General features: G+C 43.5%; 46 protein-coding genes and 1 pseudogene (1 of these 47 cut by a window edge). 13 read left to right on the top strand and 34 right to left on the bottom strand.

The features are described 5' to 3' along the window. From GC093_RS04420 to GC093_RS04385, 8 genes are all read right to left on the bottom strand, one after another. Positions 1-772, bottom strand: the 5' portion of a protein-coding gene (locus tag GC093_RS04420) for an ABC transporter permease (protein WP_171650626.1). It extends 2 nt beyond the left edge of the window; 772 of the gene's 774 nt are visible here — the first part of the coding sequence; its start codon is at positions 770-772; the stop codon is cut by the window's left edge — 1 of its three bases falls inside, at position 1. Positions 773-788: 16 nt separating this feature from the next. After that, on the bottom strand, positions 789-1826 hold the full coding sequence (locus GC093_RS04415) for an ABC transporter substrate-binding protein (protein ID WP_246313367.1): 1038 nt from the start codon (positions 1824-1826) through the stop codon (positions 789-791). After that, positions 1823-2611: a nucleoside phosphorylase gene (locus tag GC093_RS04410; protein WP_171650625.1), complete on the bottom strand. Its 789-nt coding sequence runs from the start codon at positions 2609-2611 to the stop codon at positions 1823-1825. The genes GC093_RS04415 and GC093_RS04410 overlap by 4 nt, the downstream gene beginning before the upstream one ends. Positions 2612-2635: 24 nt before the next feature. Continuing rightward, positions 2636-3403 carry an ABC transporter permease gene (locus GC093_RS04405; RefSeq protein WP_171650624.1) on the bottom strand — a complete coding sequence of 256 codons (768 nt, stop codon included), beginning with the start codon at positions 3401-3403 and terminating at the stop codon, positions 2636-2638. Next, positions 3403-4146, bottom strand: coding sequence for an ABC transporter ATP-binding protein (locus GC093_RS04400; RefSeq protein WP_171650623.1), 744 nt, complete (start codon positions 4144-4146; stop codon positions 3403-3405). The genes GC093_RS04405 and GC093_RS04400 overlap by 1 nt, the downstream gene beginning before the upstream one ends. Before the next feature lie 340 nt (positions 4147-4486). Next, on the bottom strand, positions 4487-5689 hold the full coding sequence (gene deoB, locus GC093_RS04395; protein WP_171650622.1) for a phosphopentomutase: 1203 nt from the start codon (positions 5687-5689) through the stop codon (positions 4487-4489). 56 nt (positions 5690-5745) lie between these two features. Further along, the gene (locus tag GC093_RS04390) at positions 5746-7032 is read right to left on the bottom strand and encodes a dihydroorotase (protein ID WP_171650621.1); all 1287 of its coding nucleotides are present in this window, start codon (positions 7030-7032) and stop codon (positions 5746-5748) included. 160 nt (positions 7033-7192) lie between these two features. Beyond that, positions 7193-8863, bottom strand: a complete 1671-nt coding sequence (locus GC093_RS04385; RefSeq protein WP_171650620.1) for a PucR family transcriptional regulator — start codon at positions 8861-8863, stop codon at positions 7193-7195. Positions 8864-9152: 289 nt separating this feature from the next. Between GC093_RS04385 and GC093_RS04380 the strand changes: the two genes are divergently transcribed. Together GC093_RS04380 and carB are read left to right on the top strand one after the other, a co-directional pair. Then, complete coding sequence (locus GC093_RS04380; protein ID WP_171650619.1) at positions 9153-10337, top strand: carbamoyl phosphate synthase small subunit; 1185 nt, start codon at positions 9153-9155, stop codon at positions 10335-10337. Beyond that, positions 10324-13512, top strand: a complete 3189-nt coding sequence (carB, locus tag GC093_RS04375; RefSeq protein WP_171650618.1) for a carbamoyl-phosphate synthase large subunit — start codon at positions 10324-10326, stop codon at positions 13510-13512. The genes GC093_RS04380 and carB overlap by 14 nt, the downstream gene beginning before the upstream one ends. Positions 13513-13834: 322 nt before the next feature. Here the strand turns inward: carB and GC093_RS04370 are convergent, their stop codons facing one another. The 5 genes from GC093_RS04370 to GC093_RS04350 form a co-directional block, all read right to left on the bottom strand. Then, entirely contained in the window at positions 13835-14137 is a 303-nt protein-coding gene (locus tag GC093_RS04370) for a hypothetical protein (RefSeq protein ID WP_171650617.1), read from the bottom strand. 173 nt (positions 14138-14310) lie between these two features. Continuing rightward, a complete protein-coding gene (locus GC093_RS04365) occupies positions 14311-15774 on the bottom strand; it encodes a flagellar hook assembly protein FlgD (protein WP_171650616.1) in 1464 nt (487 codons plus the stop codon). Between the two features lie 179 nt (positions 15775-15953). Beyond that, complete coding sequence (fur, locus tag GC093_RS04360) at positions 15954-16445, bottom strand: ferric iron uptake transcriptional regulator (RefSeq protein ID WP_246313359.1); 492 nt, start codon at positions 16443-16445, stop codon at positions 15954-15956. Positions 16446-16812: 367 nt separating this feature from the next. Next, positions 16813-18168: a dicarboxylate/amino acid:cation symporter gene (locus GC093_RS04355; protein WP_171650615.1), complete on the bottom strand. Its 1356-nt coding sequence runs from the start codon at positions 18166-18168 to the stop codon at positions 16813-16815. A gap of 233 nt (positions 18169-18401) precedes the next feature. Beyond that, positions 18402-26828, bottom strand: a complete 8427-nt coding sequence (locus GC093_RS04350) for a 5'-nucleotidase C-terminal domain-containing protein (protein ID WP_171650614.1) — start codon at positions 26826-26828, stop codon at positions 18402-18404. Positions 26829-27092: 264 nt separating this feature from the next. On the opposite strand from GC093_RS04350, the gene GC093_RS04345 reads away from it, so the two are divergent. The 3 genes and pseudogenes from GC093_RS04345 to GC093_RS35675 all read left to right on the top strand — a co-directional run bounded on the left by GC093_RS04345 (position 27093) and on the right by GC093_RS35675 (position 29163). Further along, on the top strand, positions 27093-28367 hold the full coding sequence (locus GC093_RS04345; protein ID WP_246313357.1) for a HupE/UreJ family protein: 1275 nt from the start codon (positions 27093-27095) through the stop codon (positions 28365-28367). 325 nt (positions 28368-28692) lie between these two features. Then, a pseudogene (locus GC093_RS35680) lies at positions 28693-28905 on the top strand (YiaA/YiaB family inner membrane protein); the annotation flags it as partial. 30 nt (positions 28906-28935) lie between these two features. Then, positions 28936-29163 (top strand): YiaA/YiaB family inner membrane protein, encoded by a 228-nt coding sequence (locus tag GC093_RS35675; protein WP_246313461.1) that lies wholly within the window; start codon positions 28936-28938, stop codon positions 29161-29163. Positions 29164-29262: 99 nt separating this feature from the next. On the opposite strand, the gene GC093_RS04335 is transcribed toward GC093_RS35675, so the two are convergent. From GC093_RS04335 to GC093_RS04325, 3 genes are all read right to left on the bottom strand, one after another. After that, positions 29263-30003 carry a MerR family transcriptional regulator gene (locus tag GC093_RS04335; RefSeq protein ID WP_171650613.1) on the bottom strand — a complete coding sequence of 247 codons (741 nt, stop codon included), beginning with the start codon at positions 30001-30003 and terminating at the stop codon, positions 29263-29265. A gap of 152 nt (positions 30004-30155) precedes the next feature. Beyond that, positions 30156-31334 carry an NAD(P)/FAD-dependent oxidoreductase gene (locus tag GC093_RS04330; protein ID WP_171650612.1) on the bottom strand — a complete coding sequence of 393 codons (1179 nt, stop codon included), beginning with the start codon at positions 31332-31334 and terminating at the stop codon, positions 30156-30158. 29 nt (positions 31335-31363) lie between these two features. Continuing rightward, positions 31364-31801, bottom strand: a complete 438-nt coding sequence (locus tag GC093_RS04325; RefSeq protein WP_171650611.1) for a DUF1641 domain-containing protein — start codon at positions 31799-31801, stop codon at positions 31364-31366. A gap of 487 nt (positions 31802-32288) precedes the next feature. On the opposite strand from GC093_RS04325, the gene GC093_RS04320 reads away from it, so the two are divergent. After that, complete coding sequence (locus GC093_RS04320; protein ID WP_171650610.1) at positions 32289-33206, top strand: LysR family transcriptional regulator; 918 nt, start codon at positions 32289-32291, stop codon at positions 33204-33206. Between the two features lie 140 nt (positions 33207-33346). Here the strand turns inward: GC093_RS04320 and GC093_RS04315 are convergent, their stop codons facing one another. The 8 genes from GC093_RS04315 to GC093_RS04280 form a co-directional block, all read right to left on the bottom strand. Further along, on the bottom strand, positions 33347-34534 hold the full coding sequence (locus GC093_RS04315; RefSeq protein ID WP_171650609.1) for a M20 family metallopeptidase: 1188 nt from the start codon (positions 34532-34534) through the stop codon (positions 33347-33349). Between the two features lie 28 nt (positions 34535-34562). Continuing rightward, positions 34563-35528 (bottom strand): ABC transporter ATP-binding protein, encoded by a 966-nt coding sequence (locus tag GC093_RS04310; RefSeq protein ID WP_171650608.1) that lies wholly within the window; start codon positions 35526-35528, stop codon positions 34563-34565. Further along, positions 35509-36507 (bottom strand): ABC transporter ATP-binding protein, encoded by a 999-nt coding sequence (locus GC093_RS04305; protein ID WP_171650607.1) that lies wholly within the window; start codon positions 36505-36507, stop codon positions 35509-35511. The genes GC093_RS04310 and GC093_RS04305 overlap by 20 nt, the downstream gene beginning before the upstream one ends. Positions 36508-36552: 45 nt before the next feature. Beyond that, positions 36553-37464 carry a nickel transporter permease gene (gene nikC, locus GC093_RS04300; protein ID WP_171650606.1) on the bottom strand — a complete coding sequence of 304 codons (912 nt, stop codon included), beginning with the start codon at positions 37462-37464 and terminating at the stop codon, positions 36553-36555. Between the two features lie 15 nt (positions 37465-37479). Further along, the gene (nikB, locus tag GC093_RS04295) at positions 37480-38400 is read right to left on the bottom strand and encodes a nickel ABC transporter permease (protein WP_171650605.1); all 921 of its coding nucleotides are present in this window, start codon (positions 38398-38400) and stop codon (positions 37480-37482) included. 68 nt (positions 38401-38468) lie between these two features. Beyond that, positions 38469-40004, bottom strand: a complete 1536-nt coding sequence (locus GC093_RS04290) for a glutathione ABC transporter substrate-binding protein (protein WP_171650604.1) — start codon at positions 40002-40004, stop codon at positions 38469-38471. 52 nt (positions 40005-40056) lie between these two features. After that, positions 40057-41397: a M20/M25/M40 family metallo-hydrolase gene (locus GC093_RS04285; RefSeq protein ID WP_171650603.1), complete on the bottom strand. Its 1341-nt coding sequence runs from the start codon at positions 41395-41397 to the stop codon at positions 40057-40059. A 187-nt stretch (positions 41398-41584) separates the two neighbouring features. Then, positions 41585-42295 carry a DUF421 domain-containing protein gene (locus GC093_RS04280; RefSeq protein WP_171650602.1) on the bottom strand — a complete coding sequence of 237 codons (711 nt, stop codon included), beginning with the start codon at positions 42293-42295 and terminating at the stop codon, positions 41585-41587. 221 nt (positions 42296-42516) lie between these two features. Here GC093_RS04280 and GC093_RS04275 point away from each other — a divergent pair, with 221 nt between their 5' ends. Together GC093_RS04275 and GC093_RS04270 are read left to right on the top strand one after the other, a co-directional pair. Then, the gene (locus GC093_RS04275; protein WP_376768627.1) at positions 42517-43194 is read left to right on the top strand and encodes a response regulator transcription factor; all 678 of its coding nucleotides are present in this window, start codon (positions 42517-42519) and stop codon (positions 43192-43194) included. Then, complete coding sequence (locus GC093_RS04270; RefSeq protein WP_246313353.1) at positions 43187-44758, top strand: sensor histidine kinase; 1572 nt, start codon at positions 43187-43189, stop codon at positions 44756-44758. Before GC093_RS04275 ends, GC093_RS04270 begins: the two co-directional genes overlap by 8 nt. Before the next feature lie 108 nt (positions 44759-44866). On the opposite strand, the gene GC093_RS04265 is transcribed toward GC093_RS04270, so the two are convergent. Both GC093_RS04265 and GC093_RS04260 read right to left on the bottom strand, forming a co-directional pair. Next, positions 44867-45772: an ATP-dependent DNA ligase gene (locus GC093_RS04265; RefSeq protein ID WP_171650601.1), complete on the bottom strand. Its 906-nt coding sequence runs from the start codon at positions 45770-45772 to the stop codon at positions 44867-44869. 55 nt (positions 45773-45827) lie between these two features. Next, the gene (locus GC093_RS04260) at positions 45828-46337 is read right to left on the bottom strand and encodes a GNAT family N-acetyltransferase (protein ID WP_171650600.1); all 510 of its coding nucleotides are present in this window, start codon (positions 46335-46337) and stop codon (positions 45828-45830) included. Between the two features lie 140 nt (positions 46338-46477). Between GC093_RS04260 and GC093_RS04255 the strand changes: the two genes are divergently transcribed. After that, a complete protein-coding gene (locus GC093_RS04255; protein WP_171650599.1) occupies positions 46478-46888 on the top strand; it encodes a VOC family protein in 411 nt (136 codons plus the stop codon). Positions 46889-47038: 150 nt separating this feature from the next. On the opposite strand, the gene GC093_RS04250 is transcribed toward GC093_RS04255, so the two are convergent. Then, complete coding sequence (locus GC093_RS04250) at positions 47039-47599, bottom strand: GNAT family N-acetyltransferase (RefSeq protein ID WP_171650598.1); 561 nt, start codon at positions 47597-47599, stop codon at positions 47039-47041. 157 nt (positions 47600-47756) lie between these two features. Between GC093_RS04250 and GC093_RS04245 the strand changes: the two genes are divergently transcribed. After that, positions 47757-48257, top strand: a complete 501-nt coding sequence (locus tag GC093_RS04245) for a sensor histidine kinase (RefSeq protein ID WP_171650597.1) — start codon at positions 47757-47759, stop codon at positions 48255-48257. 14 nt (positions 48258-48271) lie between these two features. After that, positions 48272-49468, top strand: coding sequence for a response regulator (locus GC093_RS04240; protein ID WP_171650596.1), 1197 nt, complete (start codon positions 48272-48274; stop codon positions 49466-49468). A 135-nt stretch (positions 49469-49603) separates the two neighbouring features. On the opposite strand, the gene GC093_RS35670 is transcribed toward GC093_RS04240, so the two are convergent. The 4 genes from GC093_RS35670 to GC093_RS04225 form a co-directional block, all read right to left on the bottom strand. Next, positions 49604-49864, bottom strand: coding sequence for a hypothetical protein (locus GC093_RS35670; protein WP_246313345.1), 261 nt, complete (start codon positions 49862-49864; stop codon positions 49604-49606). A gap of 134 nt (positions 49865-49998) precedes the next feature. Next, positions 49999-50136 carry a hypothetical protein gene (locus GC093_RS35665; protein WP_246313343.1) on the bottom strand — a complete coding sequence of 46 codons (138 nt, stop codon included), beginning with the start codon at positions 50134-50136 and terminating at the stop codon, positions 49999-50001. Positions 50137-51148: 1012 nt separating this feature from the next. Next, on the bottom strand, positions 51149-51484 hold the full coding sequence (locus tag GC093_RS04230) for a DUF3892 domain-containing protein (RefSeq protein ID WP_171650595.1): 336 nt from the start codon (positions 51482-51484) through the stop codon (positions 51149-51151). Between the two features lie 70 nt (positions 51485-51554). Next, positions 51555-53105: an SAM-dependent methyltransferase gene (locus GC093_RS04225; protein WP_171650594.1), complete on the bottom strand. Its 1551-nt coding sequence runs from the start codon at positions 53103-53105 to the stop codon at positions 51555-51557. A gap of 162 nt (positions 53106-53267) precedes the next feature. On the opposite strand from GC093_RS04225, the gene GC093_RS04220 reads away from it, so the two are divergent. Next, positions 53268-54704: a PAS domain-containing sensor histidine kinase gene (locus GC093_RS04220; RefSeq protein WP_171650593.1), complete on the top strand. Its 1437-nt coding sequence runs from the start codon at positions 53268-53270 to the stop codon at positions 54702-54704. Between the two features lie 115 nt (positions 54705-54819). Here the strand turns inward: GC093_RS04220 and GC093_RS04215 are convergent, their stop codons facing one another. The 3 genes from GC093_RS04215 to GC093_RS04205 form a co-directional block, all read right to left on the bottom strand. Continuing rightward, positions 54820-55107: a thioredoxin family protein gene (locus GC093_RS04215; RefSeq protein ID WP_376768622.1), complete on the bottom strand. Its 288-nt coding sequence runs from the start codon at positions 55105-55107 to the stop codon at positions 54820-54822. A gap of 44 nt (positions 55108-55151) precedes the next feature. After that, positions 55152-55517, bottom strand: coding sequence for a MerR family transcriptional regulator (locus GC093_RS04210; protein WP_171650591.1), 366 nt, complete (start codon positions 55515-55517; stop codon positions 55152-55154). A 396-nt stretch (positions 55518-55913) separates the two neighbouring features. Then, positions 55914-56774, bottom strand: a complete 861-nt coding sequence (locus GC093_RS04205) for a phosphotransferase (protein ID WP_171650590.1) — start codon at positions 56772-56774, stop codon at positions 55914-55916. 288 nt (positions 56775-57062) lie between these two features. On the opposite strand from GC093_RS04205, the gene GC093_RS04200 reads away from it, so the two are divergent. Then, on the top strand, positions 57063-57593 hold the full coding sequence (locus tag GC093_RS04200) for an ATP-dependent Clp protease proteolytic subunit (RefSeq protein ID WP_171650589.1): 531 nt from the start codon (positions 57063-57065) through the stop codon (positions 57591-57593). Positions 57594-57671: the final 78 nt, after the last annotated feature.

Here is a 57671-nt window from a genome sequence, read left to right as displayed (position 1 = left end):
ACATAATAAGCTCTTGAGACTCATGCCAACGAAGAAGCCTTTTCTCCAACCTATCCGACAACATGTATAGCAGCAAGCCTATTACACTTAACAATAAAACCGCCGTTAAAATCATATTAATGTCATAGGTTTCGCTGCCCAGGATAACAAGATACCCTAAACCAGCCTTCGCTCCGATCATTTCACCAATGACCGCACCAGTTATGGCATACGTTGTAGATACTTTGACCCCAGACATAATAGAGGGCAATGAAAATGGAATCTCTACGGTCCAGAAACGCTGCCACCGGTTAGCCTTCAGAATTTGCAGTAAATCCTGCATATTCTTTTCTACAGAACGGATCCCGACAATCGTGTTAACCATAATGGGAAAGAAGACAACCAGTATCACCAGAGCAATCTTTGAGGTTGCCCCCAAGCCAAACCATAAGAGAAATAGGGGGGCAATAGAAATTTTCGGTGCTATTTGAATCAAAACAATATACGGATTGAACAGACGTTCTAACAGTACACTTTTCGCCAGCAAATAACCGAAGCCTAATCCAGTTACACACCCAATCAGGAATCCAATGAATATCTCATATAGCGTAATCCCAATGTGCGTTCCCATATCACCCATAGTCAAAATTTTGAGAAATTTGGATACGAACAATGCAGGTCCCGGAAGAATTTGTACCGGTATATGGAAAAGAGATACATAAGCCTGCCACAAACCAATGAACACAAGTAACGTTAGAATAACGAGAAAGCCTTTTCGTCCAAAATAATTCATAGTGCATTCACCTGCGTTACTTTAGATTTGGGACAACTAAATCTTCCGCTTTAACGGTTGTCTTAATAATGTCAAATGTTTTTTGCGTATCGATCGACGTTTGCCATCTAGCCATATCAGCAGCTCCATAGCCGTCTTTCTTGGTCAAGTCGCTCTGCCACAGATAAGGGATGAACACATCATTGAAGATTTTCTCAGTAATTTCCTGTTTTCCTTCAGAGGACGTAGCATACTTCTTGATGGACATATCGACAGCTGCTTTCACATTGCCTTTAATAATATAATCCAACGACTGGTTCAAAGCTTTGTTGAATGCGATAACCGTGTTCTTATTCGTGGACAAGTATTTATCCGAAGTTACAACAACATTACCAAAGGAAGGCAGGAAATCATCGGAACGAATTTCGTCCACATCCACACCACTGTTTTTAAGCTCAACTGTTCTTAGCATGGAGAAGGTGATAGCATCAACTTCATCAGACACCAATGCATTTACAATAGCGCCAGTACCTACGATTTTGGCATTAACATCCTTGATATTCATGCCATTCTTCTCAAGCAGCACCTGCAATTGAATATAGTTCGGGCTTCCGAAGCTAGTTACGGCAACCGTTTTACCTTTCAAATCTTTAGGGCTTGTAATGCCTTTACCTTTTTTGAAAATAGTTGCTCCCAAACCGCGCTGATAAGTCGTGTGCACAACTTTTACTGGAATCCCTTGTGATTTCGCTGTAATAACTGCATCCGCATTCGGGAATCCGAATTGGACATTGTCAGCAGCTACGTTTTTCACGATACTGGCAGCATCTGCATACACGAAATCTACATCCAAACCTTGCTCCTTAAAGAAACCTTGCTCTTTGGCTACATACATCGGTGCATAGTAAGGAACAGCTGCTCCGTCCATTTGAACCGTAACCTTTTGAATTTCCTTTGGCTTCTCTCCGCCGGCAGCAGGTGTTGGTGAAGTTTCGGGTTTGGCCCCGCATGCAGCCAATAAGCTGGCTACAAGTGTAAAACTAAGTAAAAGGCTAAGTGATTTCTTCTTCATCATGAAACAACACCCCTTGTTATTAATTTGTCTACTGCGTGTAAGGCGACCTTGCATAATTTCATTTGACTTTCCTCATAATCCACCAGCCATTGATTGGTGATTCGGTTAGCGTGGACCACAAGCAATGTGCCCGCATAAGCCCCCATAACCGAAGCAATGGTTAACAGCGTCTCCGATTCCATCTCAAGATTGAGCACTCCAAGCGCCTTCATTTCCTCAATGATGTTAGCTGAGTAATTATAAGGGCTTACGTCTCTCCCCTGACCATGGTAGAACGAAGAGGTGGTTGCACCTATTCCGAGATGATAGCGGTAACCTAAATCCTCACAGGCTTCAATTAGGGCTTGCACGACATAATGATTGGCTAGCGCTGGAAATTCAGGACGTGCATAATGATTCGTAGTCCCTCCCAACCGAACGCTGCCCGTGTTGATGATCATATCTCCACAATCAATTCCTTCTTGAATAGCAGCAGTTCCACCGATTCTGAGCAAGCATTTGGCCTTTAATCGGAGCAATTCCAGAACAGCTATTTCTGTAGAAGGGCCCCCTATGCCTGTCGAACATACCGATACGGGATTGCCATTGAATTCGCCTGTCCCTACTTTAAATTCACGATTGGAGCTGATGATCTTATAATTGCTGAACAAATCTCGAATCAACTCTACACGCCCTGGATCACCCGGCAACAGCACATAGGGCGCTGTTTCTCCTTCGGAGATACGAAGATGCGGTACCTTGGTGCCTTCGTATAAGGGAAAATCCGCTTGAATAAACCTGGTCATGGCCTGCCCCCACTTCCTCTCGAATTATTTCATTTGCTTGGAATCATGCCAGAAAAGAAACCGATTCTCTAAAAAACTAATTAAAGCGTAGAAAATGATCCCAACGACAATGGTGTATATAATACTGGCAAAAAGCATGGGAGAATTATAAGTGGTACTGTTAAATACCAACAAATAGCCTAGCCCGCTTTCACCGGATATCCACTCAGCAACGATGGCAGCAATAACGGCCTGTACCATCCCGACCTTCAAGCCTGCAAAAATTTGCGGCAAAGAATGGGGTAGCTCGACTTGAATAATTTTTTGCCACCAGTTTAGGCCTGTAATTTGCATTAAGCATTTCAGGTTATAGGTGACACTTTTCAATCCGAATATCGCACCTAGCATAACGGGAAAAAACACCATAGAAATAATCAACATAAGCTTGGAGGTGAACCCTAGTCCGAACCAAATAACAAATAGAGGAGCAAGCGCTATCTTAGGCGCCGTCTGAGCGAGAAGAATGTAGGGCATCAAAGCATCCTCAAGAAATTTGAATTTGCCGATTAGATAGCCGATTACATAACCGAAAACTATTCCCAATACGAAGCCTGCCAGAACTTCTCCTGAGGTAACGAAAAAATGATGCATCAGATCTTGGGTCGAAAACATCTCTATAAGAGCTTTACCGACATCCGCAGGAAGCGGTACTATAAATGCAGGCACATCGAAAATGACAACATACGCGTACCAAAGGATTACAAGAAAAAGGATAGCTGCGAAATACTCTCCGACCTGCCTCAATCTTTGCATTAGCCTAACACTTCCCTTAGCTTTTTAACATAATTCACGAACTCAATCGTTTCCTTCATTTCCACCGTTCTTGGATGAGGCAGGTTAATATCAATAATCTCATCAATTTTTCCAGGACGTGGGGACATGACGATAACACGATCGGATAGAAATGCAGCTTCCGATATGCTGTGAGTTACAAACAGAATGGTCTTTTTCGTTTCCGTCCAAATACGAAGCAGCTCGATCCCCATTTTGTCGCGAGTCAGCGCATCCAACGCACCGAACGGCTCATCCATCAATAGAACATCAGGGTTATAAGACAACGCTCTCACTATCGCAACCCTTTGTCTCATCCCTCCGGACAGCTCACGTGGATATGCTTTTTCAAAGCCTTTTAATCCTGCAAGCTCCAATAGCTTATCCAGGTTTTCCATATTTTCTTTGGTTTCTATTTTTTTCACTTCAAGCGGGAACTTAGCATTCTGATAAACGGTTTTCCACGGAAGAAGAGTAGCGTCCTGAAACACAAAGCCGATATTGTCAGCCGATTTCTCCCATGTTATCGAACCTGACGATGGTGTATCCAAATTGGCAAGAATTCGCAATAATGTTGATTTCCCACAGCCGGATGGACCTATGATGGAAATAAACTCACTTTTTTTCACATTCAAATCAATATGTGTTAAAGCCTGTACCTCTCGACCATCGCTAGCCTTGTATATCTTGTTTACATCTTCGATGCGAATCGCTGTTGTAGACACGCTAGATAACACCCCTTTACGTTCATCTTGTACGATAACACTTTTTTTGAATTACCTCTAAAAGCATCTATCGATTGTATGAAATATATTTTATCCGTTTAAAATGTAATACGATATGTCCAGATGGACAAAAAACGAGATTTACATTTGTCCATTGCGACATATACATTTCCATTTTTATGATTCAGAGCTAATTTGATAATAATGGATGTCAACTACATGAAAGTTTGACCTATTTTCACAGGCTGTATCCCATTTGAACTGAGGCTGGGTACCTTACGGTTTAGCGCATACTGGCTAAGCTTGCAGCATTTCCCTACATTATTCATGCCCTCTGTTCTTACGGACTATACGGCTTCTGCTCTTGAATACAAGAAAGAAAGCTTTCCCCCTGCGACGGGAGTTTTACGTGGAAATTGTCAGCAATAGTGGCTCCAATGTCAGCAAAGGTCGAGCGGATTCCGAGGTTGTTTCCCTTGTCCTGACCCTGCTTCGATACGAGGAGCGGCACATATTCCCTTGTATGATCGGTACCTGTATGGGTCGGGTCGTTGCCATGATCGGCAGTGATAATCAACAAGTCATCGGAGCTTAAGCCTTCCATTATTTCAGGTAAACGAGCATCGAACTCCTTCAGCGCTGCTGCGTAGCCTTGCGGATCACGGCGATGTCCATAATTAGCGTCAAAATCAACAAGATTCAAGAAACACAAGCCGTTAAAATCCTGTTTCATGACCGTCAACAGCTGGTCTACTCCATCCTGATTGGATTTGGTTTTTAAGCTTTCGGTAATACCTAAGCCTGCGAATATATCGGATATCTTACCAATCCCAATGCTATCAAACCCAGCCGCAACCAAATGGTCCATAACCGTGGAAGTTGGTGGCGTCACTGCGTAATCCCGTCGATTTGGAGTTCTAACGAATTGACCAGGCTCACCTGTAAAAGGACGGGCAATAACCCTCCCCACAAAGTTGTCCGCATTAAGGGTCATTTCCCTGGCTTTACTGCAAATCTCGTACAGCTCTGCTAAGGGAACTATGTCTTCGTGCGCCGCAATTTGGAGCACACTGTCGGCTGAGGTATATACAATAAGAGCTCCATTCTGCATATGTTCAAGCCCCAGCTCATCCATGATTTCCGTGCCGGATGCCACCTTGTTGCCGATAACAGAACGGCCTGACTCCGATTCCAATGCTTGTATGAATGCTTCCGGAAAACCTTGAGGATACGTTTGAAACGGAACGTCGTTCCTCACGCCCATGATCTCCCAGTGTCCTGTCAGCGTATCCTTTCCCGCCGAAAGCTCGGCCATCTTCCCATAATGAGCCTTCGCATGCTCAACAGCAGCTACGCCTTGAATAGCACCGATACGACCAAGTCCCAATTGTTCCAAGTGAGGCAGACGCAATTCTCCGACAGCCTCCGCAATATGTCCAAGTGTATTGGAACCTAGATCGCCATAATGGGAAGCATCCGGCAGCTCCCCTATCCCAACGCTGTCCAGAACGATGAGGAAAACCCTTGAAAATCGAATAGTCATTAGTTTTTAGCCCCTTTACCTATTCCTATGCTGCAAGGATTATTCATTCAAACAAATTAATTAAGCATCTCGTCGTAAACAACGGTTCCATTAACCATAGTTAAAACGGCTTTCCCCTTGAGCTTCATACCGGCGAATGGACTGTTTCGCGATTGAGATTTAAATTGTTCCGGATCTACCGTCCATTCTTTCTGCGGATCCAATATCGTAATGTCTGCGTCGGAGCCCTTCGTCAGTCTTCCTGAGGGTAGTCCCATAATTTCGGACGGGTTGACCGTTAATTTAGCAAGGGCATCCATAAGGGACAGTCTTCCGGAATGAACCAGGAACGTAAAGGTTAAACCAACAGCTGTCTCTAGCCCTACCAATCCAAATGGAGCTTCTCCCAATGGACGCGCTTTCTCCTCTGCCGTATGAGGAGCGTGATCCGTTGCAATTGCCTCGAGGGTTCCGTCTGCAAGACCTGCAATGACAGCTTCTACATCTTCCTTAGTTCTCAGCGGAGGATTGACTTTAGCCAAAGTGCCGCATAGTAACGCCTGTTCATCAGTAATGGAGAAATGATGCGGGGCTCCTTCCCCCGTAACTCGCACTCCTCTGGCCTTGGCTTCACGTATAAGCTGCACCCCTCTGGCTGTTGAAACATGCTGAATGTGAAGCTGGGCACCGGTTTCTTCCGCGAATAAAATGTCGCGAGCTATAATCAATTCTTCACCAAGCCTAGGAATCCCAGGATCCCCAAGCTGATTGCTTACCTCGCCTTGATTCAGGGAACCACCACTTACCAAATGATGATCCTCGCAATGCGAGCTAATCGGAACATCCAGTTCCGCAGCTTTGCGAAAAGCTGTGTACACAAGCTTGGGATCCATAACGGTTCTCCCATCATCAGTAAACGTAACCGCACCGGCTTGCTTCAGGCTCTCCATCTCCGTCAGCACTTTCCCTTCAATCCCGTAGGTTAGCGCAGCCGAGGAATAAACCTTAACAACCGCTTGCTCAAGTCCAGTTCGCAGCACATACTCCAATGTTTCTACGGTATCGATGCTAGGCTTCGTGTTAGGCATACAAACTACCGATGTAAATCCGCCGGCTGCTGCAGATAGAGCTCCTGATGAAATCGTTTCCTTTTGTGGGAAGCCTGGATCCCGGAAGTGGACATGAATATCGACAAGACCAGGAACAACAAGCAATCCAGAAGCATCTATGATATGATCATCAACAGTCACGTTCGTTATAGGTCCAATATGAACAATTTTTTCATCTTCAATGATTACGTTAGTGATTTCCATAAAATGAGTTTCCGGATTTATGACCGTTCCATTTTTGATAAGCGTTCTCATAAGATGTCACTCCTTGAACTTCTGATACTAGAAATGTTATCAAGAAAATGAGGCAGCGAATATGTAGAGCAGGACAAAAAAATAAACCGACTTTTGTCGGTTTAGCCAAGAGTTATTTTCAGATGAACTTTGCTTGCCCTCACGAAAAAAAATAGACCTCTTATACATTCCCCGATTGCAGAATTTGATCAATTTTCAATCCCATATGAAGTAATAATCGCTTTTCCGCATCATGGACACTGCAGCCGGTTACTTGCTCTATTTTTTGCATCCGATATTTCATTGTATTTACGTGTACGAACAGCTTTTCCGCGGTTTCAGCCAATGAGCAATTGTTTGCGAAATACTCCCTCAAAGTGACCATAAGACTGGCATTGTTGCTCCAATCGTACTCCACCAGCTTACCGATCGTCTCCGAATATAGCTCCTCCATTTCCTTCCAATCATTAACTTGACCCAATACACGAAAAATTCCCAAATCCTCGTAATGTACACAGCCTGTTTTACCGCTGATCGGCTTTCCCAACTGAATGGCCTTGACCGCTTCCTTGTACCCCTGATGAATTCCCTCCAACCCCTGATAGAATCGCCCGACACCAACAGTAAAAGATAATTCCTCGAATTCCTGCGAAAGCTGCCGGCGCGCGGATTCCGCTAAATCCATAATGGCACCGTTATTCGGATCTGTGGTATAGGGAAGCATCCCCGCTTCAGCTGCCAGCTCCCGATGATAAAGTACAACGATAAGTTCTTTCCTAACCGTAATAATAGCTTTTTGAACATCAAATCGAAAAATATCATTCACTTTCAAGAGCAGCTTTCGTTTGCGCTCCTGAAACCATAGCGCTTCGTTCTCGTGTTTTACTATTGGCTGGGCAGAATTGGAATACGCAATAACAAACACTTGATAGTCCTTGGATAAATTCCAATTGAACATCTTGCCCTTCTCAATGATTTCCGCTTTATCCACAACATTTCCTGTCAGAACTTCAGATAGAAAATCATCCTTAAAGGTCTGCTCCACGTCTGTCCTCGTTATCACTTTTAAAAACTCAAGCGCCATCAACAGCACCGTTCGATCCAACACAAGAAAATCACGTTCAACAAATTCTCTTTTTGTTTGCCAGCAGGTAACATCACCGTACAATTCATCGTTCAACAGCAGCGGAGTTACTATGCATGGAGTAATCTGATCATCAAGTACTCGATCCATTCTTATGGAACGCTTAGCAATTCTCAGCTCGTTTTTTTGCGCCCGCGTCAGAGGAGAGACCACTTTCCGCCACGAGATCCCTTCCAATGCCGGAACTTCCGAGCCAACCGTGATAATATTTTCGGTCATTTGCTGCACAGCTTCAATCAGAGCAGGAATACCCTTCCCGCCCATTGCAAGCTCTGTAATCCACTGAAAAAACTTTTCCAGCTGCTCTTTTCCCAGGTCCGACTTATTCAACCGAAGCTCCATCAAAGGAGTCATAATATCTAAATAGGAGACTTCATCTTCTATTTCTATTATCGGAAACCCGAGACGATTCCCAGCTTCAATAATCACCTCTGGAATTTGTTTCACATAACGTTCCGTCTTAATGGCTAACGCGGAGCTACCGACATCATGCAGCTGCTGAACCAACTTCCCGATGGCCTCCGGATCGTCTTTGATAGGATATAGGCTGGTCAACAGTAAGTCATTCCCTTTTAACCACCGAATAACGTCTGGGACCTCCATGACTGTAATATAGTCAATCGTTCTATGAAGTCCCTTCTCTCCGGCAACCACTTTACAATTAACCAGTCCACCAATCTGCATGGCTTCCTTTACGCTGACTCCCATTTGTCCACCCTCCTCTATCTTTCAGTTAAAATTCCCCATATGTACAATGAACGATATTATAACTAAATGAAATCGATTATACACTATTTATGTCTGCTTCAATAATTATGAGAAAAACAGATAACTGAATATATGGATATTATTGTGCTTTTTCGAGTCAATAGCAAGAAACAAGGCCAATCGGGGGTTGTATATATATTCATTTTAATGTATATTTAATCACAAATTGACTTACTCGAGCTAGTATCCCTCATATTTCATATAAATATTTTTTTAGGAGTGAATCATCATGAATGCCAGATTGTTGTTGGAGGATGGAACCGTATTTGAAGGAAAAGCTTTTGGCAGTGAAGGAGAATCGTCGGGAGAGGTTGTATTCCACACCGGTATGACCGGTTATCAGGAAATACTATCCGACCCTTCTTATTGCGGGCAGATGATTGCCATGACCTACCCGTTAATCGGAAACTACGGAATAAACCGCGATGATTTCGAAGCTATTCGGCCATGGGTTCAAGGCTTTATCGTACGGAATCATGAGCTTTCACCCAGCAATTGGCGATCCTCCATGAACCTTAGTACTGTGTTGAAGCAATATGGCATACCTGGGATTAGCGGTATTGATACACGGATGCTGACACGTATTATTCGGCAGCACGGTACGATGAAAGGACTGATGACGACCAGCAGCAAGCCGATCGCAGCACTGCAAGAACAGCTTCATGCCATGCTGCCGCTGCGTAATCAAGTTGCAATTGTTTCGACACCGCAGCCATACCGCAGTCCAGGAACCAAAGAGCGCATCGTGCTTATAGATTTTGGCTGCAAATTAGGTATTCTTCGCGAGCTCACAAGCCGGGGATGCGACGTGATTATCGTTCCTCATGATACAACGGCCGCGCAAATCCGCAACTTCCATCCGGACGGCGTCTTGCTTTCCAACGGTCCGGGAGATCCTAAGGATTCGGCTCATGCCTTGCCCGTGATTCGCGAGCTTCTTGGTGAGATTCCACTGTTCGGAATTTGTCTTGGGCATCAGCTATTCGCACTCGCCTGCGGTGCCGATACCGGGAAGCTAGCCTTTGGCCACCGCGGCTCCAATCATCCTGTTAAGGATGTGGCAACGGGACGCTGTCTCATCACATCACAAAACCACGGTTATACCGTAATTGATGCTACAGTAGCTTCAACCGACCTAATCATCACTCATATTAATAATAATGATGGCACTATTGAAGGTCTTAAGCATAATTGTCACCCTGCATTTTCCGTACAGTTTCATCCTGAAGCGGCTCCTGGGCCTTATGACAGTAATACACTATTCGATCATTTTCTGGAATTGATTCACCGTTTTCAGCGGGAACGTACTTTAGGACGCCTCTTAGAAAACTCTGCAAGTATTAGTGAAGCTCATACAGCATCGACTGAAATTTCATCACATAAAGGAGCCCAATTGGTATATGCCGAAAAATAACGCTTATCAAAAAATTCTCATTATTGGATCAGGCCCTATCGTGATTGGGCAAGCAGCAGAATTCGATTATGCCGGCACACAAGCCTGCGAAGCGCTAAAAGAAGAAGGCGTGGAGGTTGTGCTCATTAACAGTAATCCAGCCACTATTATGACTGACTCTACGTTTGCCGACAAGGTTTATATGGAGCCTATCACTCTGGAATTCGTCAAGCAGATCATTCGAAAAGAGCGTCCAGACGGTTTACTTGCCACTCTCGGCGGACAAACGGGACTCAACATGGCTATGGAACTTGATCAAGACGGTATCCTAAAGAGTGAAAATGTACAGCTACTAGGAACCCAGTTGGATTCTATCCGCAAAGCGGAGGACCGTGAGCTGTTCCGAGATCTGATGAAGGAACTGCGGCAGCCTGTGCCTCAGAGCATCATAGTTACAGAAACTAACGCTGCGCTTCAATTTGCGGCTCAGATCGGGTATCCAGTCATCGTCCGCCCCGCTTATACGTTAGGCGGAACTGGAGGAGGGATCGCCAAGGATGCTGGAGAACTGTTCGAAATAGTTCGTTCCGGTCTGCACTGCAGCCCCATCGGCCAATGTCTGGTAGAGAAAAGCATTGCCGGCATGAAGGAAATAGAGTATGAAGTCATGCGCGATGCCAATGACAATTGTATGGTTATTTGCAATATGGAAAATTTCGATCCGGTAGGCGTTCATACAGGTGATAGCATTGTCGTTGCTCCTAGTCAAACGTTATCAGACCGTGAATATCAGATGCTGCGCACGGCATCCATACAAATAGTTCAGGCTCTTGGCATCGAAGGCGGCTGTAACGTGCAATTCGCGCTGGACCCGGACAGTTACCAATATTACGTTATCGAAGTAAATCCGCGTGTCAGCCGTTCATCTGCACTGGCATCCAAAGCGACTGGCTATCCGATTGCCAAGATGGCTGCAAAAATTGCAATGGGTTATACGCTTGATGAGGTTATCAATCCGGTCACAGGTAAAACCTATGCCTTCTTCGAACCTGCACTGGATTATGTAGTTACTAAGATCCCTCGTTGGCCCTTCGACAAATTCCCAGCAGCTAACCGCACGCTTGGTACCCAAATGAAGGCTACCGGAGAAGTCATGGCCATTGGCCGCAGCTTCGAGGAATCGCTTCAGAAGGCCGTTCGTTCCCTTGAAATAGGTACTTCGCGGCTGAATCTCCCTGAGACGAAGCAGCTTACTCAGGCAGAGCTGCAAATGCGGCTGCAGAAGGCTGATGATGAAAGGCTATTTCTGATAGCTGAGTCTTTTCAACGCGGCTATACCGTGGATGAAATTCATCGCCTGACCCAGGTAGATCACTGGTTCTTACAGAAGATTGAACAGTTGATTCTATTCGAACAGCTGCTGTCAGAAGAAGACCTACTGGATGCACGACTTCTGGAAGCCAAGAAATTAGGCTTTAGCGATCAGGCCATTGCAGAAATTCGCCACTCTGCAAATCCCTCCTTCCCATTTACAACAGTTACTGACATTGAAGAGCACAGATATACTTTAGGTATGATTCCGGTATTTAAAATGGTGGACAGCTGTTCCGCTGAATTCGAAGCGACATCATCTTATTATTATTCGACCTACGAAGTGGAGAATGAGACGCCTGAATCCACAAAACCCAAAATCGTAGTACTAGGTTCGGGTCCCATACGTATCGGGCAAGGTATTGAATTTGATTACTCCACGGTTCATGCGGTCAAGGCTATTCAAGAGGCGGGGTATGAAGCGGTTATTATCAATAATAATCCGGAGACCGTATCTACAGATTTCAATATTTCGGATCGCTTATACTTTGAACCCCTCCATCTTGAGGACGTCATGCATGTTATTAATCATGAACAGCCTGAAGGAGTTATCGTACAATTCGGCGGGCAAACGGCTATTAAACTAGCTGCCGCTTTAGCCGAGCGGGGCATTCGCATTTTTGGCACAAGCTTTGCTGGAATTGATACCGCCGAGGATCGGAAGAAATTCGAGCTCCTTCTTAGGGAGCTGCAAATTCCTCAGCCGTTGGGAGACACTGCCCATTCGATCAAGGAGGCTGTGGCGGCCGCTGACCGAATCGGCTATCCGGTTTTAGTGCGTCCCTCCTATGTTCTTGGAGGACGCGCGATGGAAATTGTGCATTCCGCTTCAGAGCTTGTCACTTACATGGAACGCGCGGTGCAGGTAAATCCCTTGCATCCTGTCTTAATTGATCGATACATGCATGGAATCGAAGCGGAGGTTGACGCTATTTATGATGGAACAACCATCTTGATTCCTGGCATTATGGAGCAAATTGAACGAACAGGAGTGCATTCAGGGGATTCCATAGCTGTATACCCTCCACAAAGCTTGTCACGCGGCGTCAAGGATCAAATCGTTGATATAACAACGAAGCTGTCCAAGCATCTGAACGTTATTGGACTGGTTAACATTCAGTTTTTAGTGGTGCAGGAGCAAGTTTATGTCATCGAAGTCAATCCTCGCGCCTCAAGAACGGTTCCTTTTATGAGCAAAATCACGAATGTATCGATGGCTAATATCGCAACAAAGGTATCCTTGGGGCAAAGTCTCTCTTCATTCGGATATCCAGAGGGTCTGCTTAAGGAAGCAGATGAAATTTCAGTTAAAGTTCCGGTATTTTCACTTCATAAGTTAAGTGGCGTGGAAATAGCACTAAGCCCTGAAATGAAGTCCACAGGCGAAGTTATCGGGAGAGACCCCCTTTATGCTAAAGCATTGTTTAAAGGCTTTCTTGCCGCAGGAATGAAGCTGCCCGCCCAAGGAACCGTCATTGCCTCCATAGCTGACAAGGATAAAGCAGAGGCTGTCGAGCCGCTAAGAAAGCTGTTCCGCCTCGGTTATCGGATTATCGCAACCCCCGGGACCGCCCAGCTGCTTCAAGCGAACCATATTCCAGCAGCCAGCTATAACATGGAAGAGCTTATCCAATCGCTGAGGAGCCTCAAGGCGGATGTGTTAATCAATACGGTGACAACAGGAAAAATGGCTTCAAGCAGCGGCTTTCAATTACGGCGCGAGGCCATCGAAAGCGGGCTTGTCTGCCTGACCTCAATGGATACCGTGCATGCTTATACAAGTGTATTGGAATCGATATATTGCGCGCCATTCGCTATTCGTTAGGGATGACCGTTAAGGATGGCCGTTAGGGAATCACCGTTCGGGATAGGTTGATGCTTTCCCCATAGCGGCAGGAACATCAACAGCCCTTCCATCGATCGAGCTGCTAAATTGGGGACCGCCCCCACTCGCTTACGGAACGTCAGTTCGTTATTTGTCTTGCACACCATCGAATTCATAAACCCACGGAACTACGATGCGCTAATTCGTCACCACGAGGCTGAATTGACATTTTTCCAGCAAATAAGTGATCGTAGTTCCGTTTCGCTTGAATGATCACGTGTGCAAAACAAAATAGCGCACCGTTGTTCCTCTACCTACCCATTCAAAGGTAAATAGAGGGGCAATTGTTCCCGGTTAGCTTCATTGGTTGACCACTTCGGGTCACCAATTCTTCCGTAATCATGAGGGAAGTGACGACTGCCAGCATCTTTTTAAGCTTTTCATCAAAAATTTGCGACGATTTCCTGATAGCATCGATATTGTATTGAATGGCGTTGCGCTCTACGATTTGTGACGCAATTCGATAATTCATGTATCCATTCACAACAATAGCCGCTGTTACTAACAACGTGCAGGCTATCCATATTCTTGACTTAAAGGACAGATTCTTAAGAAAATCGGTCATGATAACTTTCCCCCTCCTTCCATAAAAACAACCTCTTTCTACAAAGTTAATGGATATCAACTCTGTAAAAAGAGGATGAGCTTTTCTTATTATAATGGATGTCTTTAACCAATCACATGCGCCGAAACCATCGAATAGGTGCCCCAATTCACTCATTTGCTTCAAGTAGAGATTTATGGAGCGCTAATGCGCAGTGGAAAATGTGTCAACATCGCTGTCTGTGCCTGCCCCTGCTCACTTGCTCCTGCTTTTGTGTAATCGATTGTCATAGGCAGCTTGATTTGAACACTATAATTCCCGAAAGGAACCTGCTTACCGTCAGAATCCTTTTGATCCCAAATAAATGTTAACTCCTCGCTTTCCCCGCTTTTAAATACGGATTTCGAAGCAAGTATTTTGCCTGACCAGACTAGTTCTGGTTTAATACTGCCATCGCCGCTATCCAGCTGACGGTTAATCTCAACTTCGAACGACGTTAATGGATTCAATTCCAGCTCGTCTTTGCTTACATTTTGAATGGAAAAACGTAAACCTACTTCTTGACCTATAGTAAAGAACCCTTCCGGGTTGATCCTTTCCCCATTCAATACAACCATCCTTAAATCAAAGGGAGAATTTCTCCATCCAGCACCCAGTTCATATTGATGACTCTTCTTAACGCCTGTAATTACCTTTGAGATGACTACTGTCGGAGGTGTATAAGCAGCAGGATCATCTTCCGGGTTTAATTGATAAATCCAACAATCGCCTAGCCAGTCACTGTGAATATGATGCCAGCCTCCACCATGCTCGAACACTGTTACCTTCTGGGGAGTTAATCTGCCAAGTTCCCGAGCTTGTTTATCCGGATGCTCATATGCAATCGCAGAATCAGTCAACGTCAGACTTCTTTCTTCTGACCTAAGATCCGGCGGATAGCTAATACGAGTGTTGACCCAGCGCTTTCCCTCCCAAGTATCGATATATAACCACTCATTGTTGTTCAGGGTTACCTTAGCCTGCACATCTTGAGGAGACAGCACCCCTGCAACTTCACTTCCTGCATCCGGCACACGAAACATTGGGGTTATCGTCCGCAGATATGCCGACAAGCCACTGCTATTCCGACCATAATATTGGGCTTGTTGGATATTTGGAGGTTTGGGATGAATCCATTTATAACCAAGCCATGTTTCAATCAGATAGTATTCCCCATCGGTATAAACGACTCGAACGACCTGCGGAGAAATGGTTCCCAAACTAAGTCCTCTAGTGGAGCGAGAAGAATAGAAGCTTTCCTCTTGCATCAGCACTACATAGTTGTAATACGTCTCCTCAAATTGAGGATTTTGCAAAAGCACCCATTTAACCTCATTAGAAGTTTTAATTTGAAACCATACCTTGCTTCCGCCCAAGAGCTTCCTGTCCCAGTTATTTTCAGCTCCTGCTACTTGTACCGTCTGCGGGGCAGCATCATATAGCTGATCGCCGTCCATCTCATCATAAATAGGTGTACTATTAGCCGTTAAGCTAATTTCTTCGGGAAGCCGCATTCCTGTCGAATCCGATACTGCTGCTAAAGCATTGTTCATGGCTGTGAAAGACCCACTTCCGAAAAGCAGCATAAGCAGCATCCATATGAACAGTTTATGTTTCATTTATTTCCTCCCTCTAAATGGTTTGATATACATTCAGACGCTCAGGATGCTAAAAGGTTTCCAGACTTATACAGTTTTGATTGCTTACATAAAAACAGCCGCTGGAAAGTCCCCAGTGGCTGTTTAACCTATGATTTAAGATTATAAAAGTAAGATGCTCAAGCTTAGCCATCAGCTGTTTAGGATACTGCTTTGCCATCTGACTTGCCTTCTCTTTTACATTCCCCGCTGCTGCAGGTTTGGTAAAATCCCATAAAATCAAGACGATGATCGGTCACTTGGAACCCGTATTCCCGTTTAAGGCGCTCCTCCAGATCGGTCAGCCAATCTTCCTTAATTTCTTTCAATGCACCACATATATTGCAAATCAAATGGTGATGCATATGAGCACTGTCTTCGCTGCGAAGATCAAAGCGGGCTACCCCGTCTCCGAAATTCATCTTCTCTACGACATGAAGCTCAGACAACATTTCTAAGGTTCGATAAACCGTTGCAATACCGATTTCAGGCAGCCTTTCTTTTACAAGCATGAACACATCTTCAGCACTCAAGTGATCCTTTTCATTTTCAAGCAAGACTTTTAAAGTGACTTCGCGCTGCGGGGTCATCTTGTAACCTTTTACTCTTAATTGTTGGTTTATCTTGTCGATTTCCTCCATGATGTTCATCATTAGCGAGGCACCTCCCTGATTACTGCTTACTTACTCCTTGAGCTATGTTAGGTTGAATTGTTTTCTATATAAAGTGTTTATTATTTAGAATGATTCTAATCTAAGAGTAATACAGTTTTGTAAAATACGCAAATTAAACTTTCCTAAATACTTAAGCTCTAAGCTTCCACTTTGCTTAATATTAGCATTAAACGAGCGACTTTATGCAATATTATATAGCAATATCATTAATGAAAAGGAGTAAACCCGTATGCATAGCCGCACAATGGCTGGCTGACTATGCTTACTTGGTTTACTCCTATAATCTTCTTCAAACTATGATGAGTATATGAGGATTGAGTTCCCTCTTGGTTTAAGATTTATTGATTTATGCGGATGCGAGTTCAAGCTCGTCTTCTTCATCACGATCAAACGCAGCACGGTCGAATTCGCCTTCCGAATCCGCCACCAGCAGTGCAGTAACCGTCGTTCCTGTCGCGTTAACTGCAGTACGCCCCATGTCGATGACCGCTTCGACACCAAGCACTAAGCCCATGCCTTCCAGCGGCAATCCCATTGCAGTTAATACTACGGTTGTGGAAATCGCAGCCGGACCGGGTACACCTGCAACGCCTACAGAAGATATAACGCTCACCAATATCAACACGATATAATCGGTAATCTCCAACGGTACATTATAAACACGTGCGACGAAGATAGCGACAACGGCTGGCCACACACCGCCGCATCCGTTAAAGTTCATTGTAGCCCCTAGAGGCGCCACAAAGCTTGCAATTCGCGGTGAAACACGCAGGCGTTTCGTAATAACTTCCAGATTCACCGGAAGTGTTGCATAGCTGCTGCGGGTTGTAAAGGCAACAGCAATTGTCGGGTAGGCTTTCCGGAAAAACTTGATTGGATTAACCTTAGCCACAAATGAAACCAACCCACCGAACACGAATACGAAATGTAGTATGAGAGCGATATAAGAAGCAATAATAATTTTCACCAATGGAGCTAAAGTTTCCAATCCGTACTTTGCAGCCATTGCCCCTATCAACGCGTAAACGCCGTAAGGAGTTAAGCGAATCACGTATTTGATTACTTGATGAAGCACATCAGTCGCCGATTTCATGAATTGCTTTACAGGCTCTACGCTCTCCGGCTTTCTCGAGCTAATATGAACGATCGCTACAGCAATGAAAATCGCAAATATCAACACGGGTACTACTTTGCCTGCAGCCATATCACTGATAGGATTGGACGGCACCAGGTCTAGAATAACTTGGGAGAAGGTTGGAACCTCTCTCACTTTGAAGTCCTTAGGTACTACTGCTTTGATTCCATTACCTGGGTCTACGACCAGCGCAACAATCAAACCGATCAATGCTGCGACGCCAGTAGTGGAAAGAAACCAAAGGATCGTCTTAACACCTAGCTTGCGCAGATGCGTCATACTTGCCAAGGACGAAATACTATTGATTACAAGAACGAAAACCAATGGCATAACCATCATTTTAATCAAATTGACATAGATCGTACCAATAGTACTGACACTCTTATAATCCAATTTGAAAGTGTTGAACACAATTCCTGCCAGGAGTCCCAGTCCTAGCGCTATAAATACGCGAGCGCCAAATCCGACGCGTTTCTTGGCCAAAAAAACTAGAATTCCGATGATGACAATCGAAACTAGCAAGCTGACCCAGTTGCTTTGAAATGCTAGAAGTAAGTTATTTTTCATTCTCGTACAGCCCCCTTTAATTCCTATAAAGTTACTTGGATAAATCATAGAATAAGACTTGAGCATCTGTTTGTCAATATATTTATTTTCACATCAATTCCCTTGACAATTTTCCAATTAAAATTAGTACATTTATGTGTATTCATGTACATTCAATTCCATGCTCGAAGCATGGAATCATACAAAAGGCTGCCGGGATTTCCCAGCAGCCTGCCTTTATGGAAAAAACTCTGTTATTTGTTAATGAATTCCGTAAACTCCAGCAGTCGCTTCAACATTACTGTAGCTTCTGCTCTTGTAGCAAATTGCGCAGGCATGAACTTATTCTCCGAGGTACCTTGAATGATACCTGCAGCTGTGTTTTTAGCAACAGCATCCGTTGCCCAATCATGAATTTGGGTTCCGTCAGCAAATTTTGCAGTAACATCGGTTTTCTTACTATCCCCGACTTTACCTGCTGCCGCCATCGCCCTGCTTATCATTACGGCCATCTGCTCACGTGTAATCTTGGCATTCGGACGGAATGTTCCGTCCTCAAAGCCTTCCATCAAGCTTGCTTTCATTGCAGTTCCTAACACTCCTACGTACCACTCGCCATCTTTGATGTCTTTAATGCTTGCTTTTGCCGAACCATCCACCTTCAAACCAAGCGCGCGTACAAGAAGTGCTGCAAATTCTGCACGAGTGATATCGCTATCCGGACCAAACTGAGTATCAGTCTGCCCTTTCACAACCAACTTGGAAGCGAGAAGCTCGACGTCTTTTTGTGACCAGTGTCCCTTCAAGTCTGCAAAAGTTTTCTCCAATTTTACAACCGTATAAGTGCTGTTGGAATTACGTTTTATTTGAACTACCGTTTTCCCGTCAGCTTTTTCGAATACGGCAGGTACAAAGGTCATTTCTTTTGTAGCCGGATCGAAAACAACTGCAGTTGCTTCATTACTGTTTATCGGCTCATTAATCGTAATCGTTCTTACTACATAAGTGGTACCAAAATCGTTCACTTCCGTCGTTTTTCCGTTGGCCTCTGCAGTGATTGTGAAGCTGACTCCATCGGATAACAATTTCATACCAGGCTGGGATGCTGCCGTGTTGATTTGTTGCGCTTCTGCACCTGTCACCGCTTCAATTGTAACGGTAATGTTAATTTTATCAGCACTTGTTCCTAAAGCTGTTGCAAGCGCCCCTGCATTAATAATGCTAAGCGGCAGGTTGTAGGATTTGTTCTCAGTCTCAACGCGGATAATCGTGTTTTTAGCATCACCTGCCGCCTCTTTAAGAGCGTTAAACGGCAATTCCACTTTTACCGTGCCTTGGACATTAGACATATTGATTATAATCGTTTTTACGGTATCGTTGCCGCTGCTCAACTTCAGTGTGTTAGCAAAGGATTCCGGATTGACTATAAATTTCGTTACTGTTTTGCCATCTGCTGCAATTTCTTTTTTCAGTTCCGCTTCATTAGGTTTTAATACTACTCCATTTGGCGTCGAAACTGGATCTGCAGTTCCTGCCTGACTTGGACTGCCAGTACCCGTTCCTGCACCTGGACTTGGGCTGGATCCGTGTCCGCTATTAGATGTTGCCAAAGTGTTAACTTCTAAGGACGGACCATCTATTGTAGCATTCCCTGCTGCATCAATGGCTTCTACTTTGAACACATAATTCGTTCTAGGTGTAAGACCGCCTACTGTGAAGCTGTAAGTTGATCCAGTGACCGTTGTAACGAGATTACTTCCGTTGTACACTTTGTAGCCAGTAACAGCAACATTATCTGTTGCTTGCGTCCATGCTAATGCAATACTGTTTGTCGTTCTTCCTGCTTCCGTTAACGACTTACCGCTCGGCCACACCGGTAAGACTGCATCCGGTGCTGCGATTTCACGGATACGTCCTTCAGATACATAATTGATCGGACCTACGTGATTTTTCACAAAGTTAACCGTTGCTGGCAAATCTTCCGGACCCTGTACCGGATTCTTGCCAAGCGTATGCATTTGGATGTATCTGGCATCATTGCTGGTATACATAAAGCTGTTTACAACAAGGCTATACATCTTGCTCGGATCTAGGGGCGTGCCATCCGGCAGTGTAATAGCAATGACCTTTCTCGTTGAACCTACTTGCGCCCATGAATAGCGGAAGCCTCCAACGTGAGAATCCGGTCCGAATGTCGAGCCTGTGCCAAGCTGAGCTTCAACGATTCCTTTCATTTCTGCTCCGGTTACTTCCACTTTCATTAACGTGTTATTAAACGGCTGGATTTTGAAAAGCTCTTCCCAAGTAATCTCACCCACATTGAGATTATCTCGTACGCCTCCGCCATTCATCATAGCGAAATCAGCTTTCATCTCAGCCTTCATTGCATCAGCAATCATATTACCCAACGCAAAGTCGGAATTTTTACCAATACCTTTACCTGGGTAGTCTTTGGTCATTTCATTTAGGTTCTGACCTACGACTTCTTGCAATTTCGGACCTGCAAGTGCTTTGTACTCGTCAATGATGCTCTGTACTTTCGCATCAGCATCCACGGTACGAAGGTTGTAAAGAATTTCAGCTGATTTGGATACAACATCACCTGTTTCGCGGCTGATTTCCAAATCTACATCCATTAATGCTTTACTGTACTCCCATGCCGAAATGACTAGCTTGTTGTTAACTGTACCTTTAACTTCTTTGTGGTTATGCGCTGCAAAAATAGCGTCCACTTCATCATCGATTCCGTTAGCAAGATTTACCGCCTCGCCAACAAGCTGTCCGTTTGCATTAAGATCTGCGCTCATATGCGCCAGCACGACGATTGCTCTAACACCCTGCGCCTTCAACTCTTTAACCGCCGCGTTTACTTCCTCAACAGCATTTGTGAACTTAAGATCTTGAATGCCTGTCGGAATTACGATCGATGGCGTTTCTTCAGTAACAACACCGATAAATCCGATCTTAGCGCCCCCGATTTCCTTCACAACATAAGGGTCAAACACATGCTTGTTATTAGCCTTATACCGTACGTTTGCACCAAGAATCGGGAAATTCATACCTTCATATTCTTTACCGCCTGGATTAACTCCGCCATGGGCAAGACGAATCAATTCGTTCGTTCCATCGTCAAACTCATGGTTACCCACTGCGCCTACATCGAAGCGAATTTCATTCAGTACTTTAATCGTTGGTTCATCATAGAAGAGAGCCGACAATGGAGGACTCGCTCCGACCATGTCGCCGGAATGAACGACTAGCGTATTCGGATTGCTCTCTCTCTTCGCTTTAATATGTGTTGCAAGGAACTGCATACCGCCTAAGTCTTTATCTTTCTTTCCGTCTCCGTCAAGGTCACGGTTAATCCCGGAATCCTTCTCGTTAAACTTGCTGTCAATATTGCCGTGCAAGTCATTGACTCCGAGGATTTGGACTTTGATGTTGCCGTTGCCAGTCGACGGATTTCCGATTAATTCCTTCGTATTACGCACACGAATTCGAATACCTTCGGAGTATTTACCTGCCATTCCTGTTGCCTCAAGGGTATCACCGATCTTCAAGTCAGGAACTGGCCCGCTTTGGTTCGCAATATATCCGTCCGTGAATATCAGAATAGGTCCGCTGCCATCATTCACTACGAACGAATTTTCATCAGGTTTTGATATAATGGTTCCTTTTACTTTTACCAGAAATCCCTGATTACTTTCAGAACTCGCTTGGCCTGTGGTTAGCTGCTTCGGCTGTATAGGATCGGATTGGCCTGTCTTGATAACATCCAACTCAAAAGATCCAAAATCCAGCTCTTTATTGTTTTCAAATGTTTTCATTTGCCCGTATACCCGGACTTTATCACCGAGCTTCAAGCTGCCTTCCGGCGCTTCCTTATATGCCATGATTCCGCCAGTCTCATCCTGAATATAGAAGGCATCGAAGAATACGCCAGCTGCTGTAGTAACCGTACCTTCAACAACAACTGAAGTACCGTCTTCTTTAGTGCGCGCCGCATCTATCGATGACACAACCGTATCACGATGCGCAAGCCAATTGATTATATTCAATGCAAGCTCATTGTTGCCTTTTGGATTAAACGCTTCGTCCATTTGCTTGTCATTAAAAAAGTTCATTCCGGATACGACAATTCTGCCATTTCCGAGCTGTTCGGAAGCAATCGCTGGAATCGCCGAACCCCCTGTGTTATCACTGACATTATCATAAATATATCCACCAGCTGTAATATTGTTCTGATAGGTTGTTTCATTACCTTTGGCAAGCACAGTAATTGTATCTGTGTCTACTAATGGTTGATGACCTGCCTTCTCAAGACTGGCTCCGCTGTAATATTCAACCGTAAGTACACGATCCGTCATGTAGTTGCGAACCAAGCCCGGATGGAGTCTAACGGCAAAAGGCGAAGTTGCAGGAGTGCTCCAGAAGTTTCCATCAGCACTCAAATCAAATATGCCGTCATTATTTATTTGTATGGAGGAACCGATCTTTGTCAGTAAATCGTTGTTTTTTGCAGGATTTGCACTGTTATTGCTTTTTCCGGTAAGTAGTAACGAACCCCCACCTTTTATGAAAGTATCTACTGCCGTGTTTTCATCATCTGTCAACGAGATAGTCGGATAAGTTAATACTAGAACGTTGACACCAGCCAATGTAGAAGGTGTAGCTAAAGAAGAGGTGTTTTCCACAACGGTATATCCCTCTTGCTGTAACTGTTTGGTGATAGCCTTCAGACTATCCTTATAAGTACCGGTATCTTTGGTTGTATTTTCATTTTGGTGCGATGCATCCAGCATAATCTTGATGCCCAATGGATTTTTGATAACTACAGGAATACTAAACGTGTTATCGCCAGTTGAATCTCCAATCGGTCCATCAATAACAGCAATTAGAGTATGATTGCCGCTAACCGGATTATTCCACGTTACGCTCGCAGTTGCCGTTCCTTTCGAAACGATAGAAGGTACAACCGTTTGTCCAATCAAATGATCTGCATCTGCCACATCATAATAGAATCGTACATTCAGATTTGCTACATCCTGTGTACCTAGGTTGGAAATACCGGCTTGCAATACAGCAGGAATTGTCGCAGTCAAGCTGTCTCCAGCCACGTTCACACCGCTAATTTTCACATCAGTACTAGCTACCTCTGACCAAATAGGGGCCGAGTAAATTTGTTCCCCATCTTTTTGTGTAACTTTAACAACGAACCACTGCTGGCCGCCGGGTACCGTATAGGTAGGGTTCCAAGTAAAGCTTGTGGTCATTGGTGAATAGGAATCTACCACCTTCCCACCGTTGGTAAGCAGCTCCACCTTCGCAACCCGGTCATCCGATTTGTAATTGGATGGCAGATAGTTGTATTCAGGTAATGTATTTACTTCTGTTACATCGTCCTTACCGGAAATCGAGAAATTTAATGTTTTCCCTTTGACCGTTGCGCCCATGTATTGTCCGTTTGCCAAAACATCCAAAGTAAAATTAGGATCTTCGGTCATATACACACGTCTATTACGCATCGAATGCAGCAGTGATTCTTGGGAAAGATCGCTGGACACGATGACTGTGCGTCTCATCGTCTGGCCCCATGTGCCATCATGATTGTCTTCCCCAAAAGTAGGGGTAACATGCCATCCGAGATCAAGCGCACTGTAAAACTTCTTCTCAGCATTGTAATAAGCGTAATGTCCTGAACCATTACCAACCTCAAGCATTGTAAACAGCTTATCGACATTAGCATCGTAAGGCATAAAATTATTAAAAGCATTTGCCGACATATCTGGATGATTAAACTGGGCTACAACGTCATCATAAGTCATGACCCAAGCATAATACTTGTTCAAATCTTGGTATTGACCACTGTTCTGTTTGCGGTCAATAAAATTGTTAGTCCCAAACACGTTGGAATGACCCCAAGTCGTTGCCGTCATTTCAAAAGCTGGAAATACAACGAATTCATTGTTTTTGGTATATTGATTTGCCAATTGCTTCGTCAGCGCCCAATCCGAACCACCTGTTCGCTCTGGCTGGCCCTTATGGTCTACTGTATCTTGTCCGACTTGAGCAGCATCGATGTCATGAGAGTGGTCTGTAAAAGCAAAGTAGTCGTACTTATACTTTTTGGCAGCCTGTAATGCAGCCTCCGGGCTACCCGCTCCATCATGAGAAATATTGGTGTGGTTGTGCGTAGTTCCACGATAATGGTTGCCGCCTGTAAACACAGGTATAATTTTAAAAGTCCAGGAATAAGTAGCGGCATTTCCTTTCAAATCCTTCACGCTGATACTAATAGTATGATCCGTGACTGCTAGATCTGCGTTAAGTTGAAGCTGAAGGTTATCGGCTGAAGGCGTTACTTGGCCCGTTACATCGTTGCCGTCTAACAACACCTTCAATGTAGAAATATCCAATCCGCTCGGCTCATCAAATTGTACGGAAATATTAGGTCGAATGTCTTCCGTCATTATTCCATTGATCGGCAGCTCTCCGTAAAACTTAGGAGCAAATGTATCCGCAACAACCTGCACACTGTAAGGAGCGCTCGGACTGCCCGCTTGCTTCGTATCCGTACCTGTTTTGGCTTCAATGTAATATTCGAAAGAGGAGCCAGCCGGAACATTAGCTGCTGTAAGGACTGCACTGTATGCCATTTGATCAGTCGTTGTCATAGGCAGTGGCAGGAATGTGCTTCCACCTGTCGCACGATAATGAACAATAACTGAATCTGCATTTTGTGCGGTTGCTTTAAATTTGATGTCTGTTGACGTGTACGCCTGTGTCATTGCATCGTGATTCAAAATTACCAGTTTGATTTCTTGAATATCAGCTGCGTTTCTTGGGAAGATTTGATAACCACTTGTATAAGGCGAACTGGAATCATACTGGCTCAAAATTCCTGTAACCGTATAGGTGTGGTCTTTTTGCAAAAAAGTCACTACATCAATCTCTGTAACAGTCATTACCCTTAAAGTCGTTGTTTTGCCCGCTTCATCAGCAAAGGTTATGTTATAACCACCGCCGGAGGCAGCGGGAATATTGGTAATTTTCCCTGTTATCTTAGCGAGTTTGCCTTCAAGCAGCTCAGCTCTAGCGAAAACATTCAAATCAGCAATCGTTGTATCTACTGCGGGAGGCATTGCAGCCGTGCCGCTCTTCACAACATTGCTCGGAACAATTTCCGTTAATCCATTATAAAAAGCGACTGCCCCAGTAACTGTAATCAAATCGCCCTTGGCGACAGTTACACCTCCTGGCATTGCCCCGAAAACATTAATGCCCCCTGTAGCATCCTGCACATAAAAACTATTTGAGCCCACTACATTGTTGTCTACCGTAACTACACCTTTTATAGTGAATATTTGACCGATTTTATCAGACTTACCATTAGAATCATTCGTGTGCAAGCTGGAGATAGGAGTAATAACGCTTGTGTCCGCTTTTGTGACCTTCTCAGCATTCCCTTCCAATTTCTCACCATTTGCACTTGTGGATACTTGTGATATGTAAACATCACTTGTTGCGTTGTCCATATTAAAAGCAAACGCTCCATTGCCATCGGACCTTACATAATCTTTTCCGTCAGTTGATGAAAGGAATCGATTTCCCACACTTGTATCAGCGCTTTTGTAAAAATATACTCTCGCATTGGCTGCCGCTGCACCCGCGGAACCCGTGATCGATCCTTTCCCGGAACCATCTATCAAAAAGCCGATGGCGTTTGTATTGACCACAGCCGAAGCAGTTGCAGCAACAATAGTTACACCATTGCTTTCTTCTTTACCGGTCTCTGTAGAGGTAACATAAACCGTTGTATTATTTTGGGGATTGGGGAAGCTTAGTGTAAAATCCCCATCCGATCCAGCATACACGGCTTTGACTACTGTTCCACCTAAACTTGGATTGGTGGTGTATAGCGAGATGTAAGTGCTCCCTGTAACTGTTCCTGCATAACCAGTTACTGCACCTGTTCCGCTTTGGTTGGTGAATAAAATGTTTTGCGGTATAGGATCACTGCTTAAATCAGGAATAGCAATGGGGCTGGATGTATTCCGTGGATTTACAGCCACCTTGGTAAAATCATTATTATTATAATTGGTATCTTGGCCGTAGCCTTTGCGCTGCACACTATTTAAGGTGTCAGGAGCCGGTGTTGGACCCGTACCTTCGAATGCAGTAGCAGTGCCGTAACCTACATAATCAATAATGTGAGAAGCTGAATAATCCGCTGGGAGTGCTCCTCCTGTAATAGCATCCGTGCTGCTTACCAATACAACCTTTCCGTTGTTTGCCGCCATTGGAATTGTTCCTGAATCATCGGGCGATGGTAGTGCCGTTCCATTTGTACCGCCTGCCTCTGAGACCAGATAGTAACCATAGGCCGGTATTTTTTTCGTTAAATTGGTAACCGCCCATGTTGTACCAGCAGAGGATGCATACTGAACAGACCAGCCATTCAGATCAACTTCAATTCCAGTAGGATTATATAACTCAATAAAATCGTTCTTATAACTCGCTCCGCTATTTCCACCTGCTCCATAAATCTGATTAATTACTACATGTGCAGCAGCAGCCTTAACTGTAGGCAACACACTCTGTGGCAATAATGAGCCCAACAGCATCAGTACTGCAAGCGCCAAGCTCGTCCACTTCTTTTTCCTTACCAACCAATTCAACATATTTTATTAAACCCCGCCTTCCTAAATTTGAAACTTCTGTTAGTTCACTAGCTGACCTTAACAAAGGTAGAACCTCCCGCTCACACCTAGTAATCATAGCAACCATTTGTAAAAGTGATGTTTGGCCGATACTAAGTTATTGTTAATTTTTTAATTTTACTTACAGTTGACGTACATTTAATACTTAGTTGAATCTCGTCCTATATAATTCGGTTGAGCTTAACGCTAACCATCGAATAATTCGCAACTTTAGGAGGAGCTTAAATGAAGTACCTACCCATTTTGTCAAAAAATAAGAGACCACGTTCTTACCAACATCTGACCTTACAATGGATGTCCTTACTGGCCGTCTTTCTCTTTCTTTCTTCCTTCTTCATGAACCCTAATGTCTCAGCTCACGCCCTTAGTGCCTCCTTTACTCAAATCGAATTTAACCCTAGTGAAACGAAAATGACATTTTCCCTGGATGTGCTCTCCGTTATCGAAAGCATGGGAGGGGATACCGACAATAATGGAGTGTTGAATGAAAAAGAGCTGGAAGCCCTGCATAGGCGACTGGAAGAGTGGATTGATGATTGTGTAATAGTAGAAATGAATCAAAAACAACAGGAAGGCAATTTGGAGAGCCTTACGCTTGGAAAAAAAGGGGACAAGGATGTCGTGACCTGGACGTTCCATTTTCCGGCGTTTACACACGGTCAGACTATCAGTCTAAATGACGGGCTTTATACTCAATCTACTGGGGGAACCAACTATGTAAATCTTATTACTTCAAAGCATGGCAGCGAGGTGAGTCAAGCGGTTCTCCAAGGGAAAAACCGTACGTGGACCATCCTTCTGACAGAACAACAAGTGCAACAACAGGCTGATCCTACAGGAAATGGAGGTCAAAGCACACCAACGAGCCCTTCAAGCACAGCTCCTAAAGCGCCTGGAGCATCGCTGGAGGAAAGTCCCTCCCCCTCCCAACCCGCTTCACAGTCAACAGATACGAACTCCGGAAGGTTCTCATTTTTCTTTCTCGGTATGCATCATATTCTGACTGGCTACGACCATCTGCTATTTCTGTTCGCATTGCTGCTACGAAAACAAACGTTTAAGCAATATGCAGCTATCATAAGCGCATTTACCGTAGCGCATAGCATTACCTTAACTCTCGCCGTACTTGGATGGGTCAGCCTGCCTTCACGGCTGGTCGAATCGGTAATCGCGTTGAGTATATGCTATGTAGCCGTCGAGAACATTTTCCGTAAAGATGTCCGTTATCGCTGGATTTTAACATTCATATTCGGCTTGATTCACGGTTTAGGCTTTGCAACCGTGCTTCAGGAGATGGAGCTTCCAAAAAGCAACCTCGCTTTTTCCTTGATCAGCTTTAATGTTGGAATTGAAGTCGTTCAGCTGCTACTCGTACTGCTGCTATTCCCACTGCTTAAGATGCTTCATCAAGTACACTTTTCACGTCAATCAGTGACCTACGGATCAATAGCAATTTCACTGCTAGGCGGATTTTGGCTTATAGAACGATTGTTTATGTAATAAAGCTCCATCAATAGATACAGAAAATCGATCATCCTCTATCAAGTAGACCGATAAAAGCTGCTGCTAACGTGCACTGATACTCAATCAGTGCGCGTTGTACACCTCAATGGCTTCATTACTTCACATAGGACTTCTTCATCCTTAAATCCCTTCTCATTGAACCCACGACTCCAGCTATCATGTAATTTCGATAAAGAGTCAAGACCCTTCCTAATATTCACCACGGCGGTACTAGAAAAAGATAGTACTTCTGAAAACACTCCAAGACACGTAATATGAAATCAAGAAATATTTTCCACAACCCAAAAGGAGTGCAAGTGATATGAAAAAGAACTTCTATAAAAGAAGAAATACACCCGCTTATACATTCATGGCTTGGGGTGCCTTCACCATTGCCGCGATGTTCTACTTTATTGGGATTTGGACACTGGATCAGATTTTATCTGTAAAAGGTTACTATGCCGTGTGCGGGGTATTGATCATTATCAGTGCTTTCGTACTGCAGAAGGTGATCCGCGACAATGACGAAGATCATTTCATTAGAGAACATGATTACAACCATCGTATGAGAAACACGCCCGCGTTTACCTTCATGGCTTGGGGTGGCTTCATTCTAGCCATTCTGTTCGAATATGTGGGGCTGTACAATCTGGAGGAGCCTCTGTATGTCAAAGGCTATTACGCCATCGGAGCAGCATTCTTGATAGTCTCATGTTTGGTATTGCAAAAAACAATCCGTGACAATGAAGAGGATAAAATAAACCATCCTGAGGCAGAGACAGAGCCTGCTTAACCGACACAAAATAAGCTAAGTCGACACAACCTTCGTTGAGTTGACTTAGCTTACTGGTTTATTGGGGGCTCTAGGTCTCTAACACAAATTAAGCCCCCATTACTTTTGATTTTTATCCGCATACACGGCCATTGCATCTCGCATAAATTTCGCTAATCCCTCACCAAAAGCGTCGATGTTTTGGGTAAAACGTTCATCATCAACATACAATTGACCTAAACCCCTGAATGCATCCAGTGAGTAGCTGCCCATTTGGTTTAACAGAACATACCATTCTTCTATTGCTGCTTGTGACTCTACGGAATCAGGCAAACCATTGCGAAGGGGAGCAAGTTTTTTGTAGATTGCATTCATTGTTTCAGGTATAGCTTTTTGTTCAGCTTTAGATAGATTCCCCACTTTGTGGTTCGCCTTGTCGACAGCTTCATCTCCCCATTGTTCACGTGCTTCCTGCTCATAGGGATTATGGCTAAAATCAAATCCTTCGAATTTTTCTTTGTTCGTCATTCGAATCTCTCCTTTAATATGTTGTATGGTCTTTTCAATGGTTCCAATCATGGTATCGAGCTGACTGCGTTTCTCAAGCAGCATCCTGTGATGAAGCTCCAGCGCCTCTTTTCGATCGAATGAAGGGCTGTTGATGATTTCTTTGATCTTTTTTAAAGGAAAGCCAAGTTCTCTAAAAAATAAGATTTGTTGTAAAATTTCGAGACTATCATCCGAGTAAAGCCGATAACCTGAATCTGTTGTCTCCTCTGGGACTAATAATCCAATATCATCATAATGATGCAAGGTACGCACACTAACACCTACTAAATCAGCAACCTCTTTCACTTTCATTATACAAGCTCGACCTCCTTTCAATACTCACTATAAAGTATAACGTAACGGGAGAGTCAATCCTAAAAGTTGAACAACAAAAAAACGGCGCTGATCTCTTATCGGGAGATTAACGCCGTTTTATCATAAAAGCCAAGATTTACTAATCAATATTAGTAAGCAAGAGCAAACAAACCATTAATATGGCTTAGGTAGCGCGCATTACTTGCTTTTTTCATCAAAGAAGCAGGCATACCTTTCAACTCGATACCACTTCCACCGACAGAACCAATGCCATCTTTACGGCCTAAGCTAGCCAAGGTTCCCGAGAATACCGGATTAAAGCCTTCCATTTGGCTGCCTTTGTAGTTAGCTGCGATGTTGGCTCCAGTAAGCTCACCCATCTGCCATGCAAGTTGTGCAGTAGGAGGGTAAGGGCGGCCTTCAGCTCCGAATACGACTGCACAGTCACCAGCAAGGAATACATCAGGGTGGGAAACGGATTGCATGAACTCGTTAACCGTTGCACGTCCTCTATTAACTTCAATGCCGCAGTTAGCAACAAGCGTGCTTCCTTGTACGCCACCCGTCCAAACCAATGTACTAGTGTCAATCGTTCTGCCGTCCTTAAGGCTTACTGTTGGACCGTTTACTTCAGTAATGGCCAAACCAGTCAAGAACTCTACGCCGCGTTTCTCTAAGCTTGTAGTCGCGCGCTCAATCAAGTCAGCTGAGAAAATCGGCAGGATGCTTGGCATTGCTTCTACTAAATAAAGAGATACATCAGCAAAATCCACACCATTCTTACGGCAAATAGCTGGAAGCTCATCAGCAAGCTCACCAACAAGCTCAACGCCTGTCAGGCCACCGCCACCGATAACGAATGTAGCGTCTGCTTTATTTTTTGTTTTGCTGTATTGGCTGATTCTTTCTTCTACATGCTTGTAAATCCGATTCGCATCAATTACGGATTTCAGAGTAAAGCTATTCTCTTGAAGACCAGGAATGCCAAAATAATTAGTTTCACTACCCAGAGCTAGAACCAATGTATCATAACCAAACGTTCTGCCGTCTGCCAGCAACACTTTGTGACCTTCAACATCAATATTCTCAACAGTACCGACTTTCAAATCGATATTTTTGCCTTTTAACAATTTTTCTAGTGGCAGAGCAACTGCCTTCTCGTCAACATTACCAGCAGCAAGACGGTGCAGCTCAGTAATAATCTGGTGCGATCCAACGCGGTTAATTACTGTAATCGTTGCTTCTTCTACAGTTAAGTTTGCACGAGCGGAAAGAGCACTTAACAAGCCGCCATAGCCGCCACCTAATATTAAAATTTGTTTACTCACGTTTATCCTCCGTCCTTTAACAGGTTAGTTTAGTCTTGTTTCTTTCTCTCGCCCAAAATATCCAGGTACGCTTGGCTAAAACGAAGCATCCGTTGCAATTCTGGATCCTTTAACAGCTTCATCATGCCAAATAAACCAATCGTTGCTTCGCTTTGCTCCGCGCGGTCATTGGCTTCTATAGCTGCAGACGCATAACCTCTAACTTTTTCCTCAATAGGCTTCACCACTTCTTGGATGCCGCCTACCATATCCTGAATAAGCACTCGGTCTGTTGCTACCTTTTGTGCCAAATCATACGTCTTTGTAAGCAGAGCCATCATTTCAGCAAGCTTTGGAAGTTGATCAACCAACACAGTCAACGCTTCCTGCACCTCTGGTTTTAACAATTGATCCAACACATCTGGCTTCATGACTCCTTGTACCGCGGAAGCTTCTTCAACAGATCTCTGAGCAGTTGTTTGTGACATTTCTACATTCTCCTCCTTAATTCATGTGCTTTGTACCAGCTCGCAGCGTAAAATTGACAGTCCCTATCTGTATAAAATATAAATAAACTATCATTTATTATATTTGGCCTTCGTGAAATTCTTCACATAGATATTAGAGTTTGTCCTAACTAAGCTGCTGCGAACGAGTAATACTTTGAGACTCTATTGTATACCCAAATGCCGCTTGCAACAAGCCGTTTGTTCAAAAATTTGTCTAAAATTATCAATATTTTTGTTTTCCACTTTCTTATATTTTGCTTTTTAATCAGGAAGCATACTTCATGGAGTTTCAATATATATGGTAAAACTGCAGCCTCCTAAGTAAAGGTGTTGTTTTATTCATGTTGAATGCCTTTTTGATGTTAATATTTTGTATGAAAGCTTTAAAAACAACAGTATAATAATACTAATACGTTCAAGCTTCCGGGCTACAATCAGACCAATGAATTAGAGGGATCGCAACAATATGGATGAAAAAGACTGTAAAGTGCTGCTCATTATATTTGAAGAACAGAATTTATCCAAGGCAGCGGAACGCCTCTACATAACTCAACCTGCCTTAACCTATAGAATCAGACAGCTGGAGAAGCAATTTCAATTGCAAATTGTTCAAAAGTCAGGAAAGAATATCAAATTCACCTCTGAAGGAAAGCAGCTTGTCGACTATGCCAGGAAATCATTGCAGGAAGAGCAGCGGTTTAAAGAATTAATTATCAATTTAAAAAGCGAAATTCAGGGAACGCTGAGACTTGGAGCATCCGGCCACTTTACGCAATATAAGCTAGCGCCGATCCTACAACAGTTTCTGGAGCAGCATCCGAAAATACAAATCGTTCTTAACACCACTACAAATCAAGAGATCTTTCAAGCATTGGAAAACGGCAGTGTTCATGTCGGAATAGTAAGAGGAGAATTCAACTGGATCGATCAAAAATATTTGATCAGTGAAGATCCTTTTTATATTATTTCAAAAAAAGAAATCGAGCTGGATCATTTACCTGTACTGCATCGAATTAATTACCGCTCCAGTGTACTCCCTCTGAACAAATTCGGCTATAAGCCTGATACCTTTCTCATGGAAGTAATCGACGGATGGTGGAAGGATCGGTTTAACATTCCACCGCTGATTACAATGAACGTGAACAATTATGAAACATGCAAACAGCTGGTGAAGCACGGACTAGGTTATTCTATTGTTCCCCAAATCTGCTTGAATGCAGAGGATTCCTTCTATAAATACCCGATGATATTTCAGAATGGGCAGCCCTTGGTAAGAAAAACATGGCTTATATACAAAGAATCCTCATTGGAGTTACATTTGGTGAATGAATTTGTGAATCATATTAAATCGTTAAACCTGCACACGTTCCTCCAACCGATTTAGCCCCTATCCATTTAAAGGAACACTGAGAAACGGTTATCAGCAGCAGCAACAACTAATGGGTACACTGTACGTGCTTATACCAAAACTTATATATTAAAAAAGACTGAAGAATAATAAAATTCTTCAGTCTTTTTCCATGATTACAGGTTCTTGAGAAAAGCTTCCTTAGCATTATGAAACTCTTCCTTAACTTCTTGAAGCAGGCTAGGATTCTCGATTAAATCATAAGCAGTGCCGGCAATAGATTTGGCCGCTGATATTACAGCATTATGACCTGCCTCACTTATTCCAGCTTCTACCCATTCCGTGGAATGGCTGGAGGTGCCGAATGGAACAAAAGCGACACGAAGACAAGCACCGGGAACAAGATAGGTTACATTGCCGAAATCAGTGGAGCCTGTACTTGAACGCGGAGGAGATATTTCTTTAATACCGGCCTCTTCCGCATTTTTCAACAAGAGTTGGTTCAACTTATCGACATTGACTTTGTTCTCGCACTTTTTCACTTGGTTAATTGTTAGCTTGCTGCCGGTCGATAGAGCTGCACCACGTGCTGCATTGTACACCCGCTCCAACACCGTATCCAAATACGGGCGGTCAGCGGCCCGTACATAAAACTGGGCTACAGCCAGATCAGGGACGATATTGGCAGCAACTCCACCGTTCGTGATCACGCCATGCATTTTCACGTCAGGACGAACATGCTCACGCAAGTATTCAATAGCGTTAAAGGTCATAAGAATACCGTCCAGAGCGCTAATCCCTTTCTCCGGGGCTACTGCTGCATGCGCAGCCTTGCCTTCAAAAACGAAATCGATTAAGTTCATCGCAAGCGATTTGCCGTCCACCGTTGTGCGGTCGCCCCCATGCATCATTAAGGCAACATCCAGGTCGTCAAACAAACCCGCTCGGATCATAGGCAATTTGCCGCTAGTCGTTTCTTCTGCCGGAGTCCCGTATACGAGGATCGTAGCAGGCAAATCTCCCAAATTTTGCGAGAGTGCAATCGCTGCTCCTACAATAGAAGAGGCTTGCAGGTTATGCCCGCATCCATGGCCTAATCCTGGCAAAGCATCGTATTCACAGAGCAAACCAATTCGCGGTCCGCCTCCATTATGGGTATAAGTCGCTATAAAGGCCGTCGGTAAATCCGCCACGCCCTGCTCGACATGGAAATGATGATCGGATAAGGTACGAGTTAATAGTTCTACTGCTTGAAACTCATTATTCCCTAATTCAGGATGATCATGAATGAAATCATTGATATCGATTATCGAATCACGAAGATTGTCAACTGAAGCATATATTTGATGTTTTGACTTACTCACATGCACTACCTCCAAAAAATCATTCTTGTTAATTATACAAATGACAGGCAACTAATTGACCGTCTACTTCTTTTAACGCAGGCTTCTCCGTCTTGCAAATGGCCATGCATTCGCTGCACCGCGGGTGGAATGTACAACCAGAAGGCGGATTCGCTGGGCTAGGCACATCTCCTTGCAGTACGATTCTTTCCTTTTTAATTAAAGGATTAGGAACAGGCACTGCGGACAGTAAAGCTTTGGTATAAGGATGCTTCGGATTATTGAAAAGTTCATTCTTATCCGAAAGCTCGACGATTCGGCCTAAATACATCACGCCTATCCGATCACTGATATGCTTAACAACGCTCAAATCATGGGCAATGAATAAATAGGTTAGTTGAAACTGCTCCTGCAGATCTTGCAGCAAATTAATAACCTGAGATTGAATGGATACATCCAAGGCAGATACCGGTTCATCGGCTACAATCAGCTTAGGCTTCAAAGCCAAAGCGCGCGCAATCCCGATTCGCTGACGCTGACCACCGCTGAACTCATGTGCATACCGTTTGGCATGATAACTGCTTAAGCCAACGACATTTAGCAATTCTTCAACCTGCCGGTCCACTTCTTTGCCATGGGCAAGGCGGTGAATTTTTAACGGCTCCGCTATGATGTCCCCAACAGTCAGACGTGGATCAAGAGATGCGTATGGATCTTGAAAAATGATTTGCAAGTCTCTACGCAGCTTTCTTAGTTCTGTTGGATTCATGCCAACGAGGTTTTTCCCCTCATAGAGCACTTCACCCTCTGTAGGCTCAAGCAGCTGAAGTAGCGTCCGTCCGGTCGTGGATTTACCACATCCACTTTCTCCAACTAAACCAAGCGTTTCTCCTCTATAAATGTTAAAATCGAGTCCATCCACCGCTTTAACATAATTTACTGTTTGACTGAAAATCCCCTTTTTGATGGGGAAGTATTTCTTTAGATTTTTTACTTCAATTAGCGGTTTTGTCATTGCGGGTCTCCCCCTGATGAATTGAATGAAGCCAGCAACGGCTGTAATGTCCGGCTTCGACTTCTTCCAGCTGCGGTGCATCCTGCTGACATTTGTCCATAGCAAATTCGCATCTTGGGGCAAACGAGCAGCCTTTGCGCAAGCTGCCTGGGATCGGCACATTTCCTTTGATGGAATGCAGCCTTTTTTCTTGCGAATCCAAAGTAGGGATCGATTTCATTAAGCCTTGTGTGTAAGGATGCTTGGGATTGGTAAAGATTGTGATGACATCCCCTTCTTCCACAACCTTCCCGCTATACATAACTACAACACGGTCACACATCTCAGCTACAACGCCTAAATCATGGGTGATCATCATAATCGACGTATTTTGCTCCACCCTTAATTTTCTCATCAAATCCAGAATCTGAGCCTGAATGGTTACATCCAAGGCCGTTGTCGGTTCATCAGCGATTAGCAGCTTGGGTTGACAGGACATCGCCATAGCAATCATGACACGCTGCCTCATGCCGCCAGAAAGCTGATGCGGATACTCATCTACAATTTGCTCCGGTCTTGGAATGCCGACTAGCTTGAGCATTTCTATCGCATGCGCCCTTGCTTTTGACTTGCTGTAGTTTAAATGAATTTCCACCGATTCACCGATCTGCTGCCCTATAGTGAACACCGGATTTAAGGAAGTCATCGGCTCCTGAAAGATCATGGCCATTTCATTGCCCCGAATTTCTCGCATCTTAGCTTCCGGAATAGATAAAATGTCTTTACCGTTAAACTCAATCGACCCTCCGACTACTTTCCCAGGAGTTAGCCGCATTGTAGTTAAAGAGGTTACACTTTTGCCACAGCCGGACTCCCCGACTATACCAACCGTTTCGCCCTCATATATCGTGATGTCCACCCCGTCAACTGCCGGAACAACACCTTCATCAGAATAAAAATACGTTTTGAGCTCTTTAATTTCCAACAGCTTCTTCTTCAATGTGTTTACCCTCCCGTATAACAGAGTTATTCCGTTTAACTAAAATTACAGCTTCATCTTAGGATCCAAGGCATCCCGCAGACCGTCTCCCAGCATGTTAAAGGCTAATACCATGAACATAATAGCCAAGCCAGGAATTGTGCTTACATGCGGAGCTGTCCGCAGATATTCCCGTCCGGTGCTCAGCATGGCTCCCCATTCTGGTGTAGGAGGCTGTGCACCCATACCCAGAAAGCTTAGACCGGATGCTGTCAAAATCGCTGTAGCTATTCGCAGTGTGGAAAGAACAATAATAGGCGCAATGCTGTTTGGAACCACATGCTTAAATATAATGAGTGCATTAGTAGCGCCCATCGCTTTTGCGGCTTCAATATATTCTTTATTTTTCACGGAAATGACCGCGCTTCTAGAAATTCGGGAAAAGGTCGGCACTGAAAAAATACCGATGGCTATCATCACATTGATCATGCTTGGTCCCAGTACGCTCACGATGGCTAATGCCAACAAAAAGCTAGGAAATGCCATGAATATGTCCATGATACGCATAATTAAAGAATCAATATATCCGCCGAAGTAACCGGATATTGTACCTAATGCTACTCCGAGAATGACGGAGATTAATACACCGACAATCCCGATCATTAATGAAATCTGGGCTCCATATATGACCCTCGAAAAAATATCCCGGCCGAATTCATCCGTGCCGAACGGATGGCTCCATGTAGGAGATTCAAGCATGATCTCCATGTTTTGAACGAATGGATCGTAAGGAGCAATCCAACGCGCAAGCAGAGCGACGATTACAAAGATAGTGACCATCCATAGTCCGACCATAGCCCGTTTATTTTTTTTGAAGCGGCTCACCATCATTTGCATTGGCGAACGCGGCGTATAGGATTGTTCAAATGGATTGCTTTCAACTTGTGCTACTTGTGCTGCCGATGCTGACTGACTCATGAATTTGCTCCTTTCTTAATCGTATCTAACCCTAGGATCGACTAGGCTGTAACATAGATCGACGATCAGGTTTACAATGACAAATATGGTTGCGATAAAAAGAACTGTGCCTTGAATCGCCGGATAATCACGGAATTGAATCGATTGAATCACATAACGTCCAAGCCCATTCATTGAGAAAACCGTCTCAGCTAGTACCGCTCCTCCCAATAAATGACCAAATTCCAAACCAATGATCGTAATTATCGGAATTAGTGCGTTTTTCAAAGTATGCTTGTAGATAACCACTTTTTCCTTAACCCCTTTGGCTCTAGCCGTACGAACAAAGTCTTGATGAATGACTTCCAATACGGAAGAGCGAGTAAGACGGGCCAAAATAGCAGATGAGGACAATCCAATCGCAAACGCAGGAAGTATAAAATACTTAAACCCATCGCTGCCACCGGAAGGCAGTATACGAAGATAATAGGAAAAAATTAAGATTAACATGAGTCCTAACCAAAATACCGGCATGGAAATACCGAATAAAGAAAACATCATCGTTGCATTATCCCTTATACTGTTAGGCTTAGTCGCAGAGAAAATCCCGGCAAACAGACCTACAATAATCATAATGATAATGGCCATAACGGTAAGCATGATCGTTGTTGGGAATCTCGTAAGAATTTCTGTCAGCACGGGCCGATCAGAGCGCAGCGATGTTCCAAGATCACCTTTTGCCAGGTTGACCACATACGTTCCGTATTGCACATGCAAAGGCTGATTTAATCCTAAGCGTTCTCGAACCATTGCAACGTCTTCTTCGGTGGCGTCATTTCCGGCAACTAGCCGGGCTGGATCTCCTGGAACAGAGTGGATCAGAATAAATACGAGAATGGATACACCTATCAAAGTAGGAATCATTTGCAGTACACGCTTTATAATATAGCTAAACAACCTGGCGCCTCCTTTACAAGAATAGAATAGGGGGATGCAAGTTCCCCCTATTCTACTAAAGCTTTTTGTTATTTTTTCACAACATCACGAAGGATAAGTCGCTCGTTATTCCAATTGTATACATTGTCAAGATTGCTCTTATATCCTGAGGTTTGTTTGTAATCGAGCAGGAAAATCCAAGGAGCTTGGTCTTTGATCAGCTTAAGAGCATCGCCGTAAACCTTTTTACGATCATCCGGGTTAGCGGTTTTCATCCCTTTATCAATTAGAACATCCAAATCAGGATTAGACAGCTTGGAATAGTTACTCGCGCCCTTGGTCATCAAGATCGGTCTCAAGCCCCAGTCTGCGTCATTCGTGGAAGTGCCCCAGCTGTTCAAAGCCAAATTGAATTCAGCCTTCGGATCGCGAGTTGCTTCTTGGAATGCACCGAATTCCCATTTGCGGTATTCGACTTTAAACCCTACAGCCTGCAGGTTGCCTTGAATATATTCGGCGATTTGGCGGTCCATCAAATAACGGCCGTCCGGCGTCCATAATTTTAACGTTGTTCCTGGCGCAACTCCTGCTTCTGCCAGCAATTGCTTCGCTTTCTCAGGATCGTACGGGTATGCGCCTACCGAGGAATAACCCCACACCATATCACCAATTGCCGCTTCAGCCACTTTGGCTTGGCCGGACATGATTTTCTTAACAATCGTTTCTTTATCTACTGCATAGTTGATCGCTTGGCGAGCCTTCACATTATCGAATGGCGCTCTTGTTGTATTAATGGACATGTATAGGTTTCTGGAGCTTGGCTCCACATTGATTTTAATTTTGTCATTTGTTTTAAGACGGTCTACATCGGAAGTAACAACGGGAACGATGATATCCGCTTCACCGGTTTCAAGCATGATGGAGCGTGCGGAATTTTCAGCTACCGTTTTGAACGTAATGGTTTTCATTTTTGGTTTATCTCCCCAATAATCGGGATTAGCCTCAAACACAACCTTGTTGCCAGGAACCCATTCCTTTAATTTGTAAGGACCGGCTCCAACTGGGGATTTACCAACTTCTTTGCCCTTCTCTTTTACGTTCTTAGGGCTATGGATACCGCCGTTTGTGTGTGCAAAGGTAATCAATGCAGGGCCGAAAGGAAATTTCAGATCAAAGCTCACTTGATACTCGCTATCGACATTAACTTTATCAATAAACTCCGCATATAAAGAATAGCGATTCAGCTTATTATCCTTGTTAATAACTCGGTCAAAGGTGAATTTTACGGCTTCTGCATTAACAGGTGTGCCGTCTTGAAATTTTGCTCCTTCACGAAGTTTAAAAGTGATCTTTTTTCCATCTGGAGATGTGGTCCATTCTTTAGCCAATTGAGGAACAATCGTATTGTTTTTATCCAAGGTAACCAGCTTGTCGAATAACAGCTCGTTCGCATTATTGGATATGCCGTCGCTAGTATCCTGTGGATCCAAGGTAACCGGCTCAGAACCAAGGGCAACTACTAAATCCTTAGAAACACCGGCGCTATCGCCTCCAGACGAACCGCTGCTACAGGCAGATAGGAGAAGAACAAATGCTAAAACCAGTAATAATGAAGTCTTTTTCAAAACAATTTCCCCCTCGTTAACATGTATTTATATTAAAAATGAAAAGACCGGTTTAAGCAAACTCGCGGATCACCGCAGCTACCATCTTGATACCATAAATGTAATCACTCACGTAAATATTTTCATTAGGCGCATGTTTCCTTGAATCGCTGTTGCCAACACCGAAACCAACCGTCGGGATACCGAACTGCTGACAAAGCCGGTACATCGGCCCTGAGCCAGGGTTCATTAGAACCTTCTGCGGGGGTTTCCCGCTTACTTTTTCCGCAGCCTGCATCACTTTAACAACAAGCGGATGACCAGGATCCGTTTTGGCGGCACGTGTTCCCTTTCTGGCGAATATTTCAATATCCTCAAAGCCATGACGATCCAGATGCTCTCTGAGCAGCTGTACAATTTCTTCAGGATCTTGATCCGGAACCAAACGGAAGTCTAGCTTGGCTCTCGCTTCGGAAGGTAGAACTGTTTTGGAGCCTTCCCCGGAATAGCCCGAGTAAATACCGCAAATATTGCAGGTTGGCTGGAAGATGAGCTTCTCTTTTAATGGGGTTCCAGTTAAGTTCAATAAAAATTGATTTAGTCCGTACCTTTGCAAGGTTTCTTCTTCCGGGTAATCCATCGATTCAAGAATTTTTCTCTCATCGTCCGATATTAGCAAGACACGATCATAGAATTTGTCTATTAGAACTTTCTCTTCTTGATCTTTCAAGGTACTTAATGCCCATACCAATCGCCAAGCGGGATTCTCAACAATTGCAGCATTCAAGGAGTGCATATCCGAATTGGCTCCCTTTGCTGCCAGTTCAATATACAAAATTCCCTTTGTTCCCATTTTGAGCTCGATGCTTTTATCCGAATAAATAATACCATTCTCCCAGATACACAGATCAGCCTGCACCTTATCTGGATGCTTCTCGATAAAATCAGGCAGGTTAAGGCTTCCCTTCTCCTCCTCCCCTTCCACAATGAATTTCACATTAATGGGGAGTTCTCCATACACCTGCTGGTAAGCATGAATCGCGCAAATGCGTGCCATAAGGGCGCCCTTATTATCTGCGGAGCCTCTGGCGGTCAATACGTCTCCATGAATTTCGGCTGCGAATGGATCACAATGCCAGGATTCGATTGGATCTTCCGGCTGGACATCATAATGATTGTAAAATGAAATCGTTTTCTTATCGCCCGAAAAAAAATGACCATACACAACCGGGTGGCCTGTAGTTGCGATAATTTCTGTGCAACCACCCTGCTGCTTCAAGAAATCTGCTACCATCTGAGAGGCTTCTTGAATCCCTCTGTTTTGAGTAGAGACGCTTGGAATTTGACATAAATCCTGCAACCATTTCACGTACATGTCTTGATGCTCTTCGATATAGCGGTATACGAGTTCCATATGTGTCCTCATCTCTGTATTTCTTAGAAGAAGTATGTCTTGGACAGTCTTCTTTCTCCCGATCCCCTCCGTCTAAAGATTGGCAAGATACTGTTTGTAAACTCTATGTAAAAAGTATAGCACCCGACTTATTGAATGTATAATTTATAATTTTATCAGTTATTGATAAAATTTTTTATCAATTCTCCTATTCTTTATCTACAGGATGCTGTAAATTATCTATATAATAATCCAGTACAAGATTTCCGTTGGTCGTTTTTACCGCATAGAAAATATCAGAAAGCTTCTTGCCTTTCTGTTCGATTTGTGACATCAACCATTGCTCAGAAAGATTATTTTCCGCTAAGTTTGGCTTAATAATTTTACCATCCATAATGACTTCAATCGGAAAGCTTGTAGCTCCTGAGTTAACTAGATTTATGTCTTTTCTAATTAAAGCCAAATATTTATCCTTCTTCTTTACCGATAGCTTCCCATTAGTCTCTAAGATCGCATAGTCAACCTCTTCGAGATTAAATACATCCTTCTCTCTCAAAGATTGATTGAGGGAATCCAACGTGTAATGTAATTTTCTCATGTTATCCTCTAGTATTTTTCCTTTCTCAATGATTACTGTGGGCCCCCCAGATACCCATTTTCTTGTGTGCGGAAATTTAAGCGCTACTTTAGACAAGATGAAGGAAATAAGGGTAAACACAGCCAGAGACAGAATGAAATACCAAGCTTGCATCTTCTCATTGAACGCCAGATTAGCAGCAATTGCTCCAAGGGTAATACCCGTCGCAAAATCATGGAAGGTCATATTGGAGACCGTCTGTTTTCCTAAAACTCTTGCTATTAACAATAAAGCTACAAATGCTAAAATCGTTCTCCAAAAAATATCCATACTTTCTTGCATGATTGACTCACCTCATTGAACAGGTTTACCTTTGAAAATGGTTTTTATTCCAAATTCATAATATCAGTATTGCTACTGTTTGTACCTTCATCTCCATCTTTTTTTATGCACTTAAGAAATTATTAAGGTATACCCTGAGAATTGTTTAAGAACTTGCGTCTATATTAAAGCTATACATATGAAGCATTGAGGAGGAAACCCGTATCGCAGCTCAAAAAACCATACTTCTTGTCGACGATGAGAAGGAAATTATCGATCTGTTGGAAATTTATTTAAAAAATGAAGGCTATCTGCTTCTGCGCGCATTTGATGGGGAAGCCGCTTTGAACATTTTACAAAAAGAGGAGGTCGATTTGATCGTGCTGGATATTATGATGCCGCGAATGGATGGGATTGAAGCCTGCCTCAAAATCCGTGAGCACAAAAATATGCCTATTATCATGCTCTCAGCCAAAGGTCAGGATATGGATAAAATCATGGGTTTAAGCAGCGGTGCCGATGACTATCTGGCCAAACCATTCAATCCGTTAGAGTTGATTGCCCGCATTAAGTCGCAGCTGCGCCGATACACCCGCCTCAACATCACACAAGCCAGCAAAGAGCATGAAATCGAGGTGGACGAGCTGCTCATCAATACCCAGACCCACGAAGTGAAGCTGGACAGCCGCATTATTAAGCTAACGCCGCGCGAATTTGCCATACTGGAGCTTTTAGCTCGCCATCGCGGTGTCGTGTGGAGCATTGAGAAGATTTACGAAACGGTCTGGCAGGAAGCTTACTTCGATTCCAACAATACCGTCATGGTCCATATCCGTAAAATACGCGAGAAAATAGAAGCCAATCCCCGGAAGCCTAAATACATCAAAACAATCTGGGGGGTTGGCTACAAAGTTGAGTAAACATCCGTACTTACATCCAACATCCCGTTTAAATCGATTCCCTTTCACCTGGTTTCCGTTTAACTTATTGCGTGCCTTGATCCTACTAGCCATGGACTTATACCACATACTCAAAAAGCAGGTTGCAAAAAGCCTGCGCCTGCAGCTAATGGTCGCTTTTGCCTTTTGCCTGGCTGCATCGCTCATTTTCTACTCCCTAAGCTCCGCTGTATTTGGCGGAATCCAGAAAGAACCTGTCATTGATTACGAATCTGGTGTACAGCGTATCGATAATACAGCGAAGAGTCTGGGTGAGGTACTGAGCCATGAATATCGTAGTCATGATGAAGCAGAGACGCCTGAATCACAAATGAATGGGGAAAAGGAGCGGGATCACAACTTTACTGAGCAAGTCAAACGTGAAAGCTCCATGAATCGATACAAAATTAAGGTCACCGATCTCACAGGCAAGGTTTTATTCCAAAGCTCCAATTCAACTGAAACCAGCGTAGACATTCATAAATCGATTCGCAATTCGATTGACACCCAACGGGAGAAGAAATTACGGCAAGAGACATCGAGCCTGTATCCTGTTACTTATAAGGGGCAGCCCTCTTATTTGATCGTCAGCGGCATTCCGGAACCGAACATTAACTACACACGAGGACAAAGTCCTTTTACAACGGTCAGCTCCATTATCTTTTTTATTGTCCTTTTCTACTTTTTGACCCAGCAGAAAATGCGCTATATTGAAGAATTGGCTGGAGGGCTAATTACCATTTCAACCGGAAATCTGAATTCCAGGGTCGCGGAACGCAGTGATGATGAGCTAGGCTCCCTAGCTAAAAATATGAATTTGATGGCGGAACAGCTGCAGATGAAAATCGAAGAAGAGCGGAGAGCCGAACGTCTAAAAAATGAGCTGGTTACCAACGTTTCGCATGATCTTCGTACACCGTTAACGCTGATCATTGGCTACCTGCGTCTGCTTAATGATAAGAATTACGAAAACGAACAGCAAGCTCAAACATACCTTAACATCGCCTACAATAAATCAGAAAAGCTTAATTCACTAATCGATGACTTATTTATTTATACGAAACTGACTCATCAGGATGTTCCATTGAATAAAACAGGCATTGCCCTCAATGATTTACTTGAGCAGCTTCTGGAGGAGTTCGTAACACCAGCTGAAGAACAGCAAATTATTCTGTCACGTAATATCCCAAAGGAGAAAATATTCGTAAACATTGATGTCGATCAGATGATCCGAGTTTTCGAGAACCTGCTGGGCAATGCATTAAAATACAGTCCAAAGCCAGGCGTCATCTCGATTAGTATGGTCAAGGAGCAACGATATGGTATCGTCCGAATCGGCAACATGGCTGAAGAGCTGACCGAGCAGGAGCTTGAAGAGTTGTTCGACCGGTTTTTCCGAGTGGATGCTTCCCGCTCCTCACAGACTGGCGGTTCTGGTCTAGGGCTCGCCATTGCCAAAAGCATTGTTGAGGCGCACGAAGGCTCCATAGGGGTCGAGCAGCAAGATGGCGAGTTAGTATTTTACATTAAGTTAAAGCTAGCTTAAATCTTTATTTCTCATCAGAATTAAAAGGGGAGACTGTCTGCCTGCAACCTACGGTCTCTACGGCATCTACGGTCTCCCCCACTTCTCAACATCCCTTGTACAAAACAACTATGATATCCATATGCAATCCTCTGGCCTTTTATCAAACAATAATCCCTTAAACACCGTAGCTTTCAACTGATGCATGTCCGTTCGCTCGAGATACTCTATTCGGCAGCATAAACCTGGTTGAATCCATTGTGTCTTCTGATCCTGAGACGAATGAAGCTGTTGTGCAAGCTCTAAGAACTGTTGTTTATCCTGCTGCTCAAACCCATCTTCCACAACACCAACCGGCTTGTTCCTCACTGTTCTAAAATTCAAACCAATAACAAGTCCAAATGGATTTGTTCTATAGCCCAGAATAAGCACATCCACAGTTTTGACATGATTGATCTTCAGCCAATCACTACTTCTTGTATCCGGTAAATACCTGGAATCTATCCTCTTTGCTACAATCCCTTCCATGTTATGTTCTTTAGTCAATTCAAACAAAGCCTTGCCCTGACCCGCTAAATACATCGTAGGCATTATTGAAGGTGAGTTAACAACCATTTCACTTAACCGCTGCTTCCTCTCCATTAATGGTTCTTTCATGTGCTCCCTATCCGTATACAAAACATCAAAAACAACAAACGATACAGGATGTGTATGAACAGCCTGCTTAATCCGCATGGAATTACTCAGCCGCCCCCGATAGGTAAAATCATCAAAAACAGGCCTGCCACTCCGCAATACAATTCCCTCACTATCCAAAATAGCTGTGTGCGCTTTGATTGCATTTGAAGCTTCCTTCAACTCAGGAAACTTCTCTGTTACAATCTTCCCATTGTACGTATAAGCTTCAACGCGTTCACCCTGCTTATGCAAAAGAATACGCCATCCATCCCATTTGGGCTCATAGATGAAATGATCATCATCGAATGGCTCCTTACCTACGCTTAGAGCCATTGGCTTGATTCGTGTAAAAAGCATTTAAACCACCTCATTACACCATTGTTCCATCCTATGCTTGCTCTAAACTAAGATTCTATTGAATATTTTTATAGTAATAAATAGTTGCATGTAGCTCGCCGCTAGCAGATTTCGCATAATTTGGAATACGTCCAGCTGGAATATAACCTATGGAAATATAAAGATCATTAGAAGGGTCTCCTTCTCTGGTATCAAGAACTAATAACGTTCTGCCTTCCTGCTTCGCTCTTTCTTCAGCCATTTCCATAAGTGAACGGCCGATACCTTTACGACGATAATTCGGGTGTGTCATTAATTTGGCAATCTCAGCTCTATGACCGCCATTCTGCTTCGTACTTAAATGCAGCTGGACACTTCCGACTATCTGGTTATTTATTTTTGCGACAAATAGAATAACATCAGGATTCAATACATGTTCCCAATATTGTTTAGCCTCTGATAGCGTTAAAGGAGGCAAGAAGCCAATCGATGCACCATTTTCAACTACTTGTATTAGAAGAGCCGCAAGCTCGTCTAGTGGTTCTCCAATAGATTTGATTTCTTCATTTATCACATGACTAATCATCTGTACACTCACCTCAAATTAGTATTCTATCTTCCAATATGAAACATTAAGAAATGCTTTATAGCAATCCATAAGAAATTCTAACATTAGGCATAGGGTATAATAAGGATGAAATCAAAGGATGAAAGGATGTTCTAATTATGGCAAAACACACGCCTTATATTTTTTCCGAGGACGCAAGATCTCAAGCTGAGTTCTACACGAATGCTCTTGGCGGAGAGATCCAATCCATTATGACGTTTGGACAACTTCCGGATGCAAATGAAACGAACAAGGACAGAATCTTGCACTTGAGTCTGATGGCTGCGGGGGTTAACATCCTGATGTGTGATTCCGTATTCGAGCCTATTCAACACGGCAATGCTATCCATTTGTGTCTGGAATTCTCAACAGAAGAAGAAGCCTATGAAGCCTTCGGCAAGCTTGCGGAAGGCGGCAACGTGAAGCATCCGTTGGGAGAGGCATTCTGGGGTGCGCTGTTCGGGCAAATCGAAGATAAATTCGGCGTATTGTGGATGATCACCACCGAGCCTAAAACAGGTCAATCTTGATTCAACCTTCCTAAATCCTATCAACCTTATCGCGGCAGCCAGGAGCATGAATATCGTGCTTTTGGCTGTTTTACATTGGCGAAGCCTTAACTGAATGGCTTTAGCTTTAGATGATGACGTTGATTCTGATTCTGATTCTGATTAAGCCTGCTACTTTTTCCCACGATACGCCTTTTCATGGTATTCGGTAATGTAATTGAACAGAATTTTACCGTCATCCTGTAGCGCAGCATCAGCATCAAAGCCCAAGTACATGGCTCGATAGGTCTCAGGAACCCAAATATAGGGATGCACATATTCCGTCAAATGAAATCCGACTTTTTCCCAAAACTGGATACGTTCCGCATTTTCCTTAGTCGGTTCAGCTTCAACCTCTATCACGATACCTCGGCAATCTGCGGTGCTTTTTGCCCAAGCTCGAATGTCTTCTATACATTTTCGGCCTAAGCCCTTGCCGCGCTGGTCTTGACGAACTGCAATATAGTCGATGATAAGTACCTTTGCATTTCTATTGATCGCTGTGAGGGCCATAGCAACCACTTCTGTACACTCACTCCAAGTATGCAGCGTACAGAGTTCTCTTTTGAACATGCGTTGGATGATCGATCGATTTTTCCTCCCGTGTTCAGGAAACGCCTCCTCGTACACCCGCTCAGCTTTAAGCCACAATGCTTCATCCCACTCTGCAGTCGTTTGATAGTTCACCGCCATGGTCTTCACTCATTTCTAGTAGTAATTGGCGTTTCTCCAACTTATAAAAATGCCTGATTAATTATATTACCCTTAAGAGCATGAAAATCCTTCCCTAACATTTAATGGAAGTTCCGTATTTTGAAGGAGCATCTCGTTATTTATAGAATTATTTATTATGATGACAAAACGTAAAATTATTCTCATTCTTGGACTATACGTACTCATCCTAACCGGAATACGCATGGTGGGTCGACGCATGTCCTACATGCTAAACGATCTATTAGATATGAACCGACTACGTGAGAGTGGAATCATTCTCTATAAGCGTAATCTCCGGCTTCAAGGCATAGCCTCGGGGGTAATCGATATGTTGCGTTTTATGACACAAGGAAAGCCGTTACAGTTGATTAATAACATTCCGGATACTTTTCCTTACGTGATTGCAGATGAGAATAGAATGATCCAGATTCTATTCAACCTGTTGCACAATGCTGTGAAATTTACGAATGAAGGAAGAGTGACCATCCGGGCAGCAGTCGCGACTGGGCATGTGCGCATCTTTGTTGAGGATACCGGCATCGGAATGGACGAAGAGACGCTTCAAATCATTTTCCAGCCCTATGAGCAGGGGGATTCCAGAATTACGGCTATCGGAGGCGGAATGGGCTCGGTTTAAGTATAGCAAGGCATTTGGTTGAGCTGCATGGCAGCAAGCTTGAGGTCAGTTCCATCCCAAGTCAAGGATCGGTATTTACCTTTGCTCTGGAGCTGGCGGAACCTTCCTTAGTGGAGGAAACGATTGCGGTACCGCTTGTCTATGCAGAGACAGCCGTCTCATCTTACCTGCCCGCAGCAGAACTTACAGCGGTTAAGCCTCCGAATGTGTTAAATAGAACTGATCGCCCACGGATATTGGCAATAGATGATGATGCGATAAATTTAAGTATTCTCAGCAGCCTGCTATCTTCCGATAACTATGATGTCGTCACCGCATCAAGCGGCAAGGAGGCGCTATCCATTCTGGATACGCAAGTCTTGGACTTAATCATATCAGACGTGATGATGCCACAGATGTCCGGATATGAACTTACGAGGACCATTCGGGAACGTTTTTCTATCTCCGAGCTTCCGATTCTACTATTGACTGCACGCAGTCGTTCGGAGGATATACAGGCCGGCTTTCAGTCTGGAGCCAATGATTATGTCATGAAGCCCGTGGAAGCCGCTGAATTAAAGTCGCGCGTGAAAGCTTTAACTGAGCTCAAAGCCTCTATAAGAGCGCGGCTTCGCATCGAAGCGGCGTGGCTGCAGGCGCAGATACAACCGCATTTTCTATTTAATACGTTAAATTCCATAGCCGCCTTAAGTGAGTTTGACACAACAAGGATGCGTCTCTTGCTGGAAGCGTTCGGAAATTACTTAAGAACAAGCTTTCAATTTGCTAATACCGAGAAGCTGCTGGTACCTCTTAACCACGAATTGGATCTTGATCGCTCCTATCTGTTCATTGAGAGCGAGCGTTTCGAGGAACGTCTTAATGTCATTTGGGAAGTCGACCCGAATATCCAGATTGACGTTCCCCCGCTGTCGATCCAGCCTCTTGTCGAGAATGCCGTCAGACATGGCATTACTAAGCGCTCCCGTGGTGGAACGGTACAAATCCTCATCATGGACCATGAGGAATATATCGTAATTACAATAGCCGATGATGGTGTGGGTATAAAAGAAGAGAAGCTGTGGACTTTGCTGGATCAGCAATCACCGAGTAGCCGTGGAATCGGCTTGCTTAATACAGAACGGAGGCTGAAGCAGCTGTATGGCTGTGGGCTTCAGATAGACAGCAGTCCGGATGTCGGAACCAAGGTTTCTTTCCGAGCAATGAAATAGTACGCGTAACATTGGAAGCTTATTTTAGAATGGCCTCTCTCAGAGAAGGGACCCCATTCTTGTCTAGATCAATCTAGACTGGAATGGGGTCCCTTATTAATGAAAACTTCATCAGGTCCAAATTGCCGGCCTCTTCTAAGAGCTTATTAAGAACCGAGTCCATCCTAATATGGCAAAACAGAACAGCACTGTGCCAGCGCCAATACCTGTGATAGCACTATTAGCAACGTTTAATTTTTTGGATATAAAAAATGAAATTAATGCAACTCCAACGAGGAGTATGCCTAAAATATATAAACTCGAATCATTAAAAACACTTTTTAACCAGAAAAAATGAACGCCTACAATAAAAGCAATCCATGGAGCAACATAATCAGTACGTTTAAATTTTATCAAGATGAAAGCACCTATTGCTGCTAATAAAAACTCAATAATTACGAAAATGATATAATTTTTGAATACATCCGAATCCGACAGTGCTGTGCGATCATGCCAATGTGTAATACTTAAATAAATACCGACTATACCTATTAATATGCAGTTGCAGATGCAATCCCAATATACTTACGCCAGCTTTTTCTAGGATTCTCCTGAGCCCAACCAAACCAACTAAAACTAAATATGCCGAAAATAGCTGTATACATCGCATAATCTCTTACATACTCCATGATATCCCCCCTTATAATTGATGATAGTTGCCTCTTGTCATGTGGTATATCCGTGTTATTACATCCATCTAATCCTGGAGATGTTCCCTGACTGCTGCTTCTATCACTCATTCTGAAATTGCTGATACAAAATTAGTTTTTTTCAATCATATCCGGTTCAATCTCAAAATCAGGATTTGACCTTCCTTCTTCCGATGATCTCTGCCTGCACAATCCTGCAAACATGCAGTTATTATTTACTGAAATTTGCTTGTAAGGGGGAAGAACTGCGAAAGTACAGTAATTTAATGAAAAGCGGTCCGGTTTCAGCTAAGAATGGAAAAAAACCGTACATTTGCATGAATTCACCAAGACTGCCGATATAGCGGCTAAAAGGCTGTATAAATGCAGGATTTGAGGGTAGGCAACAGCTTCTCGAATAATGTCTTGTGTGCTGTCATTGCCGTTCGTAAGGTCTTGTCAAACGCTGAGTTGGGTATGGAGCCGAAATCGAATGATTTCGTCAAGCGCTGATTTCGGTTCTGAACCTCATTTCCACCCTAAAATTTAAGCTTTAAGAAAACGAAAACCCACCTTCGGCTCATAATCTTCGGGTGGGTTTTTACTCTCTTTTATTGTTTTAGTTAATGTATATTAAAAGATCACTAGTAAACAATCCAAACTTCCCTCGCTCCTATGACTTCGCCTCATTTTGAGGAGAAACCATGCCCACCAAAGATTCAATTGTATTTATATTTTACCTTTATTTCCCTTCACGTACAAGCGTTCTTATCCACTTATTCGGACTCGTATCTTTGCACCTTATTCGTATAACAACTTTTAAATATATTTCGATATTTCCCAATTTTGATATTCCAATAAATTCCAATCCAATCTGTTTAATAAAAATCGAGTAGGAGGGAGTATTTAACTCCCGCCCTCTCATACCTCCTTAGGTTCCGTTCGGTCAACCGCAACTAGAAAAGAGAGCCCAAGAATCTCAGGCTCATTAGGGTTTACACTAGAATGTTCGCTAAAACGTAGGCAGATTATCCAGATTGTTCTCTTTAACACCGTCAGGTTCGCTTCGCAGAATATCGCGGCCATAGCGATGGTACACATCCACATTGGCCAGAGCACCTGCTTTCGCCTCGCTCAAAGCAGTTACATAATCGAGTTCACGCCCTGCCGACGTTTGAATCGCAATAATGTCGCCGTCATTGTTTTTACGTACGGCTACGATATGCTCTTTGCCGTCTGTAGTCGCGGTCTGCATTTGATCTTGCTCTGCTTGCATTTCACCCTGTTGTCTATACTCTTGATAAATTTGTTCGTAATTTTGATTTTCATTCGTTGGACCTTGATTCATCATAACCACCTCGTCTGTTATGATGCACAGAAGTCACTTCAATTATTAGATTTTATTCTTAACTCAACCTTTATTTTACATTCAATAGCATCAATAGCTCCAAAGCCTCTTCATGCTCAGGCTCCATGGCTAAAGCTCTATGAGCATACTCCCTTGCATCATCATGAATACCAGCCTCATAGCAGCATATGGCCATACTATAAAGTACAGAGGATTCCGCCTTAGACTCACTTGATGAACGTTCAAAGAAGGCTAACGCATCCTCATATAAGTCCATCTGATACAAAAGCATACCACAGTCTAAAGCTAAATCATGCTTCTCCTCCATAGGGTAGTAACCCTTCCACATCAGATGGATCCCGTTGCGAATGTCGTTCATTTCTTTCTCATTACTAGTTGGAAGCAGCTTCGAAATGCGCTTGGCGCTCTGAAGGAATAATTGAGCATCATAGCTGCCCAATTTCCAATAAGAATGAAGCTGGGATAGCTCCATTTGTTCCAAATGCTCATCAAACCATTCTTTCATATTAAAAAAATCATCCGGTCCAAAACGATCTACAAACCGTCGATAAGCGAGACGGGAATGGGCATAGCTTCTAGGGTCTTGAAGCATGAAAATACAGCCTACATTTAAGTTGTTATACTGATGCGTCGTGAATAAAGTCTCCGCACCCTTTTGTTCATAAACATGTTGAATGGCATGGTAGTTAGCCTCCAAGGAGAAGCTTCCGTGATGGATCAGCTTAGGCGCCTCGACATATTCCCAGCTCTCTAGTCGATGGTCGCCTTTATCGGCTGTAAGCAGCAGAAAGCCTTCTTGCGACAATTGACTAAGTCGTTCTAAACATGCCAGTCCTACGGCTGGAAAGAGAACATGGGAATCCTCCAGCTTTTGCCTATACAGCTCTATAACGTCGTGGTACGGATAGGAGTCCTGCTCGTATATGCTTGCCCTGCGATAATGATACTCGGGGAGGACTTGCTTCAGTTTATCCGATGTGCTAATATCGGCGGCCCCATCCGGAAACTGCAGGGAAACGTCACACTCATAAACCTTGCCTTCATCCACATACAGCAGTTCTTGAGGGATACTGTCAAAAAAGTAATTGCCGATAATCAGCAGAGGCTGCTCCAAATCACCAGGTCTTATGAAGACGTTAGATTGCGTCAAGCTGAGCTCCGTATCCTGCACGGCATCGAATTGTGCGAAATCCAAAATCCCTTTCTGAACAAAAGGGTACAAGCTCCGATGCTGCTGCCAATAGGAGATATTGGAGCCAGCTAAATCACTCATTACATAACGAAAAGAAGGAATCAGAATGCCCGCATAATCCCTTAACTCACATAGCTCTTTGAGGATATGAAACGCTAATCGCCCTGAACCCGCTCCAAGCTCCAGAATCGTAACGGGTGCAGACGTATCGCCTAACCTGGCTCTATCTTGAAGAAATCCAAATATAATTTCCGCATAAGCCAACGCAATAATTGGATTATTCGTAATGTACTGCGGCACTTCTTCGCTCTGCCAAGCATTGATCCCCTGCTCTTCATAATAGGATCGCTGAAGCTCCCATATCGGTGCTTCACTGAAGCGGTAAATTTGTTGATCGGTATGTGTCATCCATTAGAACCTACTTTACTAAGTTTCTTATCACCTGTGTCGGATTGATATGAATATATCATAAGCTTGTGCATGCTTTGAAACAACCCCAACAAGGCGAAAGGAATTGTGTCTGAGTCGTCGAATGTAATATTTAAACAATGCTACCATGGGAGAGAACATATGGATAAATGGACGACGAGTAAGCTCTTACAATTTGCACAACTAGAACTTGAGGAAACTTTACGAGAACAGCAAGGGATGACTTTTAAGGTTAAACAAGTAAAGGGTCGATTTATACATACGTTCTGCACAGGAAATTTATTGTCAAAAATGAAACTGACCCCTCAAGACATTGTAGGGAGGGAGCTTAAGGATATTCTTTCTATTGAAATCGCGGCGTACAAAGAATCATTTTATAATCGCGCATGGCATGGTGAAGAGAATATTACCTATGAAGGTGAGATTGAAGGGGTTTACTATCTGGCTTCGTTAAGACCGATCCGGAAATCTGGCAAGGTAGTCGAAGTGATTGCATCCTGCGTGGATATTACCGAACGAAAGAGAGCAGAGGAAGAACTTAGAGCAACCAAGGAATTGTTGGAATCTTTAATTGAAAATTCTGCCGATGGCATATGTATCACAGATACGGAAGGTAAAGTAATTCGGGTGAACCGTGCTTTTCAACAAATATTCGGCTGGATTGAGAAAGAGCTTGTCGGAAAAACAGTACCGATATTCCCCGAACATATGAAGAACGACCTTGAAGTTATATGTAAGCAATTACAAGCCGGAGAGAAGATTACGAATCGTGAAACTATTAGGCAGCGAAAAGACGGAGAAATAATCCATGTGTGTGTAACCGTATCCCCTATTAAGGATAAAGCGGGCAATGTCATTGCATTAGCTGGTACAACCCGAGATATTAGCGAGCGTAAAAGGACGGAGGAATTTCTGCGAAAGTCCGATAAGCTAAATGTTGTCGGCCAATTAGCGGCGGGGCTGGCCCACGAAATTCGCAATCCTTTGACCTCATTACGCGGATTTTTACAATTAATGCAATCAGGCTCTAAAAATGACTACTATGACATCATGATACCTGAAATAGACCGAATCAGCTGTATTGTTAGCGAGTTTTTGATTATTGCAAAGCCACAGGTTACGAATTTCCAAAGTAATAATATTACAACTATGATTCAAAACGTAATTACCTTGTTAGACTCCCAAGCTATCTTGTATAACGTCCAAATAAAAGTGGAGATAGAAGATCATCTTCCCCTTCTTCCATGTTCCGAAATACAAATTAAACAGGTGTTCATTAACCTCTTGAAAAATGCCATTGAAGCCATGCCTGAGGGTGGAGAAATCCATATCGTTGCCCATATGCAAAATGAAGATCATCTCCTCATTCGCTTAATTGATCAGGGGGACGGCATTCCTGAGGACTTGATCCAACGGCTGGGAGAACCCTTCTATACAACCAAAGAAAAAGGGACAGGCTTAGGTTTGATGATGTGTTATAAAATTATTGAGGCCCATCAAGGAAATCTGTATATCAACAGCTGTATGGGTGTAGGAACGACAATTGATGTCGTATTGCCTGTGACTGTTACACCCTGATGATGTTCATCGCAACCAATAAGAAGAGCGAGAGCCCAGCAATGCAGCCCCTCGCTCTTCTTCCTTTTCCTTCCAATCTAATCACTGTTTCACATCTTACCTAGTCCACTCGGTTTCACAAATGCTTTTCAAGCATATTTCGATACTGCGCTTTGGGTCGGAGCCCCACGACTTTTTCTAAAGGCTGCCCTTCTTTATAAACAATAACCGTTGGCATGCCCATGACGCCGGCTTCAGCGGCGGATACAGGTAAGTCCTCGCAGTTCACTTTCACTATTCGGACTTTTCCAGTCATTTCCAGATCTATCTCTTCCAATATGGGGAGTAAAGTCTTACAGGGCGGACACCATGGTGCGCCATAGTCGACAAGAACTACACCTTCACGAAGTATTGACTTCAGCATGGCGTCATTTTGCGCAATGGTTAGAGCCATTTTCCCTCACCTTCCTATCTGTTATTTGCTCCCCCTTCAAGCCGCACGTAAGCCATGCGATCCAGGAGATTGGCTCTGATTTGATTCAACTCGATGATTTGCCGTTCGATCTCTTCGAGTTTCTGATTATAAATCGGCATGACCTCTGTACAGAACGCCTCTTTATTCTGAAGCACGCAATTCAAAAATCCCGCAATCTGTTCTGTAGTCAATCCTAGATTTAAATATAATTTGATCGTCTTCACCGTTTCCTCGGTGAGTGGGCTGAAATCGCGGTATCCATTGGTTAGGCGTACCGATGCAATTAATCCCTGTTTTTCGTAATACCGCAGCGAGCGGATGCTGACACCTGTCAATCGCGAAAGTTCACCTATCTTCATTACAATCCCCCGGGTATGAGAATGGCTTATTACTAGTATAAAGTCTGACAGTAGTGTCAGGGTCAAGCGTTTTTTATTATGCAAATATTTGAACAAAAAATGAACCCTTTAGAAGAACATTTTTTCCCCGACAGGGTTCGAGTTACTTTTTACTAGGTATTTGATAAAGTAATCCATACGAAATCAACTAACTAACATATGGTAGGTGTTCAATGATTGAACTTATAGTAGAAGAAAAATTATTTAGCGTAAATGAAACAGCTTCATTACTTGGAATCAATGAGTCTCGGTTAATTAATCTTCTCCATAAAATCGAAAGGACTGGCTACTTCTTTAAACGATCTGATAGCGGGCTACTAGTCTTGACAGAAGAAGACCTTATGATGATTCTCTGTTTCACTTAATAAGGATTCTCCAGTACTCCCAAGCTTTAAGGTAATCCTCCCAATCATGTGGATGGACTTTTGCACAGATTCCCATTCGGTTATATAGTTGAACGATCACTTCTTCTATAAGTCTTGATCTCTCCATGGATCCATAATTAAGGGATGAAAAAGCTCCAAATAATGTTTCTAGATCCATATCGTCCGGTGAGGAACAAAAAGCGTAAGTAAAGTCATAGATCAGAGGACCAACCATCGGCGAGGGATCGATAATTCCAGTTAATGTTGAATCTTTAAACACGAAATTGTGGACACCCGTGTCGCCGTGAAGCAAATATTTCTCATCTGGCTCTTCCCACATGCGGTCAACGAGTAAGTTAACTTGGGAATAATCCTCTTCTGGCAGCAGACTGCCCAAATTAATACGCGCTGCTTCCACACTATACCTATTGAATTCACGCCAGGATTGTCGAGGTAGTCCCAGCCTGCCCCATTTCGCCGAGGGATTAGACTTTTTGTAATGATTGAACAGTTCTTCGACCAATACAGTCATCCAATCGATTTTGGATCCGCGGTTGTAATGGGTTGTACCTGCTAGGTAGGAATACACAATATACTTATGTGAACGATCGGTATAGAGAAGTTTAGGCAACAGGGCAACCTGCGGATAAGCATGAAAAAATTGTTCAACATAGGTTATTTGTTGTGGACTGTCCAGTTTTATAACGTATTTCGGCTCATTATCTTCTAAAAGCGTATAAACGAGTCCATCCGTAGATCCACTCATTCTTCCAATATTCGGATCGACAAGGGTAATAATACCTTCATGTTGAAGCATTTTAATAATAGGTTTAACATCTGGTTCTATTGACATTACTAATTCTCCTTCAAATTCCCCAAGTCTTCATATCGTTAACCATATGATCTTACTGACTATTTTACAAGGTAAAGTTCAGATTAATTGGAATTGTCCCACTGACAGATTAATAAAAGAAAAAAGGATAGCTCGACTGCCTATGGCAACGAGACTATCCTTTTTTGTGCTTACGATACCTACTGATTGCCCAGATTAGAAAAAACAATAACTTATGGGTTACGAAGTCTTAAAGTGAGGAATACATTAATGGTATCATTAAGCCGTTGAGACTGGAGAGTTATATAAATGAACGAAAGAACCTTGTATTTATTTGATGGAATTAATAAGAACTCAGTTAAAGCTATAGTTGAGAATATACTAAGGATTAATCAATTAGACGATGAAAAGGATAAGAAAGAGAAGGATTACAAGCATGTTCCCATCGATTTAATTATCAATAGCAACGGTGGGAATGTTTACGACGGGTTCGGTCTGATTAATGTGATTGATAACAGCAAGACACCGATCCATACACATGTGTATGGTCTTGCAGCTAGTATGAGCTTACTTGTCGCCGTTAGTGGTCACAAAAGGTTTCTTGGCAGATTGAGTACGCTTATGTATCATTCTATTTCCAATACAATTGGAGGTCGTTTGGAACATTTGAAAAATCGGTTGGATGAAGGACAAAGATTACAGCATATCTACGATCAATATTTATTATCGAAATCTAATCTCCGTCTGGAAGATCTTAAAAGTGCTCAGGAGCACCAGCGTGATTGGTTTATTAGTCCAGAGGAAGCACTAGAGCTAGGAATGATTGACGAGATTGTTTAGAAAGAGGAGTGGGTATTCGTAAAACCTTAAGCCGTCAGCTTCTCTCGCTTTTTTTCATACTGCGGCTTACAATCAACC

This window comes from Paenibacillus foliorum (genome assembly GCF_013141765.1).
GTDB classification, from domain to species: Bacteria; Bacillota; Bacilli; order Paenibacillales; family NBRC-103111; genus Paenibacillus_S; species Paenibacillus_S foliorum.
This window is presented reverse-complemented; position numbering and strand designations above follow the sequence as displayed.

Excerpts from the sequence above, each read along its gene's own strand:
- GC093_RS04415 (WP_246313367.1), bottom strand. The coding sequence starts at position 1,826 with ATGATGAAGAAGAAATCACTTAGCCTTTTACTTAGTTTTACACTTGTA.
- GC093_RS04410 (WP_171650625.1), bottom strand. The coding sequence starts at position 2,611 with ATGACCAGGTTTATTCAAGCGGATTTTCCCTTATACGAAGGCACCAAG.
- GC093_RS04405 (WP_171650624.1), bottom strand. The coding sequence starts at position 3,403 with ATGCAAAGATTGAGGCAGGTCGGAGAGTATTTCGCAGCTATCCTTTTT.
- deoB (WP_171650622.1), bottom strand. The coding sequence starts at position 5,689 with ATGACTATTCGATTTTCAAGGGTTTTCCTCATCGTTCTGGACAGCGTT.
- GC093_RS04390 (WP_171650621.1), bottom strand. The coding sequence starts at position 7,032 with ATGAGAACGCTTATCAAAAATGGAACGGTCATAAATCCGGAAACTCAT.
- GC093_RS04385 (WP_171650620.1), bottom strand. The coding sequence starts at position 8,863 with ATGGGAGTCAGCGTAAAGGAAGCCATGCAGATTGGTGGACTGGTTAAT.
- GC093_RS04380 (WP_171650619.1), top strand. The coding sequence starts at position 9,153 with ATGAATGCCAGATTGTTGTTGGAGGATGGAACCGTATTTGAAGGAAAA.
- carB (WP_171650618.1), top strand. The coding sequence starts at position 10,324 with ATGCCGAAAAATAACGCTTATCAAAAAATTCTCATTATTGGATCAGGC.
- GC093_RS04370 (WP_171650617.1), bottom strand. The coding sequence starts at position 14,137 with ATGACCGATTTTCTTAAGAATCTGTCCTTTAAGTCAAGAATATGGATA.
- GC093_RS04365 (WP_171650616.1), bottom strand. The coding sequence starts at position 15,774 with ATGAAACATAAACTGTTCATATGGATGCTGCTTATGCTGCTTTTCGGA.
- fur (WP_246313359.1), bottom strand. The coding sequence starts at position 16,445 with ATGATGAACATCATGGAGGAAATCGACAAGATAAACCAACAATTAAGA.
- GC093_RS04355 (WP_171650615.1), bottom strand. The coding sequence starts at position 18,168 with ATGAAAAATAACTTACTTCTAGCATTTCAAAGCAACTGGGTCAGCTTG.
- GC093_RS04350 (WP_171650614.1), bottom strand. The coding sequence starts at position 26,828 with ATGTTGAATTGGTTGGTAAGGAAAAAGAAGTGGACGAGCTTGGCGCTT.
- GC093_RS04345 (WP_246313357.1), top strand. The coding sequence starts at position 27,093 with ATGAAGTACCTACCCATTTTGTCAAAAAATAAGAGACCACGTTCTTAC.
- GC093_RS35675 (WP_246313461.1), top strand. The coding sequence starts at position 28,936 with ATGAGAAACACGCCCGCGTTTACCTTCATGGCTTGGGGTGGCTTCATT.
- GC093_RS04335 (WP_171650613.1), bottom strand. The coding sequence starts at position 30,003 with ATGAAAGTGAAAGAGGTTGCTGATTTAGTAGGTGTTAGTGTGCGTACC.
- GC093_RS04325 (WP_171650611.1), bottom strand. The coding sequence starts at position 31,801 with ATGTCACAAACAACTGCTCAGAGATCTGTTGAAGAAGCTTCCGCGGTA.
- GC093_RS04320 (WP_171650610.1), top strand. The coding sequence starts at position 32,289 with ATGGATGAAAAAGACTGTAAAGTGCTGCTCATTATATTTGAAGAACAG.
- GC093_RS04310 (WP_171650608.1), bottom strand. The coding sequence starts at position 35,528 with ATGACAAAACCGCTAATTGAAGTAAAAAATCTAAAGAAATACTTCCCC.
- nikC (WP_171650606.1), bottom strand. The coding sequence starts at position 37,464 with ATGAGTCAGTCAGCATCGGCAGCACAAGTAGCACAAGTTGAAAGCAAT.
- GC093_RS04285 (WP_171650603.1), bottom strand. The coding sequence starts at position 41,397 with ATGGAACTCGTATACCGCTATATCGAAGAGCATCAAGACATGTACGTG.
- GC093_RS04280 (WP_171650602.1), bottom strand. The coding sequence starts at position 42,295 with ATGCAAGAAAGTATGGATATTTTTTGGAGAACGATTTTAGCATTTGTA.
- GC093_RS04265 (WP_171650601.1), bottom strand. The coding sequence starts at position 45,772 with ATGCTTTTTACACGAATCAAGCCAATGGCTCTAAGCGTAGGTAAGGAG.
- GC093_RS04260 (WP_171650600.1), bottom strand. The coding sequence starts at position 46,337 with ATGATTAGTCATGTGATAAATGAAGAAATCAAATCTATTGGAGAACCA.
- GC093_RS04255 (WP_171650599.1), top strand. The coding sequence starts at position 46,478 with ATGGCAAAACACACGCCTTATATTTTTTCCGAGGACGCAAGATCTCAA.
- GC093_RS04250 (WP_171650598.1), bottom strand. The coding sequence starts at position 47,599 with ATGGCGGTGAACTATCAAACGACTGCAGAGTGGGATGAAGCATTGTGG.
- GC093_RS04245 (WP_171650597.1), top strand. The coding sequence starts at position 47,757 with ATGATGACAAAACGTAAAATTATTCTCATTCTTGGACTATACGTACTC.
- GC093_RS35665 (WP_246313343.1), bottom strand. The coding sequence starts at position 50,136 with ATGGAGTATGTAAGAGATTATGCGATGTATACAGCTATTTTCGGCATA.
- GC093_RS04230 (WP_171650595.1), bottom strand. The coding sequence starts at position 51,484 with ATGAATCAAGGTCCAACGAATGAAAATCAAAATTACGAACAAATTTAT.
- GC093_RS04225 (WP_171650594.1), bottom strand. The coding sequence starts at position 53,105 with ATGACACATACCGATCAACAAATTTACCGCTTCAGTGAAGCACCGATA.
- GC093_RS04220 (WP_171650593.1), top strand. The coding sequence starts at position 53,268 with ATGGATAAATGGACGACGAGTAAGCTCTTACAATTTGCACAACTAGAA.
- GC093_RS04215 (WP_376768622.1), bottom strand. The coding sequence starts at position 55,107 with ATGCTGAAGTCAATACTTCGTGAAGGTGTAGTTCTTGTCGACTATGGC.
- GC093_RS04210 (WP_171650591.1), bottom strand. The coding sequence starts at position 55,517 with ATGAAGATAGGTGAACTTTCGCGATTGACAGGTGTCAGCATCCGCTCG.
- GC093_RS04205 (WP_171650590.1), bottom strand. The coding sequence starts at position 56,774 with ATGTCAATAGAACCAGATGTTAAACCTATTATTAAAATGCTTCAACAT.
- GC093_RS04200 (WP_171650589.1), top strand. The coding sequence starts at position 57,063 with ATGAACGAAAGAACCTTGTATTTATTTGATGGAATTAATAAGAACTCA.